This is a genomic window from Tunturiibacter empetritectus, assembly GCF_014201375.1.
GTDB lineage: Bacteria > Acidobacteriota > Terriglobia > Terriglobales > Acidobacteriaceae > Edaphobacter > Edaphobacter lichenicola_D.
On the sequence record NZ_JACHDZ010000004.1, the window covers coordinates 518,715 to 576,385 of the forward strand.

Below are 57,671 nucleotides of genomic sequence, written 5' to 3' on the forward strand. Positions count from 1 at the left end.
AAGGCTCTGGCCGCAGCGTCGGCGACCACGATTCATATGGCGGGGCCGGGGAAGATCTTCATCGCGGGGTTCAATACTCGGTTTCTCGATATGTCCATGGTGAAGGATTATCTGCAGCAGATGGTGAAGATGAGTCCGCTGCAGGGGTATTCGCTGGAGATCGTCGACGATACGCCTGAGGTGCGGGTGATCGGCGCTGCTGTCTCGGCCGAGCTGGCCGCCACTCGGTAATAAGAGCGACGACCACGGATTGCAAGGATAAGAACGGATCAACTGCAAGAGCGATAAACGGATAACGCCCAAGTTTGGTGCGCACTACTTCGTTGCTCTTAATCCCTCATTGTTCTTGATCCGTGATGATCTGTGTGAATCCGTGGTCGAACGCTACTTTTGGCATGTGGGGCAGAAGTGTGTGCTGCGGCCACCGATGACGACACGCTTGATGGGTGTACCGCAGATAAGGCACGGCCGGCCAGTGCGCGAGTAGGCGTGGTGGTGCAGCTGGAAGAAGCCTGCGACTCCGTCGGCATCGACGTAATCTGAGACGGAGGACCCGCCCAGCTTGATCGCCTCGGTGAGTACCTTGATCAGCGCTGCGTGGAGACGCGTCAGTTCGGCGCGGGTGAGACGGCCGGCATGGCGTGTGGGGCGAATGCCGGCGTGGAAGAGGCTCTCGTCGGCGTAGATATTGCCGACTCCGTGGAGAAGCGACTGATTCAGCAGCGCAGCTTTGATCGGGGTCTTACGGCCACGAAAGAGCGCGATAAAGTCCTCAAGCCCGATGGTGATGGGTTCGGCGCCGGGGCCGGCGTATCTTTCTTCGGGGCTGGCGGCTTCGACCACGGACAGCCGGCCGAAGCGGCGGGCATCGACGAAGCGAAGCTCCTTTCCGCTACTCAGGGTCAGGATGGCGTGCGTATGGGGTGGAATCGGCGTGTCGGCCGTTGAGACGAGCAGGCGGCCGGTCATGCCGAGGTGGACGAGGAACTGCGCGGAACTTTTCGTGTTCTCTCTGGAGCGACTCAGATCGACGACGATCGTCTTGCCGATGCGGTGAACGCGGTCGATGCGGCTGCCGGTGAGAGCTTCGACGATCTCGTCGGGCGAGGATTTGAAGGTCTGGGGCTTGTTGCTGGTCCAGACCGAGCGGACGGTTTGGCCGTGGATTCTGGCGTGAACGCCATTTGCGACGGTCTCGACTTCAGGGAGTTCGGGCATTGTTCCTGTAAGTATAGGAGGGTGGGCGGTTACCGGGTAGGGCGCAACAAAATGCACAGCAATCAGCGTACCTTTTGCAGGTTCGCATGTCATTACCCAACAAAATTAACATGATATTAACAATAAACGTCAGGATTCGGCCCCGAAACGGCCTATATTTGAGTTCCTCCCCCAAATACAACCGGATGGAATGCCATGACCATGACGGGTGCTCTGACACGTTTGAACCTTTCAACCCTTCCGGGGTACAAGAAGCTGCGACAGTCCGGCGTCCTGGATTTCGTGGTCGGCAAAGAGTTCGGACACTATCGCGGGCGATTCAGCACCAGCGAAGAGGCGACGAATTCTCTTCCGCCTTCGCGCCGCGCAACCTATGACAATGAATCGCTGGTCTCGATCGGAATCGAATCGTACTCGACCATTCACCCGTTTGACTGGCCAATACTGACTTTCTGTCAGAAGCTGATGCGGGAGAACCATCTGCATGCCGTGACCGATTTTGGCGGTCATATCGGCGTGAAGTTCTACGCGTTTCGAGACATGCTCGATCTTCCCGATGACTTTCGCTGGCAGATTGTTGATGTGCCGGCGATGGTGAGGGAGGGGCGGCGGCGCGTGCCTCCAGAGGTGCACTCGTTGTGCTTCTACGAGCACGTCGAAGAGACCCAGGCGTGTGATGCGCTGTTGTGCTCGGGGAGCCTGCAGTATGTGGACTGGTCGATTGAAGAGCTCATCGAGCGGTTGCCGCGGAGGCCGTACATGATCTTTTTGAATAAAGTGCCTGTCTCGGCCAGTGAAGGGTTCTTCACGCTGGAGACGTTTGTCAAGACGTTGCCATGCCGCATCTTCGGGCCGAACGAGCTCGAGTCGGCCCGTCAGCATCTGGGCTACAAGCTTGCCGCGAGCTGGCCCATACCCAACCGCGACTTTGTTGTGCTCTCTTCAAAGGGAATGGAGAAGGTGCAGATGGTGGGGGAGGCCTGGATGCTGCAGACCAGCAACGCATGAAGCAGCTTTCTGTGGATGCGTTGATGGTTGCGCACCGGCATGCGGGTACACTGCGTCATTCTTGTTCGGCGAGGCTATACTGATCGCCTTATGAAGAAGATATCTTTCTCGCGTTGCATGATGGGCTGCGCTTTACTGAGCTTGGCCGGGGCTGTCGCGTTCTCTCAGAGCAGCATGGAAAAAGATGGTCGCCCGCTGCTGCTGGTGGTGAACCAGGGCGATCGTAATCTGAGCCTGATCGATCCCGGCGCCGGCAAGCAGATGGCTGCGGTGATGGTGGACGGGGTGACCGGCCATGAGGTGGCGGCTTCCCCCGATGGAACGACGGCGTATGTGCCGATCTATGGCAGTGCCGGGGTGGGCAAGCCGGGTACGGACGGAAGCAAGATCTCTGTGATCGATCTTGCCAGCCGCAAGATTGTCCACACGATCGACTTCGGGCATGGCGTGCGGCCGCACTGCGTAATCTACGACAAAAACAGCGGGATGCTGTACGTGACGACGGAGCTGGATAAGACGATCAGCATCATCGACCCGAAGACGTTGAAGATTGTCGGCAGCGTGCCTACGGGGCAGGAGCAGTCGCACATGCTGGCGCTGTCGCGCGATGGCTCGCGGGGGTACACGGCGAACGTGGGACCGGGCACGGTATCGGTTCTGGATATGAAAGCGCGCAAGACGCTGGCGATTATTCCAGTCTCGACCGATACGCAGAGGATTGCGATCTCGCGCGACGACAGTATGGTGTTCACGGCGGACCAGACCAAGCCGCAGCTCGCGGTGATCGATACCGCGACCAATAAGGTGAAGACGTGGATTCCGCTGCCGAGTGTCGGATACGGAACGGCGACGACCCTCGATGGGCGATGGTTGCTGGTGGCGTTGCGAACGACGCATCAGGTGGCGGTGGTCGATCTGAGTTCGATGCAGGTGGTGCGTACGATAGACGTCGCGGAGGGGCCGACGGAGATCCTGATGAACCCCGATGGCAAGTCTGCGTTTGTCTCCTGCTTCAGAAGCAAGCAGGTGGCGGAGATCGATCTGGGGCAGTGGAAGATGGCGCGGTTGATCGATGCGGGGGATGCGGCGGACGGCCTGGCGTGGGCGAAGTAGCCCACTTCGTGGGGTGTATACCGGCTTCGCCATGAGCCTTCCTTTGGTCGGCGGAAGATGGTAACGCGACCAACGGGAGCACCAACCGAAGGGGTACACACGTCACGAAGTGACCGCACTCCGCGCAGGAGGCCCGTCCGGCAGGACAACTCAGCTCTATTGATGCGATAGTTGAAGTATGGGTAGGATGCTGGAGTAGTCGTCGGTCCAGGTGTGGAGACGTGCGTCGGTGGGGACGGCGCTGGCAGCGGCGGCGAGCTCTGGTTGATCGAAGAAGGTGGGGCTCGAGGTGAGCAGAATCCAGGTGGCGCGATAGGCTCCGAGCGAGTCGTCGGGCTGGCTTTCGATCAGCTTTGCCTTCATGTTGGCGGCGCGGGCGAGCTGTGCGATCTCGGGTGCGAGGTTGAGGTATTGGTTGGAGACGTGGAAGGCCAGGATGCCGTTGGGCGCGAGATGTTTTTTGTAGAGGGCGATTGCCTCGATGGTGAGCAGGTGGAGAGGGATTGCATCGCCGGAGAAGGCGTCGATGGCGATAACGTCGAAGTTTTGTCGAGACTCTTGCGTCAGGGAGGTGCGCGCATCGCCGTCGGCAAAGGTGATCTGCGCGGGTGAGTCTCGCAGGTAGGTGAAGAGGTTCTGTGCGATGGGGCGCACGAGCGGGTTGATCTCGTAGAAGCGGATGCTGTCGTTGGCGGTGCCGTAGGTTGCGATGGTTCCGGTGCCTAGTCCGATGACCGCGATGTTTCTGGGCCGCGACCCGCAGCAGTAGTGGAGCGAGAGTCCGATGCCGGAGTTGTCGGCGTAGTAGGTGGTGGGGGTGCGGGTGAGCCCCGGGGCGAAGAGCTGCGTGCCGTGCTGGATGGTGCCGTTGAGCAGCATGCGCTCGGTGCCGCCGTGCGGGCCGACCATCTGCTTGACGCGGAGGGTTCCGTAGAAGTTGCGGACCTCGAGTATCGCCTCACGGGCGTAGGCGGTGTGCAGCATGATGGCGAAGAAGAGCAGCAACAGGGCGGCGGTGGACCAAAGTAGACGCTGTGGCCAGCCGTCGCTCCACGTGACGATGATGGCGAGCGCAGCAGTGACGAAGAACGAGATTGCGAGATCGTAGTTGGCCGAGAAGATAATTGGGCTAGCGATGCCGATGAAGAAGGTTCCAGCTGCTCCTCCTGCGGCGATCAACAGGTAGAAGAGCGTGGTCTCTGTGGGGCGGTCGGGGCGCAGGGCGTAGGTCTCCGCGTGGCAGAAGAGTCCGGCGAGGAAGCACTCTGCGAGGAAGAAGAGGATGGCGATGCCGATGGGAAGGCTCACATCGGTCTTCGAGATGGCGTAGCCGAGGCCGGCCAGCATGACGACCAGAAGACGCACCACGATGCCGCGGCGGTAGAGCGCGGGAGACTCGAAGGCGAGGATGAAGGTGAGCAGATAGATGGCGAGCGGCAGCATCCAGAGGAGCGGGATCGCGGCGATGTTGACGGTGAGGTGGCTGGTGACTGCGCTGAGCTGCATCGCGGCGGCCATGGGGAGAAGGAACCAGAGCCACTTTGCCCTGGCGGGAGCGGGGGCTGGAGCTTGTGTTTCTTCAATCGTGCCTGTCGGAGCAGGTGCGGGCAGTTGGCGCGTGATGGTCGCGCAAAGAGCCGCGTAGAGGAGGAAGCCGAACGACCAGAGACTCCGTTGGAGTTTCAGGGTGAGGTGTGGCTCGACGACGAAGGGGTAGGCGATGAGAGCGAGAAGAGAGCCGAAGTTCGAGAGTGCGAAGAGGCGGTAGGGGATGTTGCCGCCCCTGGCGCGCTGGAGCCAGACCTGCAGCAGGGGGCTAGTCGCACTGAGTAAGAGGAACGGCAGGCCAATGGTGAAGGCAAGCGTCGAGAAGATGGTGGTGACAGGGTGGCCAACGCCTTGGACGGATTCTGCGGGGACGATTTTTTGCGCGATCAGCAGCACCGCCGCGGCGACGAGCGTGACCAGATAGACGTGCCGGCGCCAGGTGGTGGCCTGGCAGCGCGTGATCCAGTGAGCGTAGAGGTAGCCGAGCAACAGTGTGATCTGGAAGAAGACCAGGCATGTCAGCCACACCGCGGAGGAGCCGCCAAGCACAGGCAGCAGTTGCTTCGCGGCCATCGGCTCAACCAGAAAGAGAAGGAACGCGCCGAGGAAGATGGTGGTGCCGTAGAGCAGGCGTGATGCTGGCATGTTGGGCCCTAAAAACATTCCTGATACGTTTTGAGTTGAAGCTGAGCGCTGTCGCTTCGTACCAGATCTTCGACGACCGAAGCACAGGAGGAGGATATCGAGAGAGTCGCATCCTGCGCTATCAAAAAGGCCCGGCGGAGGTTTTTGAGGACGCCGTCGCATCTCAGAAGCTGTCCAGAGACTGTCCTGCCGGACGGGCCTGCTGCGCGTGGGGCGGTCACCTCGTGACGTGTATACCGCTTCGCCCGGTCCTCCCGTTGGTCGGAGGAGAAGTTTGCTGAAACTACCCGGCTCGCTGCTGCGTCTTCCTGTGAGGGTCGAAGATTGACCGCTGTGATCGACAGTTGCGCTTTGTTTCATCCTGCAGCTTTATCCCGCAGGCCGCACGACCGCAAGGAGAGAGGTCTTTGAGGTGGAAGTGATGAGTGCGTTGAATCGGGTCCCGCTGGTTCTGTTCTGTCTTTTGTGTCTTTCTCTCACGGCATTCTCCCAGCAGCAGGCAGCGCCCACGCCGCCGCGAGCGGACCAGTTGTCAGCGGCCTCTGCGCCAATCTCCGAGGTGCGAGACTCTAACCTGGTGCTGGATGTTGTGGTGACGGATCGGTCGGGAGAGCCTAGAGCCGGTCTCACGCAGAATGACTTTGTCGTGCGCGACAACAGCCAAATCCGAAAGATCCTTTCGTTTCGCGCGGTCGATAGCGCTGCCCCAGCCGAGCCTCCGGTGAAGGTCATCCTCCTGGTGGATGAGGTGAATACTTCGTTCACCCGCGTGGCGTATGAGCGCGACCAGCTTAAGAAGTTTCTTCTGCAAAACGGCGGGCAGCTAGCCCACCCTGTATCGCTGGCCTTCTTCAGCGACACGGGGACGGAGATGCAGCGTGGCTCCTCAAGTGACGGAAATGCGCTGCTGGCTGACTTCGATCAGCATGCCACGAAGCTGCGAACGATACGACGCTCGGCAGGTTTTTACGGCGCGGAGGAGCGCTTCGACCTCTCCCTCAAGGCGATAAATATGCTTGCCGCCACGGAGTCGAAGGAGCCGGGACGGAAGATGATCATCTGGATAAGCCCGGGCTGGCCGATGCTCAGCGGACCGAATATTACGCTGAGTGCGCGGGAGGAGCAGGGGCTGTTTTCGTCGATCGTCTATCTCTCCACGGCCCTCCGGCAGGCTCGGATCACACTCTACAGCATCGATCCGCTGGGCGTGGAAGATGCTGCTACGAACCGCCTCTTTTACTACGAGGAGTTTCTGAAGCCGGTATCGAAGTCACAGGGGGCGCAGGCGGGCAATCTGGCGTTGCAGGTTCTGGCGAGGCAGAGCGGCGGGCAGGCACTCAACTCCAGCAACGACATCACGCAGCAGATCAGTCGCTGTGTTGCGGAGGCGGACGCGTTTTACACGCTCACCGTGGAACCGGCGCCGTCGGACCGGCCAAACCAGTCTCACTCGGTCGCGGTCAGTGTTGAAACTCCGGGAATGACGGCAAGGACGAGGAACCTGTACTACGGTCAGCCGTGAAGGCCGGGCGGGTGGGCTCTTTTTGGCCACTGTTCCGGGTGTAGAACGACGAGGGCGGCGACGCAAAACGCCGAAGCCAGCGACGCTATATGATAGATAGCAGCGCGCATTTGCCGTTTGCGGTGCGCGTCTTCGGTCTTCCGGTCTTGCGGCCAACAACCATCCTTGGAGAACACATCCGTCGTGAATCAACGCAAATCAGCGGTTATTTTGGGTGCCCAGTGGGGCGATGAGGGCAAAGGCAAGATCGTCGACGTGCTTTCGGAGAAGTTCTCCGTGGTGGCGCGCTATGCAGGCGGCCACAATGCCGGCCATACGGTCATCATCAAGGGCAAAAAATTCGTTCTGCAGCTGATTCCATGCGGTGTTCTGCGGCCGGAGTGCAAGGGCGTCATAGGCAACGGCGTTGTTCTGGATCCCATGGCGTTTTTGAGTGAAGTCAAGAAGTTGAAGGACGCGGGTCTGCCGGTCGACGGTCAGCTCTTCGTCTCGAACCGTGCGCAGGTGATTCTGCCCTACCACCGGATGATCGAGCTGGCGGCCGAGAATGCGCCCGGACGCACGAAGATTGGAACGACCAGCCGCGGCATCGGCCCGGCCTATGAAGACAAGATGCATCGCAGTGGCCTGCGGGTGGTGGACCTGCTGAACTCGGCGCTGTTGCGGACGCACATCGAGAACGCCTGCCACGAGAAGAACACGATTGCTCATGCGTTGTTCGGCACCGAGCCGCTGGACCCCAAGACGATGTACGAGGAGTACTCGCGCGCAGCCGAGCAGATTGCACCCTTTGTGACCGATACGGCCGTCATGCTGAACCACGAGATCGACAACGGCGGAAAGGTCATGTTCGAAGGGGCGCAGGGCGCGTTGCTGGATATCGACCACGGAACCTATCCCTTCGTGACCTCCTCCTCCTCCACGGCGGGCGGAGCGGTGACCGGGACCGGAGTTGGGCCTACGAGAATCGGCAGCGTCATCGGCGTCACCAAGGCCTACGTGACGCGGGTGGGCGAGGGGCCTTTCCCGACGGAGATTCACGATTCGACCAGCGATCTGATCCGTGCTCGCGGTCAGGAGTATGGGGCTGTGACCGGTCGACCGCGACGCTGCGGCTGGCTCGACCTGCCTCTGCTGCGCTACAGCAACATGATCAACGGGACCGAGTGGCTGGTCGTCACCAAGATGGATGTGATGGACGAGTGCGCCGAGATCCCGGTCTGCACCGGCTACAAGGTCAACGGCAAGCTGACCGATCTGATTCCCGCGGATATGCCGGGCTACAACGCCATCGAGCCGGTCTACACCAAGCTCAAGGGCTGGAACAGCTCGACCGAGGGGATCACCGAGTTCGACAAGCTGCCGCCGCTGGCGCAGGATTATCTGAAATTTATTGAGAAGGAGTCCGGGGCGAAGATTGGCATGGTCTCCACCGGCCCGGACCGCGACCAGACCATGAGCCTGCCGGCATTTGAAGACGCGTTGAAGGCGTAGAGGAAAAGGCGATTATGCTTAGTTTCAACGTGCGAATGACCTTCGACCAGTCGGACCGCAACGAGATCTCCGAGATTCTCTGCCACCTCACCGCGGCTTCCCGGAAGGAGTCCGGCTGCGTCAGCTATATCCCGCACTTTGTCGAAGGAGAGGCCTGCACGGTACTTATCTACGAGCAGTACGACGACGACGCGGCCTTGGAGCATCATAGAGGAACACCTCACTTTCATCAGTACGCGATCGGGGGCCTGTATCAGAAGATGAAAGAACGTCAGGTCGAGAACCTGACCGCTGTCTGTTGATGCTTTTCTGTCGGGGTTCCTTGCGTGTGGCTCTGTCTAGTGCATGGAGACTCGCGTACGACTAAAGTGGTTTTGACTCAACGCGGTAAATCGGTCTACCATCCGGTACGCTTATGGGGTTGTCTGGTCGTCCAATTCGTAGGTCGCTGATGGGCTCGGGCGTGTTGCTGGCGGCCATGGCGATAGGATGGCCTGCGCAAGCCGCATTTGCGGGTCACATGCAACCGCTGCATGAGAAGAAGCACGATGCCAAGCGACAGGTCGAAGCGCTCGAGGAGCAGTGGCGGCAGGCTCAACTTGCGGGCGATGTCGCCGCGATGGACAAGCTTCTCTCCGACGATTACATCGGCATCTCGATGACCGGCCAGGTCAACACCAAGATGCAACAGCTGGACCGGATGCGCACTCGCAAGTTCGTCCTGACGAAGCTTGATCTGGGCGAGATGCAGGTGAAGCTGGTCGGCTCGATCGCCATTGTGACCTCTCGCGCCCAGGTAGAAGGAACTAACGAAGGCGTGGCGGTTCAGGGAACCTACCGCTATACGCGCGTCTATCAACGGCTGCCCTCGGGCGGGTGGAAGATTACCAGCTTCGAAGCGACAAGGGTGCCGGGGTCGAGAGATCCGGGCAATCACGATGCGGCGGCGCCCAAGGCCGCAAGCAGTGCGCCTCAAGATGGGCCCTCTTAGAAACTGTCCTGCCGGACAGCCCACTGCGCGTGGAGCGATCACTTCGTGATAGGTATACCCCTTCGGTTGGCGCTCCCGTTGGTCGCGAGGGAAGATTATGCCTACCAACGGGAGGACTATGCGAAGCTCTAAAAAGGCGTGCGAACGACCGCCCTCCGCGTAGGAGGCCCGTCCGGCAGGACAGTTTCCCGGGTTAGCTTGAAGTTCTGTACCGAAATAAAAAACCCTGCTCGGCGGCAGGGACTTTCATGTAGCAAGTTCAAAGTTTTCAAGGAATTTCTAGCTGATCTTTGTGTCGAAAGCCTTATGCGGTCTTCGGTGCAATCACCGCGACGCGCATCTCCCTAGCCTCCTTAGGCGCAATGGGAAGCTCTGGCGACTCGGCCGGACGGGGAAGATTCAACGCGAGCAGTCTGCGATAGAGAGAGCGGGTTGCACCGGTAAGGCGTGCGTCTTCGGACTCGTGTGGGAAGAGTGAAAGATATTTGCGAGTCGAAGTCGCGGGCTTGCGGATGGGAACAATATAAGGACGGCGATCGGGTTTTGGCGCGTTGCGATCTTCCTTCGCAACGGACGGGATCGATCGTAGGGATGCGGGGAGTGTCTGAGAGATATTTTGCATTGAGCCCTCAACGTGAAGCAACTGGCTGGCTTCAAGCTGCTGCTCAATAGGACGACGACCCGAAGGCTTTGGTTGTATTAAATTTAGAAGGCAGAGCGGAGCTTCTCCCAGGTCACATCCAGAGCCTCAGGAAGGACGCGAGTTTCAGCCGTCACCGTCATGAAGTTCGTATCGCCGCTCCACCTGGGCAGAGCGTGAAGGTGCATATGAGCGGCGATGCCGGCGCCCGCCGCCTCCCCCAGGTTGAGACCCATGTTGATGCCGCCCGGAAGATAGACCTGCCGCAGAGCCAGCTCCGAACGCTGGGCGAGAGCGATTAGCTCCTGGGCGACCTCGACGGGAAGGGCAGCCAGCGTGTCCAGGTGCTGGTACGGCAGCAGGAGCAGGTGGCCGGTGGAGTAGGGAAAGGCGTTGAGGCAGATAAAGCAGGTTTGCCCCCGCCAGACAATGTGCGCAGCTTTTTCGGCGGCGAGCTGGTCCATCCCGTGATCGACTGCGTAGTCGACCGCCGCGATCATATTGCAGAAGACGCAGTGCTTGTCTTGGGCCTCGGTCGGGGGCCACGCGCTGAGAGCCTCAGGAACCCCGCTTTTGGCCTGCGGGTCCGAGCGGGTGATGTAGCTGTAGCGCCAGGGCGTCCAGAGGCGGTCCATTCGGCGAGTATAGCGCGGGGGCAGAGCACCTTCAGGCTGAGGATGCGGCTGGACAGGCCACACAGTCCGATTCCATCTCGTTCTCTGCGCTTTGCCCGGTTTGGCGCACACTCTCTGCATCAAATACAGGACTTTCTGCATCGAATTAGGTACGACCCGAGAAGATTTCCTTCACTCCCGAGCATGACATGGTGATGAAAATGCAGGCGAAGAGTCCGGCTTTTGTTGACGTACTGTATGCAAAGTTCTATGCTTTATCAGTGAGCTATTGCGTGTGGGACCCAAGTGCAATAGCTCCTCTGCAAGACCTGATTCCTTCCATCCTGCCGAAGCTGTCGCGGGGATAGAGAAAGCAGCCAGCCTCCCCTCCCGGATTCGCTGATTGCTCCCGCCCACGCGCTGCTCTTAGAGGAAGGAATCTCTTGGATCCCGGAGTCCGCAAATCACCATGGTAGAAAACCATAATCCTGACCACAACGAGAGCAAACCCCTGACCACCGAAACGGAAGTCCTAGCGCCCGAAGCGACAGCGGCTCACACAGACCTGTCTCCTGAATCCACCTCAACCCAACAGCATGAGACCGCCCACGACGAGTCAAATGTGGCTGCACAGCATGTTGCACCCGCTGCCGCCGCTCACCAGTCTGCAGACCACGGAACCGTTGCCACGGTCACCGCTGCAGTCGACGAGTCTGACGATGATTTGAACTACGACGCAGCTGACTTCGCCGCCGCCCTTGCGAACTTCGATCGCGAACAGGCTGCCGAGTCCGCCGCTGCCCAGAACCTGACCGCAGAAGAGGTCATCGTTACCGGCACCGTCGTCAAGATCACCGACAAGCATGTTGTTGTCGACATCGGGCTTAAGTCTGAAGGTCTCATCCCCCTGGAGCAGGTTCTTGACATTAATGGTGTCTCGAAGTTCCAGGCAGGTGACACTGTTGAAGTTGTGGTAGAGCGCGAAGAGTCCGAGGGCGGATACCTGGTCAGCTATGACAAGGCTCTCCGTCACAAGGTCTGGGACAAGCTGGAGCAGGCGGCGAACGACAAGACCCCTGTGAAGGGTATGGTTCTCAGCCGCGTCAAGGGTGGTCTCACCGTTGATATCGGTATCAAGGCGTTCCTGCCTGGTTCGCAGGTCGAGGTACGTCCCGTCCGCAATCTGGACGGCTACATCGGCACCGAGATCGAAGTTCGCGTTATCAAGCTCAACAAGAAGCGCGGCAACGTTGTCATCAGCCGCAAAGAGCTTCTTGAAGAAGACCAGAACGCCAAGAAGTCCGTCACTCTCGCCACCCTGGAAGAGGGCAGCGTCCTGACCGGCACCGTGAAGAACCTCACCGACTACGGCGCATTCGTCGATATGGGCGGCCTCGATGGCCTGCTTCACATCACCGACATGAGCTGGGGCCGGCTCACCCATCCCCGCGACCTCGTCAACGTTGGCGACGAGATCCAGGTGAAAGTGTTGAAGTTCGACAAGGATAAGCAGCGTGTCTCGCTTGGCTTCAAGCAGCTCACGCCTGATCCGTGGCTCGATGCCACTGAGCGCTACCCGATCGGTGCGCAGGTTCGCGGCCGCGTTCTGTCGGTCACCGACTACGGCGCGTTCGTTGAGCTCGAGCAGGGAATCGAAGGTCTCGTTCACGTGTCTGAGATGACATGGAGCAAGAGGATGAAGCATCCGTCGAAGATGGTCAAGCCCGGCGACGAGGTCGACACCATCATCCTCAGCGTCAACCCGAACGACCGCCGCATCTCGCTCGGCATGAAGCAGCTGCAGGACAACCCCTGGGAGCAGCTCGAAGATAAGTACCCGACGGGTGCCATCATCGAGGGCCGCGTTCGCAACCTGACCGACTTCGGTGCCTTCATCGAAATCGAGGACGGAATCGACGGCTTGGTACACGTCTCGAACCTGAGCTGGACCAAGCGCATCAAGCACCCCTCCGAAGTCCTGAAGAAGGGCGAGAAGGTTCGTGCGATCGTTCTGGGCGTCGAGCCTGAGAACCGCCGTCTGTCGCTTGGCGTCAAGCAGCTTCAGCCGGATGTCTGGGATACGTTCTTCGCCCAGCACCGCGTTGGCGATGTCATCAAGGGCAAGATCCTGCGTACGGCTCAGTTCGGAGCCTTCGTTGAGATCGCCGAAGGAGTCGAGGGCCTCTGCCACGTCTCCGAGGCGATTGATGCCGAGGGTAAGCCAGTCGCGATGGATGTGGACTCTGAGCACGAGTTCAAGATCGTCAAGATGAATCAGGAGGAGAAGAAGGTCGGTCTCAGCATTCGTGCAGTCGGCGAAGAGGCCAGCCGTGCCGAGGTCGAGAGCTACAAGGAGCGCGAGAAGTCGCCCAAGGGCAACAACTCCGGTTCCTCTTCCTCCTCCTCCTCGAGCAACAGCAGCAGCACCACGCTGGGCGATCTGATCAACTGGAAGCGTTCTGAATCTGAGCGTGACTAAGCTCTAAGTGAAGCTCGAACCAGATAAGCAGCAAAAAGGCCATCCCGCTTGGGGATGGCCTTTTTGCTTTCCGTGTCTTTCGGAAGATACCTGGTACTGCTCTTCGAATGCTGCTCTATGCGGACAGAGAGTGCATGGAAGCAGGCGCGTCGATCGCTCCGGTAGCCATCTTCGCTGAGGCGCGGCGCATGACCTCAAGCTCCGCCGGGGCGAAGAGCTCCGGTGGAATCCCACCAACAGCCACATGCCCGGGATCGTCCCCCAGAGCCATCGAGATCTGGTTCCAGCGAAGGAACGGCGAGGTAGTCGGCAGAGTGATGATACGGCGCTTCGGCTCAGGGAACGCGAAGTAGGCGGACCAGGTGAGCAGAGTCAATCCAACCGCAACTCCGTTGATCAAACTAAACGTCGAGTACATGTTGGCATACCGGGCAAGCCATGCGGAATTGACCAGGTTGACCATTGCGAGCACACCGAGCCCAAGACTCACCCCGAAGATCCGGCTACGGAATGAGAGCCCCATTGGCCGGATGGCGAAGCATACGAACAACAGAAGGCAAAGTGTCAGGATGCTCGAGGTCTGCTGGAGCTGCGTGATCATCGCGACCATGAATGTGATTCCACTCAGGTGAGGAGTCACTGCAACCCCTATAGCAACCGCAATTGAGATGGCCGCCACCCAGCGGAAGACAAGCATCCCCAGCGCCTGCAAGCCCTTCAAGGGAGCCATCGCAAGCTTGAAGATGCTGTAGATGACCAGAAGAGAGAGGATCGCTTCCAGAGCGTAGCTCGTCCAGTAGATGTAGAAATAGACCTGATAAGCCAAGTGCCGCTCGATCGCGTGCCGGCTCAAATAGAGCAACGGCAGACAGATAACTGAGCAAGCGAGACGAACAGATAAAAGGGCTACTAGAAAGCCGAATTGCCGGGCGGCCTTACCGCGAACCAGAAAGAAAATGAGCATTCCACAAAGAATCGGCTCGAGATAGTCCATACGTGCCGTCAAGCTGGAGATGAATTCATTCATAGGCGTACCTGTAAATACAAACAGAGGCTAGCCTATTACCGGCGCGGATACAAGATATTTAAAGTGCCATCCTGCAAAAAGTTGCCGGTAGTACTATCGAGTTCCCATACCACAAGCGTTTGGATCGTTCGGAGCGCACATAGGAACGGGCAGCATGCTGGCGCGGGACGCGGTTACCGCGTTGGTTTTGGCGGAAGAGGTCTGGGTGGTGGCGGCTGCACCTGTGAGGGCGAGGACGACGACGAAAGCACGAACGATGTGTTTCATGACTGGGAACTCCGTGGCCTTGTAATTTGTTGATTCTGTTGCGGTAACATTGCGAGAGCAACCCTAACTAGCGCGTACCCATCCCACAGGCATTAGGGTCGTTTGGTGCGCACATAGGAACCGGCAACATGCTAACGCGGCTGGCAACGACCTTGTTCTTCGCGGAGGCGTTGCTGGTCTGGGTTGTGGCGGCGACACCGGTGATGACGAGGACGACGACGAAAGCGCGAACGATATGTTTCATAATTTGGAACTCCGTGGCCTTGTAATTTGTTGATTCTTTTCAGGGAATACTGCAAAAGCAACCCGAACTTAGCGAGTACCCATCCCACAGGCATTAGGATCGTTTGGTGCGCACATAGGGACCGGCAGCATGCTGACGCGGCTGGCAGTGATCTTGTTCTTTGCGGAGGCGTTCGAGGTCTGGGTTGTGGCGACTGCACCGGTGAGGACGAGGACGACGACGAAAGCGCGAACGATATGTTTCATAACGAGATACCCCCAAAGTTGTATTTCTGTAAAAAGATTTCTCTGGACAAACCAGATGATGTAACCATAGGATACAAACTGGACTAAGTCTAATAGAATCAATTGCATATAGAAGTATAAAACATATTTCATTACTAAAGTAACTAAACTGCCGTCGCTAATGGGTGATGCTGGCAGACTGACCCTCATATCTGGATCAAATTATGATTGGCAGCAGAGGCCTCTTGTCACGGGACGCGACCCACCACAGTCCTGCTCAAAGGAGCCTAATCTATTGCCGGCTCACAGTTAGAGAGTTTCCGATCAATGGGCGGATTGAGGCGCAGGGGTAGAGTCGATCGACCTAGAGATCGGTAAAAACAATAAAGTCCCATTAGACCGAGCAGGTCTGATGGGACTTGTAACTTTTGAAAGCCGAAATGTTTTGCGCACCCTCTTCAGCCTGAAATCGGCGGCAAAAAGAGGATGTTTTCTCAGGCCTGAGCGGGGGTGGGAACTGCAGGTTCGGCAGGCTTGGTGCCAGAGGCCGGGGTGGCCGAAGAGGCAGCTTTCTTTGGAGCGGCCTCGACCTTCTTGGACGGAGCCATAATGGCGTGCAGCGTGGTGCCTTCCATGCGGGGCATGAACTCCACCAGGCCGGCATCGCCGATATCCAGAATGAGGCGATTGATGATCTTGTAGCCGAGGTCGCGATGCGCCATCTGGCGGCCCTTGAAGCGCAGGGAGGCCTTGACCTTGTCGCCTTCTCCCAGGAAACGGACAGCCTGATTCTTCTTGGTCTGATAGTCATGCTCGTCTACGGTCACAGAGAACTTGACCTCTTTGATGACGATGACCTTCTGTTTCTTGCGGGCAGCACGATCGCTCTTGTCTTTCTCGTAGAGGAACTTTCCGTAGTCCTGAATCTTGCAGACAGGGGGGACGGCGTTGGGGGAGATCTCTACCAGGTCAAGCGAACGCTCGCGGGCCATCTTGAGGGCGTCAAAGGGAGCCATGACGCCAAGCTGTTCGCCATTTTCGTCGATGACGCGAATCTCGCGGGCGCGGATGCGTTCGTTGGTGCGGATAAAAGACTTGGCGGAACGTTTATCAATTGGTGGAATAAGTCGCCTCCACAGCGGATCTTCTCAGCCGCTATGCGTTGTTTAGGGTTTAGATGCAAATCTCACGAAAGGTTGCACCGCAACGTGAAGTATAACACTTCGCGCACGAAGCCCCTTGGAATCAGTGACGAAGAAAGAGCATTATGCTCCTCGCCAGGAGCCTTACCGGGCGATCCATTTTTCGCCATTAGTCCGCCAACTTTGGAATCGGAGGCCCGATCATGTATGTTTGCACGGAAGCCCTCGGAAAGGAACCGAATGAGACGCCGCATTTTATTGGTCGATGACGAGGTCGCTGTTCTGCTGACCCTGAAGGCTGTGTTGGAGATCAGCGGCTTTGACGTGGATACAGCCGCCTCCGCGCGCGAGGGCGTTTCGAAGCTGCATACCCGCGAGTACCAGATGCTGATCACCGATATGCGCATGGAGCATGATGTCGCCGGTATCGAGGTGATCAAGGCTGCGCGGTCGGCAAACTACCATCCCGCGGTTGCCCTGTTGACAGCCTTCCCGGTCGCCGAAGAGGATTGGCAGGAGATGGGCGCGGACCAGCTCCTGGTCAAGCCCATGCACACCCGGATTCTGCTGCAGCAGATTGAAGACCTGATCGCCTCTCACGAGCGAAAGCTGGCCGGTCTCGGCTTGACGCCAGCCGCGTCGAACCCTGCTGCTAAAGCGACTGGCAAAAAGAAAGCAGTCGTCAAGAAATCGATTGTCAAGAAAGCAGCCGCGAAGAAAGCGGTCGCGAAGAAGGTTGCAGTTAGAAGCTCGTCGGCCACGAAAACTACTACCGCGAAGACTTCCATCCGAAAGAAGCCCGTCGCCAAGAAAGCCGTCGTCAAAAAAGCCATTGCGAAGAAGGCGACAAAGGCCTCCGCCAAGCCGAAGCCCGCACGGCGTCGAAAGAACTCCTGATCCGCACTTCTGCCGAGTGCTAGTTTGAGGTGTGTTCTTTGATGTAGCTGCGCAGCGACAGATTGAGCTTCAGTGCTTTTTCCACGCCGCCGTCGAGCATGCGCAGCCAGTCCGAAGCCGGTTCTTTCAGCTCGGTGGTGCTCAGAAGATAACTCGTCTGGACGATGATCTCGAGCGCATTGCTCAGATCGTGTGCGATTCTGCGCATCTCGACTGAGATATCTTCTGGAATCTTTTCGACGTTTGTCCCCTGGGAGAGAGCCTTCGGTTCATTCATGTAAAAGTGTCAGCCTTCCTTTGTGTCTAGACGCGCTTGCTGGGAAGAAGACTCGCAATCCGATCCTGTGTTTTGTTACGTTGGTTATTGGATGCGCGAGCTCCCCTCTCCGGACGCCTCATCTCCCCAGCGACCTGGCTTCCAGCCACGCGACTGGCAGCCACATTGACAGCAGCAGCCGCGTTTGTAAAACTAGAGACTCGCGGTTAGCGTGCTCCGGCCTTTACGGTGGGGCGAATGACACCGTGCCGTAGTGGCGGAATTGGCAGACGCGCATGGTTCAGGTCCATGTACTCGCAAGGGTGTGGGGGTTCGAGTCCCCCCTTCGGCACCAATACTATCTTTTTTCAATAGTGAACGGCTTTTACTAGCCGTTTTACTATTTGCTGGCAACTACTGGTTTCGTCTGGCTCACTCACCACGACTTCGGAAGAGAGCTGAATTTTGCAGGTTCCACCAACGGCAACGGCGTCCCGCTAAAACCCAACACACTACAGCCTCGTAATCGCCATCAGCCGCGCACCGGGCAGCGGCTACCAGACAGTCGTCTTCTCGTCATCTATGCACTTCTAACTGCGCGCCTGCTTTCGATTCCGTAAGTACAGGGGTCAGGTAGCGGTGAACGGCATTGCGCATCGCCTGCTGCAGGCGCGGACGGGCGTGAGGCGAGGCGACGGTCAGCTCGTCGAGGATCCCGCGGAAGATCATAAGGGCCACCTGCCCGTGGTGGGCCGCTTCGGAGCGAGAGAGAGTGGGTAGCTCGCGCCGGAGGCGGGCCGCGATGAAGTCGACGAAGACCTGCCCGAGAACCTGTTTGTCTTCACGGGCGGAAGGTGAGAGCGGTGCGTCGACCACGAGGGTGTGAAACTCGGGATGCTTCCGGTTGAAACTCATGCACACATCGATCAGTTCGCCGACCGCTTCTGTGAAGCTCAATATGCCTTCGGAGTCGATTGCGCGTTCTGCCTCGGCCATTTCGCGCGCGTACATCGAGGCGAGTGCGCTGGCGATGGCTTCTTTATTGGGGAAAAACTGGTAAAGAGTAGCCGGAGATACGCCCGCTTCCGTGGCGATCGCGTTTGTGGTGGTCTGGTGGTAACCAAGACGACCGAAGACTGTGGCAGCGGCGCGGAGCAGAGCCTGCTGGCGCTGCTCGCCACGAGCGTTGCGCTTACGGGTTGGATCAAAGACGGTCACAGGAGGATTCTCGCAGAAAGGAAGCATATAAGTAAAAACTTGCATCTTTCCTCTAATATAAGTATCTACTTGCATAGGAGGTGAACGACATGTTCACAGTGATGGGAATTACGGGCAAAGTTGGCGGCGCAGTGGCGGAGAACCTGACTCGCTGCAGGTAAAACAGTGCGGGGTGTGGTGCGCGATTCGGGGAAGGCGAAAGCCTGGGCTGATCGCGGTGTGGAGCTAGTGCGATCCGCTTATGACGACGCGGCGGGGCTCGCAAAGGCGTTCTCTGGGGCAGAGGGTGTGTTCGCGATGATTCCACCGGACTTTGCGCCTGCTCCCGGGCTGCCGGACCAGAGGCGTACGATCGCTGCGATCCGTGAGGCGCTGGAGCAGGCGAATCCTGGCAAGGCTGTGTTTCTTTCGTCTATCGGTTCGGAGCAACCGAGCGGGTTAGGGCTGATCACGTCGACCCACCTGATGGAAGAAGCTATGCGCACGCTGCCGATTCCTGTGGCGTACCTGCGCGCGGGTAGTTTCATGGAGAACTGGCTGGGAGCATTGGACCACATCCGTGCATCGGGTGAGATGCCGTTCTTTTATTCGCCACTTGATCGCAAATTCCCGCTGGTTGCCACGCGAGACATCGGTATGGCGGGCGCCAAGGTGTTGCTGCAGACCTGGACGGGCGAGCGTGTGCTGGAGGTAGACGGGCCTGAGGGTGGAACCGATTTGCACGAAACGGCGGCCGCCTTCGGTAGGGCGCTGGGCCGTGGGGTCAAGACCGTGCAATTACCTGAAGCTGCCTGGCAGAACGTTTTGGAAGCGATGGGTACGCCAGCCGATCGCACGGGTCTCTATATCGAAATGGTGAAGAGCTTCAACTCGGGCTGGATCCACTTCGGTAATTCGGGGACAGAGAAGTTTCATGGGCCGACAACGATCGAGGCGTTCGCACAGGAGATGGTCAAGTAAGGCGAACGGGCGCAGGGGACTCTTCGATGCAATAAATTCGGCATCTCGGAAGCTGCGGTAGCTTCCGAGATGAGCGTTTTGTCGTTACTAATATTGTTTGGCTATCGATGCTTCACCGATGAGAACGGCGTTTCGGAAACAGAGGATGGAAGCAGCGATGAACATCTGAGGGACTGTTGAAGGCACGGTCGACGGGCAGAGGTACACGGTGACCAGATTGCTGATTGGACTTACCGGCGGGCTCTACAGATTCGATTTGGATGCGAGTGGCGGTCCAGGGCCGGTGCTTCCCGGCGTCCAGCCTATGGCATTCGCCATGGACCCTAGGGAGCTTATCCAATCGTGGATGCGCAAACCGATTTCGATGAGTGCTTTGGCTAGGTGGCGACAGTTGACAGTCTGCTTCAAGGGCCAATGCTCATCTTTGACAAATCGACGATCCAGAGCCTAACTGTTGACAAAGCGGTGCTGCTCGACACCGAACCGAGCTAATCCTCGTCGATTGACTGCACCTTCCTCTCCATGCAACTGTTAGAGGGTCAATCTGAGACATCCTCGATGCGGATCGCTGACCTTATCCTTCCTGTATTTGCAGTGATCCTGACTGGCTGGCTCGTTGGTTATACGGGCTATCTGTCGCGGGCGTTGTCTGACGCACTGATTCATTTCGCCTATAACATCGCAATGCCAGCATTGCTGATCGTCACCATTGCACAAGAACCAAGTCATTCGCTGATCAATTGGCGCTTTCTTGTTGCTTTTGGTGGTGGCTCCCTCCTCTGCTTCATCCTCGTGTTCGGCATCATGAGCATTCATGCTTCCCGAAGCCTCGCAAGCCGAACGATGCATGGCATGGCGGCATCGATGACCAATACCGGCTTCGTCGCCTTACCCGTCCTGCAGGCGATCTACGGTCCGCGTGCCGTGTTGCCGGCGGCGATCGCCACAGTATTTGTGGCCGTTGTGATGTTTCCAGCAGCCGTGATCCTGCTCGAACTTGGTCAGCGGAATGCGCATGACGCACGCACGGCCCCAATGGTCACAGTGAAGCATGTGGTGCTTAACCCGATGGTCTTATCAACCCTGATCGGCATGCTTTGGTCGGTCCTCGGCCTCCGTACGCCCGGGCCGGTCACCGCGTATCTTGGCATCCTGGCAGGTGCGCTCACGCCGTGTGCTCTGTTCGCCATCGGACTGGGGTTGTCGATCGATGGATTGCGCGCCAATATTGGGCGAGCTTCGCTGCTCTCGGCCGTCAAATTGGTCATCATGCCTCTGATCGTGTACGGATTGAGCGTGGGCCTGGGGCTCGACCCCCTCTACACCATTGCGGCCGTAATCTGCGCCGCAGTGCCCACAGCCAAGACCGTCTACATTCTTGCCGGAGAGTATCACTGCGAGGAAATGATGGTAGCGTCCACCGTCTCGCTGACAACTCTAGCTTCCGTCATCTCGCTCGTGGTCTGGCTCTATGGGCTTTCCGGACTAGCAACACGCATCGCTCCCTGAATCGGCGGCAGCGCTACCAGTGAGGTTTCCAGTTGTCACGGTAGGGACTATACGCCCACCATGACGCATAGCGCGGCATTTAGTATCTGCGACACATTTCATGCAATCACGGAGTGAGGTCATCTCCGGGTTCCTTACTGGCAACGTACAGATACCTCAGCAGACGCTTTTCGCTCGTCAAAACATGGACACAGGAGAGGAACCGTTGCAGTCCCTCGAAGTTAGTATTGCCTTCCGCTGCGACCAGTTCCTCTTTCCTTTTCTCCCGTGCGTGATACCACTGCTTCGCGATCCGAGCCGCGCTCTCGGTTGTATCTTGTACGCGGACGTGTCGAAACTTCGCTCGCTCCATGAGGCGTTCATTCTCTCCGGGCGGGCTGTAGACGTAAAAGCCGATCGAGCTACGCGTAGCGATCTCTTCGTGGGAGACCATTCCACCAATTATCAGTGCGTCACTGAACAGCATGCGTCCGCCTGGCTTTAGAACGCGAAACATCTCAGCCAACACCTCGGGGCGTCCTGGAAGATGGCACAGAACGTCATTCGAGAACACAGCATCAAAGGTGTTGTCTTCGAAAGGTAGCCTCTTCGAGGCATCACACTCTTCAAAACGCACTTGGGAAGCGAGACCTCTTGCCAGCGCAAGCTGATTTGCATTGCGAACTCCCGGTTCGTTAATGTCCAGCCCTATGAGCCGACAGCCCACTTTTTCTCCAAGGTGCAACGCATATCCCCCAGAACCGCACCCCAGTTCCAGCACAAACGAATCTGATCTCAGCCGCAGCAGTTGGGGGATTGCATTAGATTCTTCCGTCGTAACCCAGCTCGTTTGCCCAAAGTCCTCGCCATAGGTCTCGATGCGCACCTGGCGGTAGGTAGCCGACTCATAATTTCCATACGCACTATCGTAGAGATCCACTTTCCGTGACATGTTAGAGATCCTCCTCGGCCAGGCTCTACCCGTGGGGGATGAGAACCCGGACCCAGATTAGCAACCATCCGACGTAGCTATGGCAAACCCGAAACGCCACTTCCCTGGAGCATATATAAGGGACTCCGGCAGCGCCCGTCATGTAGAGTTGGCTGTTCGTCACGAATGCGATGCCGTTCGAGCCCCAGCGAGCCATTCGTGTCGACCTGAACCGACTCAGGACTGACACCTACTGAACCGCCCGCGATAACGTTTTACTGTTTTACTAATCATGGGTAGTATTAATGTTGTCAATGGCTGGACGCCGCTGGCAATAGCTGGAGTGAGCGATAGGTAAGTCTCTTTCGAACCATAATCTTAGAGGCGTAACTGCCAATAAATAGAAGGGGCTCGGTGGGGCACGCAATTCGAGTTCCCCTTCGGCACCAAAGTTTCAACCTCGGTTGCAGGCAGGCAGCTTACAGTAGCCGCCAAGGGCAGCCGAGTACTGGTCGAACCGGTTTCATCCGGAACTGACCACCCAGCCATCGCAAAGGGACTATGCCCACTCAGCTCGATCAGATTCTTGCGCACACGCTTCTGCAGGTAAGAGCTCGCAAGGCGGTCGCGGACTTCGGGCTGCTTGAGAGCATGGCGGCTGCCCACATCCCGCGCGGCTTCCGTGCCGGCCTCCAGGCAGCAGCAAAGACCGGCCCCGCCATCATCGCCGAGATCAAAAAAGCCTCGCCCTCCAAGGGTCTCATCCGCAGCGACTTCTATCCCGCCACCCTCGCCAGGACCTTCGAGTCCTCCGGTGCCGCAGCCCTCTCGGTCCTCACCGACGAGGAGTTCTTCCAGGGCTCGCTCGCCTACCTCGAACAGGCGTCGTCCGTCGTCCACATTCCCTGCCTCCGCAAAGACTTCATCCTCGATCCCTTCCAGATCCTCGAAGCCCGCGCCTACGGAGCCGATGCCATCCTGCTCATCGTCTCAGCGCACAGCGACACCGCACTCGTCGATCTGCGGGACGAAGCCAGCTCCCGCGGCCTCGACGTCCTCTGCGAGACCCACGACCGCGAAGAGATGGAACGCGCCATCGCTCTGGGCTTCGACCTCATCGGCGTCAACAGCCGCGATCTGCGCACCTTCTCCGTCCGCACCGAAGTTTTCTTCGAACTCGCCCAATCCCTGCCGAAGGCCGCCGTCACCGTAGCCGAGAGCGGCATCCGCACCGCCGAAGACATCGCCAGGCTGCGAGCCGCCGGATACGATGCCTTCCTCATCGGCGAGACGCTCATGCGGCAGCCTGACCCCGCAGCCGCACTTGCCACCCTTCTGGATCGTGAGTACTCCTCCGACATCTAAACAGAAGGCCCCAACCAGAAGGCCCGCCAGCGGAGCCGGTCAACGTCATGTGGATTAAAATCTGCGCCAACACCAACCTCGCCGATGCAAAACTAGCCGCCGAGCTCGGTGCCGATGCGCTCGGCTTCGTCTTCGCTCCAAGCCCCCGTCGCGTAACCTCCGCCCAGGTCGCAAAGATCACGCCGCATCTTCCCTCCACCGTCGAACGCGTAGGCGTCTTCTACGCAGTCGATGCCTACGAGATCGCTCGCGCAGCACACGAGGCCGGTCTCACCGCAGTTCAGCTCCACAGCGGCGTAGACTTCGCACTCATCCACAGGCTGCATAAACTCTTCGCAGGCCAGGTCTCCCTCATCCAGACCGTTCACTGGCAAGTCGATGCAGACGCGGCCAGCGCGGCGATCGTAGCCGCAGAGCTGCGCAAAATTGCGGCCGACGGTTTAGTCGATAGAGTGTTGATCGATTCGAAGGTAGGCGCAGCCCTCGGCGGCACCGGCATCTCGTTCGACTGGGACACCGCGCGCAGCATCTTCGACGAGGCCGCGCCAGAACTCAGGCTGATCGTCGCAGGCGGACTTCGCCCGGAAAACGTAACCGAGGCCATTCAGGGGCTTCGTCCCTGGGGAGTGGATGTCGCAAGTGGTGTGGAGTTTGAGCTGGGCCAGAAGAGCCCGGAAAAACTAGCAGCATTTATCAGCAAGGCACGCGAGTCAAAGGTTGACTCGGTCTAGCCTCAACGCCAGCTAAAAAAGAGTTTAGGCATGGTGCGGGTACGAGTGTTGAATGTGAGCCTTCGGGGAACGGTCGTGATACCCCTGCGGCCGCAAATGGGCTGTAGGCTGCTTTGGTGCCGCAGAAGCGAACACAGGAGCCAACGCCAGCAGAAACGCGATAGAAAATTTCAGTTTCATAAGGCAACCTCTCTACGTGTCTATAAGACGCGTAACCGATGTCTCCGGATTCACATTTCTCCGCCGGATCACCACAAATGTCGGGTATTTGGATATACCCCGAAAGCGGGACAAACCTAGTATCGCCGCAAAGATAGCAATAAAAATTTGAATCCCGCCACCACGTGCCGCAAGCTGTATTACGCAACTGGTTATTACCCGCCGAGTGCCCCCGTCACTCAATCAAGCCAACTCCGTCGCGCTCTCCTTTGGGTCACTGGAAAACGTGGGAGTTATAAATACTTGCTTTTAGCAACTATTTAAACTTAGACTCCTTCTATGGCCGTCAGCAACCTCGAAGAACGGAATCAGGTCTCTGCGGTACGAGAGTTCAACCGCTTCTACACCGCGCGACTGGGCTTGCTGCGAAAGCGGCATCTGGACGGAGACTTTTCGCTGACTGAGGCTCGTATCCTGTATGAGATCGGAGCCAACCCCCAACAGACCGCATCCTTGTTACGCAACACTCTCGGCCTCGACGCCGGATACATCAGTCGAAGCCTCGCCCTGCTCACCCGGCGAAAGCTGGTGCGACAGAGCGCCTCAAAGCAGGACGGCCGGGAGAGGCTGCTTACGCTCACGCCGACGGGAGACAGAGCCGTAGCGCGGCTCAACGAACAGTCTGAGTTACAAATACAGCAGCTGCTCGCAGACCTTGGCTCCCCCGACCGCGAGGTGCTGCTTGATTCGCTCTCGAAGGTTCGCTCTATCTTGAGTCGGCCGAAAGAATCTTCTCTGCGAATCGTTCGCGTGTCGAAGTGCAGCGACGAGGTGCTTCAACTCCTGCAGGAGTACTACGATGCGATCGATGTCGTTGTACGGGATACCCCGCCTGCGATACAGGAGATCATCGACGAGCCCTCCTCCGGCGTGTGGCTCGCCTGCCTGGAAGACAAGCCCGTCGGCTGCGTCCTGCTGCGAAAGATGACCTCCCTTCCGTTCGCCGGTGAGTGCAAGCGGCTTTACGTGCAACCCTCCGCCCGCGGGCATCGCATCGCAGACAAGCTGCTGGATGCGCAGGAGGCGTTCGCTCGAAGCAGGGGGCTGCGTTGGATCTATCTCGATAGCCACGACGGTCTGAAGGCTGCAATTGCTCTCTATCGAAGGCGCGGGTACGTTCCATGCGAACGCTACAACGACAATCCCCAGGCGACAGTCTTCCTTCGAAAAAAAATCTCTTAGAGGCTGTCCTGCCGGACGGGCCCGCTGCGCGCGGGGCGATCACTTCGTGATGGGTATACCCCTTCGGTTGGCGCTCCCGTTGGTCGCGAGGGAAGATTGATTCCGACCAACGGGAGGATCACGCGAAGCTTTAAAAAGGCGTGCAAACGCCCGCCCCACGCGTAGTGGGCCCGTCCGGCAGGACAGCGTCTGGACAGTCTCTTACCGATTTAACTCGCGCACCAGAAAAGCGTACTGATCCACGGTCGCCTCGATCCGCTTGCTGAGCGGCATTCCCGCCCCATGTCCCGCCCGCGTCTCTACCCGGATCAGGATTGGATTCGTGCCCGTCTGGGCAGTCTGTAACGCCGCCGTGTACTTGAAGCTGTGCGCGGGATAGACGCGGTCATCATGATCGCCCGTCGTAATCAGCGTCGCCGGATAAGCCACGCCCTGCCGAATATTGTGCAGTGGCGAGTACTTGTAGATCGCGGCAAACTCCTCCGCGTTCTCTGAAGGAGATCCATACTCCTCCTTCCACGCCCAGCCGATCGTGAACTTGTCGAAGCGCAGCATATCCATCACGCCAACCTGCGCGATCACAGCGCCGAACAAATCAGGCCGTTGCAACTCGCATGCGGCAACCAGCAGGCCGCCGTTGCTCCCGCCGGAGATGGCCAGCTTCGCTACAGAGGTGTATCTGTTCGTGACCAGCCACTCCGCTGCAGCGATGAAGTCGTCGAAGACGTTCTGCTTCTTCAGCCGTGTTCCCGCCTCGTGCCACACCTCGCCATACTCGCCGCCGCCGCGCAGGCTGGGCTGGGCATAGATCCCGCCCATCTCCATCCACATCACATGCGCGGAAGAAAACTCCGGCATCAGCGGCACATTGAACCCGCCATACGCATACAGCAGCGTTGGCGCATTGCCGTCGAGCACAAGTCCCTTCTTGTGGCTGATAAACATTGGTACGCGCGTGCCGTCTTTGCTGGTGTAAAAAATTTGAGTCGTCTCATAGAGCGCCGGATCGAACAACAGCTTCGGCTGTCGATAGACGGTTGATTGGCGCGTCTTCACATCGAGCCGGTAGATCGTACCCGGCGTCGTAAAGTTAGTGAACTGATAGAAGGTCTCGGTATCCTCACGCAGTCCGCCGAAGCCGTAGGCGGTGCCGATCGCCGGTAGCTTCAGCCGCTCGATTAACTGCCCATCAAGGCTGCGAAGCTCAATCAGGCTCTGCGCATCGGCCAGATAGTTCGCGATGAACGTATCGTCGATGATCGAGATGTCGCTCAGCTTGTTTTTGCTCTCGGGGATCACCGTCTTCCAGTGTTCGCGCTCGGGATGATTCAGGTCGATGGAGATGACCTTGCCGTTGGGGGCATCGAGCGTCGTGAGCAGCCAGAAGAGAGTGCCGTCGTTGTTGATCGGCGCGTAGGTCGCATCCGCAGTTTCGATCAACCTCAGAATCGCGGAGTCAGGCTGCTGAAGGTCTTTGATGGCGACCTCGTTGTTCGGGCTCGTGCCTTTGCTCTGGTAGAGCACCAGGTATCGCCCGTCATCGGTGACATGCGCGCCGAGATTCAACTCCTTTTCGTCAGGACGGTCGAAGACCAGCTTGTCTTCGCTCTGCGGGGTGCCGAGTTTGTGAAAGAACACCTTATGAAAGTAGTTGGCGGCCTTCAGCGCCTCGGCCTCTGGCGCGTCGTAGCCCTCGTAGAAGAAGCCGCTGCCGTCCTTGAGCCACGCCGCCCCGCTGAACTTCGACCACTCGACGATATCGGGCAGATCCTTGCCCGTCGTGACATCGCGCACATGCCACTTCACCCAGTCGCTGCCTGCGTCGGCAATCGAATAAGCCGCCAACGATCCATCGTCGGTGATGCTGAGGCCGCTGATCGCGACCGTACCATCGGCCGAGAAGGTATTCGGATCAAGCAGTACCTTCGGCTCGCCCTCCAGACCTTCGTGCCAGTAGAGGACATTCTGATTCTGCAACCCGCTGTTGTGCGAGTAGAAGTATCGCGCTCCACGCCGCGCAGGAGCAGTGTATCGCTCGAAGTTGATCAGCTCCATCAGCCGCTTCTGCATCGTCTCGCGAGAGGGAACCTCCGCAAGATAGCTCTGCGTCAGCTCGTTCTCGGCGTCCACCCAGGTCTTCAACTCGGCGGAGTCGACATCCTCCATCCACCGGTAGGGATCGCTGACCGTAGTGCCAAAGTAGTCGTCCGTCTGTTCCACCTTGCGGGCAGTCGGATACGTGAGAGCTGAGGTCGTCTCAGGGGAGGGGAAAGCAACAGCAGAGCTTGTAGTCATCAGGTCAACTTTCGGTTCAATCTTGGTTCCGGGGGGAGATCAGACAGCCACCCTCGGACTATAACTTAGATGAGTAATCCTGAAGTAAGTCGCCGCGAGGCAGTACAGATTCCTATCGGGTGGACGCAAATGGGAAAGACCTCTTTCCGGACGTGAAATCCAGACGCGAAAATCCGGACACGAAAATAAAGTTGAGAAAGGTGGCGCATCGTTCGACTCCAAAAAAGTGACAGCTAAAACACCACGTCAGCCATGCAATCCACCACGATCACACCACGATTTCACCATCGCAAAACACCACAAAAACGTTAAACCCTCAGTAAAAACCACTCTTTGCCACAAACCATTTTTTTTGTAATCAAAACCAAATTTTTCTCCGTTTAGACTTGAGCTATGCGGACTCTCCACACCGTCCTCCTGCTCTGCGCCGCACTCCCCACCATGGCCCAGACCCAGGCGCCGACGGACACTCAGAGCTACACCCTCAAAGCCCAGTCCAACGTGGTCCTTGTCCCAACCACCGTCCAGACCAAACACGGCGAGATGATCTACGAGCTCAAGCCGGAGCAGTTTGTCGTTGAAGATAATGGAGTTCCCCAGACAGTTCACGTCGATCAAGACACTGACTCCCTTGGCCTCTCCCTCGTCGTCGTCGTCCAATGCAGCCGCTCTGCCGGCTACGAGTACCGCAAGCTAAGCGGCCTCGGCTCGATGATCGACGGCATCGCCGGCGACGCCCCGCGCGAGGTCGCCATCGTCACCTACGGCTCCGCACCGCTGCTGCTCGGCAAGTTCTCCAATAGCGTCGACGCCATGGCCCGCGCACTCGCGCAGCTCGAGCCCTGCGACGATCCTGAAGCCTCAACTCTCGACGCCGTTGCTTACGCAACGAAGCTGTTAGAAGCCCGCCAGAACCACTATCGCCACGCGATTCTGCTGATCAGCGAGACCCGTGACCACGGCAGCACAGCCAAGCCGGCCGAAGTGGTCGCTGCGCTTGGGAGAACCAATACTGTCGTCGACTCCGTGGCTTTTGGGCCAGGAAAAACGGAGGTTATGAGCGATCTGAAGTACGGCGGCGGCAGCGGGCCGATCGGCCTACTGGTGATGGCGGTGAACGCCCTGAAGAAGAATGCGGCGCATGAGCTGGCTGCGCTCTCCGGCGGCGAGTATATCAACTTCACCACGCAGCGAGGCTTCGATGAAGGTCTGCATCAACTATCGAATCACGTGCATAACTACTATCTGTTGAGCTTTCAGCCGCATGCCGAGGCGAACGGCGAGCCTGCGTCGGGAATGCACAGGATACGGGTAAAGATTCCCGATTTTCCTGAGGCACGAATCCGCTTTCGCGAGAGCTACTTTGCCGGTGAGCTGGATGCCGCCGCGGCAAGCACGAACTGAGGCATCGAACGCGAGTTGAACAAGATGGTTCGAGATCGTTCGTTGGGTGGTTGAACTTTCAGGAAGGAGCATACTAGGAGTCCGATGACAGGCGATGAAGCGGAACGCTGCTTCTGCCGATAAGGGGACTTCGGGCTGGTTATGAGTATTGGTTCTCTCAACGAGACCGTAGAGGAACGCGGATCATCTCTGTGGCGGCTGACGACGGTCGCTCTGGTGCTGGTGTGCCTGGGCTATGCCGCTCTGCTGCTGAATATCCGTAGCTGGGATAACGGCGGGGTCACGATCCTGTGGCCTTCAAACGGTTTGCTGCTGGGGGTCCTCCTGTGCTCGAGGCGCCGACAGTGGGCAGCTTTCCTTGCCGTGGGCTTTGCCGTCGATCTTGGGCTCAACCTGGGATTGACGTTTGCGCCCTGGACCTCGGTTTATCTTGCCGGCTGCAACATGCTGGAGGTCGGCATTGCGGCTGCGCTGATGTATCGGACGATCTCGCCCAATCCAGACCTTACCCGACGCAGGCAGTTGATGAGCCTGCTGCTGTTTGGTGTTGTCTTAGCGCCGGCGATTGCTTCGGCGCTGGCTCAGCTGAGCATCTCGAACCTTCACGCGGTGCCGAGATTTACGGCGGCCAGACACTGGTTTGTGGCGGATGCTCTTGGGATCGCGGTGATGACGCCGCTGTATCTGTCGTTCCGGGAGAGGGAGCAGTTTCCCGGCCGATCCCGGCTTGAGGTTGCTGGACTGTTGTCGCTGCTGGTCGTTGCTGCTTTGGGAGTCTTCTGGCAGACGCGGTTTCCACTTCTGTTCCTGCTGTTGCCTGTGCTGCTGCTGCTTGGCGCTCGTCTGCGCCTGGCAGGCTCTGCGCTTGGGCTGTTGATCGTGTCGATCATCGGCGGATATCTGACGATTCGGGGACGCGGTCCGATCGCACTGGTGCACACCGGCTCTCCGATGACTGGCGATCTGCTGCTGCAGTTCTTCGTGGCAGTGTCGATGCTGGTGCTTTATGTCGTTGAGGTTGTGATCGCCGAGCGCGAGAGGCTGCAGGTCAACCTGAAGTCCAGTGAGACGCTGTTTCGTCTTTTGGCTGAGGCTTCGAACGATGTGATTGTTCTCTCGGATCTATCTGGCGCGAGGCGTTATGTTTCGCCGGCTGTGATCACTGTGCTGGGGTGGGAGCCCGGGGAGCTGGTTGGTCAAACTCACCTTCAGATCGTTCATCCGGACGATCTTGCTGCGGTGGAGGCTTTGATGCGGGCTTGTCGTGAAGGGGAGCCGGTCGAGGCGTTGATCTATCGGTGCGCCAGAAAGGATGGAAGCTATGTCTGGATGGAGGCGAGCATGCGGCTCTATCACGACGAGACGACGTGGGCGCCTATCGGGTTCGTCAACGTCGTGCGGGATGTGACGGCTCGCAAGGCGGCTGAGGAGGAGCTGAACCGTGCCTTCCGACTGGTGGAAAATCTCGCGATGGCTGATGGCCTCACCGGTGTAGCCAACCGGCGGCGGTTTGAGGAGAAGATGGACAACGAGTGGCGGAGAGCGATGCGCGATCGCTCGCTGCTTTCGGTGTTGATGATGGATGTCGATCATTTCAAGCCTTACAACGACCTGTATGGGCATGTGATGGGCGATAGCTGCCTGCGCCAGATTGCGGTGGCGGCGCAGGAGGTGATTCACCGCTCGTCGGACCTGTTCGCCCGTTACGGGGGCGAGGAGTTTGTGGCCGTGCTGCCGAATACCGACAGCGGCGGCGCGCAGCTGGTCGCCGAACAGATTCGACGAGCGGTGGAGATGCTTGGCCTGCCACACTCGGGCAGTCCCAGCGGGGTCGTGACGGTCAGTATCGGCTGTGCGACCAAGACGCTGGGGCATGACTCGACTTCGACGGAGCTGGTGGATGCGGCGGACCAGGCACTCTATCAGGCGAAGTCGGCGGGCAGAAACCGGGTTGAGGTGGCTGCGACTTCGACGATTTTGGGTTGATGGGTACCCCCTCCCCCATTACCCGCGTGTAAAGTATTTATTTTTAATAGTTTACCGAGGGAGGCTAGACGCAAAAACGTCATTCTAAAGGGTTTGTCTGCAGATTCCTGCAAACAAAGGGGTTAGGGGTTATGGGTTATGTCTCTCCTCCATAGAAAAAGCCCCGGGGTTGGCCGGGGCTTTTCGATCTCTATTCAGTATAGCGGTTTGACCATAACTGATACGCCACGCGAATCTGCTGGATTGGCGCGGTTTTTCGTGGTTTGGGGGCTTGACAGGATCTTTGATCCAGCTCGTTGAGACGTGGGGCTCCCGGGTGTCCTGCCGGACGGACCCGCTACGCTTGCCACCCCACGAACGAAGACCTGTTCGCGGGGACCCCGATTCGGGCGATCACCTCGTGATGGGTATACCCCTTCGGTTGGCGCTCCCGTTGGTCGCAAAAGGAAGATTGATTCCGACCAACGGGAGGACCATGCGAAGCTCTAAAAAGGCGTGCAAACGCCCTAGGTGATGACAGGGAGCTGAAGGGTGGTGCCGACATTGATCTTGTTGGGGTCGGCGATGTTGTTGGCCTGGGCGATCTGAGGATATTTGCTGGCGGTGGCGTAGAAGAGCTGGCTGATGGCGCCGAGGGTGTCTCCGGATTTGATGGTGTAGGCCTGGGTGTCTCCGCCGGTGTTGGCGATCTCATGGTGGAGGTCGGAGTAGGTGGGGTCGGCTTTTTTGATGCTGTCCCAGACGCGTTCGAGGATGACTCTGGAGGGAACGGTGCCTTTGATGTGGAGCTGCTCGCCGTCGAGGTCGACTGCGTCGAGGGTAGCTCCGTAGGGGGCGAACTTCTGCAGGGATTCAATGACACCGGCGTACTTCTGTTTCAAAGCGTTAAGATCTGCCATGACGTAGCTCTCCTTGGTCAGCTTGGCTGACTGTTGTGTGATGCTGTTTTGGGAGTGAGCGCTGTGGCCCGGCGCTGGCTCGAAGTAAGTCCCGCACTCGAAAAGATGACGGGCTAGACGAATTTGCTGAGAAGACTCTGCGCCATGCTGCCCATGGAGCTGGTCGGGGTAGCTTGCCCGTTGGGGGCGAAGTGCTGGATAACCATTGGCAGGACGGTGGCGAGGGCTACCTGGACGATCTGAGGCGAGACGCCGGCTTTCGCTGCGGTCGACTCGATGAGTCCGGTTCCGCTGAGGCCCTGCTGCACTTGTTCGGGAGTGGCTGTTGTGGCCTGACCTGCGCCCCAATTGTTGACGTGCTCGGCCATTCCGTTGTTCTTGAAGGCGTCGAGAACGCCCTGAATTCCTTCGGGGTGCTGGGTGAGAGCTTCAATAAAGCCACCTGCAACTTTGGCCTGATCGGTGCCGGCTGCGGCGCCGGTCTGACCAGCGAGCGATTGAATCATATCCATAATTCCCATGTTGTTCACCTCGCCCCCAATATATGACCGATTTAGGACAAGTGCCGCTGTTAGCGAAAAATATTTATTGATTTGTCATGGGATTGAAAGTGCAGTTCGGTCGGCTTTTTTCGTTGACCAGTCTACTTTCCCGCCGATAGCTGGTAGCTGAAGACAGGCGTATACTTGGCTCGTTCTTGGTCTCAGTATTCAGGAAGCTTTACGATCGCGGGCCCCAAAGAAAACAGGGGAGGCGTGTATGAGCGCAAAGAGCAGAGTTGCACGAAAGCGAACCATATCCCAGCCGCCGTTGAGTGCAGATCAGATTCTCCGGCTCGACAATATTTACAAACACAAGCCATCACCCAAGGAACTTCATTCCCTGAAGAGTTCCAATGCCTTCACCATTCCCCATGCGGGAGGCAAGTTCGACCTGGAGAAGGCGATTCGCCAGATCCGCACGAAGGACGGCACGGTGTCCTGGCAGGTTGAGGGCGATGTGAAGATCATTCGCGGGAAGCCCATTGAGAAGTTTCATCTCCTGCGTCCGGGCGAGGCCAACGAAGCGCCGACGCTACCGCTGCCTCCACCTGGCGAGGGGAAGCGCAACTCCCCGACTCTGCCTGTGCCGCCGCCCTTCCGCCCTGAGTGGGCCGACCAGATCTATCACCCGAAGATGGTGACGCGGATGCCGCGACCGACGATGCGGCGCAAGAACGGCGATCGTGTGACACCGCTGTACATCTGGGGTCAGGATGCGCGGCAGCCCTTTTTCCCCTCTGGATACCCTTTGCAGTGCATCGGGAAGCTGCTGATCTATACCGATCCGTACAGCTTCGTGCCGTCGGAGTTTGGCACGGGAGCGCTGGTGGGGCCGGATATCGTGTTGACGGCGGCGCACTGCGTGCCGTGGAACTCGAACCCTGCCATGATCCAGTTCATTCCTGCTTACTTCGAGGGGGTTTCCACGCTGGGCGCCAACGTTGCATCCTATGTGGTCGATGCCTCAACTTATGTCGATAATCTAACGAATCCTGCGCCTGCCTTCGACTATGCCGTGCTCCGTCTGCAGGACCGTCTCGGGGACAGTCTGGGCTACTTTGGAGCCAAGTCCTATGACACGGGCTGGAACGATGGGAACTACTGGACTCTTGTCGGGTATCCGGGCGACGTGGCCGGCGCAGAGGAGCCGTCCTCTCAAAGCGGAATCAGCTTCCACGATGATGATGAGGACAGCAACGACCACGGAGACGCGCTCGAACTGGAGACCGAGAATGGCGATGCAAACCACGGAGACTCCGGGGGGCCGATGTTCGCGTTCTGGGACGACGGACCTTACATTGTTGCCGTGCTGGTGGCAGAGGAAGAGGAGTATTTCTTCTGGCCCTTCACCACAGAGCTCAACAACGTTGCTTCGGCTGGGCCGGCGATGATCCAGCTGATCCAGTGGGCGAGGAGTACCTGGGGATAGCTGCGTTTGGCTAGGCGAGGCCGAGTTCGCGGGCGGCGATTGCGGTGCCCTCGACCCTGGCCTGGATCTTGCTGAAGGCTATGTCGCGAGCGGTGGAGGTGTCGTCGGCGAAGGGAGCGAAGCCGCAGTCGTCGGTGGTTCCGAGCTGCGATGCCGGGAGGAAAGAGGCTGCTTCGAGGACGCGGTCACGCACCTGAAGCGGGGTTTCAATCTTCGGATCGATGGGATCAATGACGCCGAGGAAGATGGTTTGATTCGGCTGAAGCAGTTGGCTTACCAGACGAAGGACTCGTTTTCTGTCGGGTTCGCTGGCCATCTGGAGGTAGAAGCGCCCGACATTCAACTGGAAGAGATCAGGCAACAACTTCGAGTAGTCCACGTCGGCGCTGTGGGTGGAGTCGTAGTCGCCTCCGGGGCAGACGTGAACTCCGATGCGAAGGCGCTCTGCTGAGTTGAATCGTTCGAGCACCTGATTGTTGAGGGCTATGAAGCTGCGCAACAGATTGGCGGAGGGATCGAGTTTGAGGGAGAGCCTGGCTTCGGTGAAGTCGATCTGGACGGAGTCTGCTCCGGCCTTGAGGGCGCCACGGATGTCGGCTGCTGCTGCGTCGATGAGGTCAGCCAGAAACTCTTCGCGAGGATAGCCCGGTATGCCGGCTGGTGGATAGAGCAGGCTCAAGGCAGAGGCGGAGATAACGGCCTGTTTGATGGGGAGCCGGGTGTAGCGGCGAGCTGCGGTGAGGTAGCCGGCAGCGTAGACGCCATAGTGGAAGGGACCTGCTGTGATGCGAGGCAACTGACGGATGTGCCCGTCGGCGAAGGGGATGGTGACTCCGTCGGGGGCGAGATTGGTAAGCCCGGAGAGGGGATAGGTCGCGAAGCTGGGCTTGGTCTGCTCGCCGTCGGTGAGGATGGGGGAGCCGGTCTGCTCCAATCGGTGGATGGTGTCGCGGAGTGCTTCGGCCGTGGCTTCTTCAAGCGCCTCGCTGCTGATCTGCTTGTTGTGGAAGGCGGCGATGGTTTCGAGCAACGCGGCGGGACGGGGGATGCTGCCGATGGGTTCAGTCGGGATCGCCATAGGAGAGGAGCATATCGTTTTGCAGTTCGGGGGAACATCCATCAAAAGATTGAGCTTGAGCAGGCACGGCTGGGCGAAGTGGCTGTATGGATGCGTCTCTGCCGGTGGGGTTTTTCATTGCCTGAAGAACGGGATAGACTTAGCGGCATGAGCGATCAGAAGAAGACTGCAGTTTCTACGAAAGAGGCTCCGGCGGCGATTGGGCCGTACTCGCAGGCGGTGCGGGTGGGCGATACGTTGTTTGGGTCGGGGCAGGTTGGGCTGGATCCGGCGACGGGCCAGCTGGTTGCCGGGGGGATTACGGAGCAGACGGTTCGAGTGCTGGAGAACGTGAAGGCGGTGCTGGCGCAGGCTGGGCTGGATCTGAGCCATGTGGTGAAGACGACCGTGTTTCTGAAGACGATGGGGGACTTTGCGGCGATGAACGAGGTCTACGCAAAGTACCTGGCGCCTGAGGGGGTGGTTGCGCCGGCGCGGTCGACTGTGGCGGTAGCCGGGCTGCCGAAGGATGCGCTGGTGGAGATTGAAGTAATCGCCAGGGGAGCGGCTTGAAACATAACCTGGGCCTGGACATCTAATTGAATGCACGACAGGAGGTTTGAGTAATGGCCGAAGCGACAAAGGTACAGAAGGTTCATAAGACGGAGGCGGAGTGGCGCGAGCTGCTGACTCCGGAGCAGTTTCATGTGATGCGCGAGGGCGGGACGGAGCGGCCGTTTACCGGGGCGCTGGTGAATAACCATGAGGACGGGGTGTATCACTGCGGGGCTTGTAATGCGCCGCTGTTTACCTCGGATAAGAAGTTCGAGTCGGGGAGCGGGTGGCCGAGCTTTTGGAACCCGGTTTCTCCAGATGCGATTGTTTCAATCGAGGATAATTCGCTCGGGATGAGGCGGGTGGAGGTGCAGTGCGCGAACTGCGGGGCTCACCTGGGGCATGTGTTCCCGGATGGGCCGAAGCCTACGGGGCTGCGGTACTGCATCAATAGCGCTTCGCTGGGATTCGAGAAGCAGTGATTTAAGAAGCAGTAAATCGCGTTGAAAAACAGGAAAAGCCCCAGCCGGCTAGGTCGCGGCTGGGGCGCTCTGTTTCTGAGGTTTTGAGGTTGGCTAGCCTTTGACGACTTTGCCGGTCTTGATGCAGCTGGTGCAGACGCGCATGCGCTTGCTGGCGCCGTTGACCTGGGCCTTGACGGGCTGGAGGTTCACGTTCCAACGACGACGGGTGGTGTTGTGGGCGTGAGAGATGTTGTTGCCAAACTGCGGGCCTTTGCCGCAAAGATCACATTTTTGTGCCATGACGAAGTGCTCCAATCCTGAGTCGCAGAAGATTCCCGGGGACGTGCGCCTGAGTGAAAGAAGCCTCAAAACGGGGTCGGGAAGGGTGGTACTGGGAGCGGGGTCGCTCCTGACCGCTACCGGGTGAAGGTAGTCTGCCGATTCGTAATCATACCATGCGGGGGGCGGTGGGCTCAATCGGAGACTGGCAGGGATGCGGGAGGCTGGGGGGCATCGTGCGGAGTTTCGCAGGCATCTCATTGAGGCGTCATTGCTTATTGGGGCTGTTGATCAGAAAAAGTTGGCGGTTGTGAGAGCTGAGCTGAGTCTTTAACTACGGGCTCATCCGTCGATAGGGTTACGGACCTGCTGCACATCTTCTGTCCAAAAAAAATCTCTGATGTGGCAAGGGAGACGTATTGCCAGCTGAATCGCACGAACAGCACCCCGTCGTGGGGCCGGATCATCAACTGCCGGCTCCTCCTCCGCCCTCGCCCGGAAGTAAGCTCGTCCGGGTTGTTGTGTGGATCGTTTTGCTGCTGATCTTTGCCGTTGGCTTCTATCTGGTGTTGCGGCATCACGACGATTCGAGCACAACTGCTCCCAAGCGCGGCGCCGGTGGCGGGGCGGTGGCGCTGACGACCGCGACGGCGCAGAAGGGCAATATCGGCATGTACCTGGAGGCGATTGGGACGGTGACGCCGGTTTATACGGCTTCGATTACGAGCCAGGTGACGGGGCCGGTGGTCGCGGTGCGCTTCAAGGAGGGGCAGATTGTGCGGAAGGGCGATCCGTTGATCGAGATCGATCCGCGGCCGTTTGAGGCTACGCTGATGCAGGCACAGGGCGTGTTGGAGCGGGATCAGGCTACGCTGGCGCAGGCGACGATGGATCTTAATCGGTATCGCGATGCGTGGTCAAGGAATGCTATTCCGAAGCAGACGCTGGATGATCAGGAGAAGATTGTGCTGCAGGACGCGGGCACGGTGAAGAACGACGAAGGGACCGTGAAGTTCGATCAGATTCAAGTTGGGTACTGCCATATCAGAGCGCCGATTGCGGGTCGGGTTGGGTTGCGGCTGGTCGATCCGGGGAACGTGGTGCAGGCCTCGGGGACGACGACGCTTGCGGTGATTACGCAGATCCAGCCGATCACGGTGATCTTTACGGTGCCGGAGGATAACCTGGGGCAGATTCAGCCGAGGCTTCGTCAGCAGGCGAAGCTTGGGGTGGATGCGTATGACCGGGCGGCGTTGAAGCAGATTGCGACGGGGACGTTGTTGACGCTGGATAACCAGATCGATACGACGACGGGAACGGTGAAGGCGAGGGCGTTGTTCGAGAACAAGGATTCGTCGCTGTTTCCGAATGAGTTTGTGAATGCGCGGCTGCTGGTGAATACACTGCAGGGAGCGACGCTGATTCCGACGTCCGCGATTCAGCATAACGGCGCGGCTTCGTTTGTTTATGTCCTGCAGGACAGTACGGCGCACATGCGCTCGGTAAAGCCGGGGGTGGTCGAGGGCCAGACGACGCAGGTGACCGGGATCAATCCCGGGGATGTGGTTGCCAACAGCAGCTTTGACAAGTTGCAGGACAACACGAAGGTTAGCGTGTCGAATAAGCCGATTCCTGCCGCAGCGACGGCTGGGAGCAGCGCTCCTTGAGTCCATCCCGTCCGTTTATTCTGCGACCGGTCGCGACGTCGTTGTTGATGGCTGCGATTCTGCTAATCGGTATTGTGAGTTACACGCAGCTGCCAGTGTCGGCGCTGCCTGAGGTCGACTATCCGACGATTCAGGTGCTGACGTTCTATCCGGGCGCTAGTCCGCAGGTGATTGCGACGACGGTGACCGCGCCGCTCGAGCGCCAGTTCGGTCAGTTGCAAGGGTTGAGCCAGATGACCTCGAGCAGCTCGGGCGGGACTTCGGTTGTGGTGCTGCAGTTCAATCTCAGCTTAAATATCGATATCGCGGAAGAAGAGGTGCAGTCGGCGATCAATGCATCGCAGAGCTTTCTGCCGGCGAATCTGCCTGCGCCGCCGATCTACAGCAAGACGAATCCCGCGGATGCTCCGGTGCTGACGCTGGCGATTACTTCGAAGACGGTGCCGCTCTCTCAGGTGGAGGACCTGGTCGATACGCGTTTGGCGCCGAAGATCTCGCAGGTGAAAGACGTGGGATTGGTGAGCATCAGCGGCGGACAGAAGCCGGCGGTGCGGATACAGGCGAATCCTACAGCGCTCTCGTCGTATGGCATCAATCTTGAAGATCTGCGTACGGCGGTCACGCAGAGCAGCGTGAACGCCGCGAAGGGAAACTTCGACGGGCCGCGGCAGGACTATCAGATTGATGCGAACGATCAGCTTGTAACCAGCAAGGATTACAGAAGCGTGGTGGTTGCGTATCGCAACGGCGCGCCGGTGATGCTGACCGACGTCGCGCACATTCTCGATGGCGTCGAGAACACGACGCAGGCTGCGTGGATGAATCAGACGCCTGCTGTGATCGTGAATGTGCAACGCCAGCCGGGTGGAAACACGATCAAAGTAGTCGAGAGCATTAAGAAGTTGCTGCCTCAGCTTGAGGCCAATCTGCCGAAGGGCATCGAGGTGACGACGCTTACCGACCTGACGACGCCGATTCAGGCGTCTGTGAGCGATGTTGAGTTTGAATTGATGCTGACCATCGGGCTGGTTGTGCTGGTCATCTTCCTGTTCCTGCGGAATTTGTATGCAACGATTATTCCGAGTGTTGCGGTGCCGCTGTCGCTGATTGGAACCTTTGCGGCGATGTATGCGCTTGGCTACAGCCTGGATAACCTGTCGCTGATGGCGTTGACGATCTCGACCGGATTCGTCGTTGACGACGCGATTGTGATGGTGGAGAACATCTCGCGTTACCTGGAAGAGGGCGATACGCCGATGGAGGCGGCGCTGAAGGGCGCAGAGCAGATCGGATTTACGATTCTTTCGCTGACGGTCTCTCTGATTGCGGTGTTGATTCCGCTCTTGTTCATGGGAGATGTTGTCGGCCGCCTGTTCCGCGAGTTCGCGGTCACGCTGGCGGTAACGATCGTCGTGTCTGCGGTGGTTTCGCTAACGCTGACGCCGATGATGGCTTCGCGGATTTTGAAACACAATCCTGAAGCGCAGCAGGGACGTTTTTACCGGGCATCGGAGCACGTCTTCGAGCGGATGATTGCGTTCTACGGGCGGACGTTGAAGGTTGTGCTTCGCTACCAGACGATTACGCTACTGGTTGCACTTGCGACGCTGATGTTGACGATTTTTCTGTACATCATTATTCCCAAGGGATTTTTTCCCGTGCAGGATACGGGCGTGATCCAGGGAATTACGCAGGCTCCGCAGACGATTGGGTCGAAGGCGATGGCGGCCAAGCAGCAGGAGGTGGCGAAGGTGATCCTGCAGGATCCCGCTGTCGAGAGCTTGTCCTCTTTTATTGGCGCGGATGGAACGAATATCACTACGAACAGTGGAAGGATGTCAATCAACCTGAAGCCGCTTGCAGACCGTGATCTGAATGCCTCCGATGTGATTCGAAGGCTTCAGTCGAAGCTGAAAGATGTGCAGGATATTCAGATCTTCATGCAGCCGGTGCAGAACATTACGGTGGATGACCGGGTGAGCCGCACGCAGTATCAGTACACGCTGGAGGATCCGGATCAGAACGAGCTGAACGATTGGACGGCCCGATTTGTAACTCGTTTGAAACAGTTGCCGGAGCTGGAGGATGTTGCGACGGACCAGCAATTGGGCGGGCTGGCGGTGTCGCTGGTGATTGACCGGGCTACGGCCTCGCGGCTTGGTATAGCGCCGACGACGATCGATAACACGCTTTACGATGCGTTTGGCCAGCGGCAGATCAATACGATGTACACGCAGTTGAATCAGTATCACGTGATTCTGGAGGCGGAGCCGCAGTTTCAGCTTGATCCGAATAAGTTGAACCATCTCTATATTCGGTCCGGATCGGCGTCGGGGACCACTGGAGCGGCGGCGACATCTTCTTCGGGCAATGGCTCTAGCTCGGCGGGATCGAATGCTCTGACGGGCTCTGCCTTGTTTACCGCTTCGGCGAATACGCTGACTCCCCCGATCAATGCGCTCACTTCGAGTACTGTGAATTCGGCCTCGAGCAAGGGTGCGACTTCGGCGGGGACGACGAGTTCCACCTTCAACAATGCAGTGCCGTTCAGCGCGTTCTCGCACTTTGAGACGACGACAGAGGCGCTCTCGATTACTCACCAGGGACAGTTTCCGGCGATTACGGTCTCTTTCAATCTGGCTCCGAATGCTGCGCTGGGAGGTGCGATCTCAGAGATTACGAAGGTGCAGAAGGACATGCACATGCCGGCGAGCCTGCAGGCGGACTTTCAGGGGACTGCGGCATCGTTTCGGAACTCGCTCTCGGGAATGCCGTTGCTGATTCTGGCTGCGCTGGTGACGGTGTACATCGTTCTGGGTATTCTCTACGAGAGCTTCATTCATCCGGTTACGATTCTTTCGACGCTGCCTTCGGCGGGTGTGGGCGCGTTTCTTTCTCTGATCCTCTTTCACCAGGATTTGAGCGTGGTGGCGATTATTGGGCTGGTTTTGCTGATCGGTATCGTTAAGAAAAACGGGATCATGATGGTCGACTTTGCGCTTGATGCAGAGCGTCATCGCGGACTTAGCTCGACTGATGCGATCTATGAGGCGTGCCTTCTGCGCTTCCGTCCGATCATGATGACGACGATGGCCGCGTTGCTGGGTGGTCTGCCGTTGGCGTTCGGTCAGGGCATCGGTTCGGAGTTGCGGAGACCGCTTGGAATCGCCATGGTGGGGGGCCTGTTGGTGAGCCAGGTGCTCACGCTGTATACGACACCGGTGATCTACATCTTCTTTGACAACCTTTCGCATCGGTTTTCGAAGAAGCCGAGGAAAGAAGAGCAGGGTGGAGGCGAGTTAGAGCCGGCGGGGCAGTCATGAACATCTCTGCGCCATTCATTCATCGGCCTGTGGCGACGACGCTGCTTACGATTGCGATCGCGATTGCGGGGGCGATTGCGTTCAAGGTGCTTCCGGTGTCTCCGCTGCCGCAGGTGGATTTTCCGACGATCTCGGTGAGTGCGAGTTTGCCGGGTGGGAGCGCCGAGATCATGGCGTCGTCGGTGGCGACCCCGCTGGAGAGGCAGTTTGGGCACATTGCAGGGGTGACGGAGATGACCTCTGCGAGCAGCCTGGGAACGACGTCAATTACGATCCAGTTCGACCTGAGTCGGAATATCGATGGTGCGGCGCGTGATGTTGAGGCGGCGATCAACGCGGCGAGAACTTATCTTCCGGCGAATCTTCCGGGGAATCCGACGTACCGCAAAGTAAATCCGGCTGATGCGCCGATCATGATCATTGGTCTGACGTCGGATAAATATGGCCCCGACAAGCTGTATGACGAAGCCTCGACGGTGGTGCAGCAAAAGCTTTCGCAGATTCAGGGAGTAGGGCAGGTCAATCCGGGTGGAGGCGCGCTGCCTTCGGTTCGCGTTGAGGTGAATCCGACGAAGCTGGCGAGCTTTGGGATGACGATGGCGAATGTGCAGTCGGTGGTGAGTCTGCAGAATTCGAATTTGGCGAAGGGGCAGATCACGAATGGTGATGTTTCGGCAGACATCGTTGCAAATGACCAGATCTCGCATGCGGAGGACTATAAGCCGATCATCATTGGTTACAAGCAGGGGTCGGCGGTGCGGCTGTCTGATGTGGCGGATGTGGTCGACTCGACTCAGAACGTGCGTGCGGCGGGATATCTGAACGGCAAACGGGCTGTAATGTTGATTATCTTTCGGCAGCCTGGGGCCAACATCATCGATACGGTGGATCGCATTCGGGCGGAGCTGCCATCGGTGGAGGCTTCGATTCCGAAGGGGATCGATACCACGATTGTGTTGGATCGCACGACGACGATTCGTGCGTCGGTGAGCGATGTTGAACGAACACTGTTGCTCTCTATCGCGTTGGTGATCGTGGTGGTGTTCCTCTTCCTGCGAAACGGAAGGGCGACGTTGATTCCCGCGGTGGCGGTTCCGGTTTCGTTGATCGGAACCTTTGCGGTGATGTACATGTTCGGCTACAGCATCGACAACCTTTCGCTGATGGCGCTGACGATCTCGACCGGGTTTGTGGTGGATGATGCGATTGTGGTGATGGAGAACATCACGCGACATCTCGAGAACGGGATGGCTCCGTTTGCCGCCGCGCTGAAGGGCGCGCAGGAGATTGGTTTTACGGTCGTGTCGATCAGCATCTCGCTGGTTGCGGTTTTTATTCCGCTGCTTTTGATGGGCGGGATTGTGGGCAGGCTGTTTCGTGAGTTTGCGGTGACGCTTTCCACGGCCATCTTCGTATCGATGTTGATCTCGCTGACGACGACGCCGATGATGTGCGCCTATCTGCTGCGGAACGAGCATGAGAAGAAGCACGGCCGGATGTATATGGCGTCGGAGAGGTTCTTTGACTGGGTGCTTTCCCTCTATCGGCGGAGCCTGCATTGGGTTCTGGAAAATCCCGTACTGACGCTGACTGTTCTGCTCCTGACGATCGCATTCAATGTGGCGCTGGTGATCAAAATTCCGAAGGGATTTTTCCCGCAACAAGATACTGGTTCGCTGGGGGGGGCGGTTCGGGGGCCGCAGGATGCTTCGTTTGCTTCGATGAATACGGCACTTCAGGAAGTCGCGAATATCGTGAAGAACGACCCGGCGGTTCAGAATGTGATTGGCTTTACTGGTGGAGGCGGGGCCACGAATACAGGGAATATGTTTGTGACGTTGAAGCCGCTGAACGTTCGCAAGATCGGAGCGCCGGATATTATCAATCGGCTGCGTCCAAAGTTGAACCGGGTGACGGGGGCCTCCGCGTTCCTGCAGGCGTCCCAGGATCTTCGTATCGGCGGACGTTCGAGCAATGCACTCTATCAGTACACGATTCAGGCCGATAACGTTACGGACCTCACTACATGGGGTCCTAAGCTGCTGACGGCGATGATGCATCTGCCCGGGTTTCAGGATGTGAGTTCGGATCAGCAGAATGGGGGCCTGGATCAGCTGCTTACTTACGACCGGGTGACGGCGGCGAAGCTAGGCCAGACGGCGCAGTCGCTCGATCAGGGATTGTACAGCGCGTTTGGGCAGCAACAAGTTTCGATCATCTACACCCAACTGAATCAGTATTACGTGGTGCTGGAGGTTGCGCCGGAGTACTGGCAGACGCCGGAGGGATTGAAGAATATCTATTTTCATCCTGCTGGTACGAGCAGCACGACGGCCAGCGGCAATGTCCCTTTATTTACTATGGCGACATCTGCGACCAATACGACTCCGCTCTCTCTAAATCACACAGGCTTGTTTCCTTCGGTTACGGTCTCGTTCAATCTGGCACCCGGAATGTCGTTGAGCGATGCGACGCTTGAGATTGCCCAGATGCAGCAGCGGCTGGGGACGCCGACCTCGGTGCATGGTTTTTTTGCGGGGACGCTGCTGGCGTATCAGCAGTCACTGGGGACCGAACCGCTGCTGATTTTGACGGCGCTGCTTGCGGTTTATATTGTGTTGGGAGTTTTGTACGAGAGCCTGGTGCATCCGCTGACGATTCTTTCGACGCTGCCTTCGGCTAGCGTTGGCGCGATGCTGGCGCTGATGCTCTTCAAGACGGATTTGAACGTTATTTCGATCATCGGGATTGTGCTGCTGATAGGCATTGTGAAGAAGAACGCGATTATGATGATCGACTTTGCGCTGCAGGCAGAGCGCGAGGGCGGCATGAATACGGAAGATGCGATCTTTGAGGCGTGTATGCTGCGTTTTCGTCCCATTCTGATGACGACGATGGCTGCGCTCTTCGGGGCGTTGCCGCTGGCGTTTGGGACGGGCACGGGGTCGGAGCTGCGTCGGCCGCTGGGCATTACGATTGTTGGCGGTTTGATTGTGAGCCAGATGCTTACCCTCTACACCACCCCCGTTGTCTATCTCACACTGGATCGCTTGCGTCTGCGTGCACTGGGTCGTAAGCACGATACTTTTAACCCCGGGGGCGGTCCTACTGCCGTTGCTGCGGAGTAGATTTGGATGTTAACCCTATGACGAACCTTCGATTCACCATCGCGATTTGCCCGGCACTGACGGCGCTTTTTTTGACCGGATGCATGGTGGGGCCTAAGTACCACACGCCGCCCGCTGTTGCGCAGGCGCCGCCAACGACTTACAAGGAGTCGCCGACGCAGTTTCAGGATACGGACGGCTGGAAGGTGGCACAGCCGCAGGATGCGATGCTGCACGGCAAGTGGTGGGAGATCTACGGCGACCCGGAGTTGAATGCGCTGGAAAATCGGTTGAATATCGATAACCAGAACATCAAGCAGTTCTTCGCGAACTTCATGGAGGCGCGTGCTCTTGTGGCGCAGGCACGTTCGCAGCTTTATCCGACTGCGTCTGTAGGGCCGTCGTATACCCGTTCCAAATCCTCAGCGAATCTGGGGCGTTCGTCGCAAGCCAACACGGGCTCGACGAACTCTGTCGGCTCTCTGCCTGCTTCGATTTCGTGGGAGCCGGATCTTTGGGGTAGAGTTCGCAGCACGATTCACGAGCAGCAGTACAACGCGCAGTTGAGTGCCGCCGATTTGGAGAATGAGAAGCTGACCGAACAGGCAAGCCTTGCTACGTTCTTCTTTGAGATTCGCGGTCAGGATGCGCTGCAGGCGATTCTGAACGACACGGTGGAGGCGGATAAGCGGGCGCTGGAGTTGACGCAGGCGCAATACGAGACCGGCGTTGGCGATCGGATTTCGGTGGTGCAGGCGCAGAACACGCTGCAGAATGTGCAGTCGCAGGCGATCAATCTTGGCGTGGCGCGGGCTCAGTATGAGAATGCGATTGCGCTGCTGGTGGGGGCCAATGCTTCGACTTTTTCTATTCCGGTGAAGGCTTCGAGCGTGACTCCTCCACCGATACCGATTGGGTTGCCGTCGGCGTTGCTGGAGCGGCGGCCTGATATTGCTGCTTCGGAGCGAAACATGGCGGCGGCGAATGCGCAGATTGGTATTGCGACTGCGGCGTACTATCCGAATCTGACGCTGAGCGCTTCGGGCGGATTTGAAAGCTCGACCTTCAAACATCTCCTGGATCAGTCGAGCCGGTTCTGGTCGATTGGGCCGACGGTGAGCGAGACGGTCTTCGACGCTGGGTTGCGGCGGGCTACAGTGAATCAGTTTGTGGAGGTCTATAACGCCGATGTCGCGAGCTACCGGCAGACCGTTCTTACTGGATTTCAGCAGGTGGAGGATGCGCTTGCTTCCGTGCGTATTCTTTCGCAGCAGCAGTTACAGCAACAGGAGGCGGTGAAGTCGGCGGAGGAGTTTGTGATGCTCGAGACGGCGCGGTATCAGACGGGCATTGATCCTTACGTGAATGTGGTGACGGCGCAGACGACGTTGCTGACGGACAGGGAGTCGGTCGCGACTCTGCGAGTGCAGGCGATGACGGCTTCGGTACAGTTGATCGAGGCGCTGGGTGGAGGATGGGACCGATCGCAACTGCCTACGCCGGCGCAGGTTTCCGAGAAGCTGACGAAGGCAGAGACGACGGTTCAACGATGAGGCTGAAGGTGTGACCTTTGCGTGATGATCGTGTAGGGTTTGTATGTCTGGCGCGGTGCGGTTTCGCGTTTGAAAAATTTTGAGATCAGCGATCAAAAGGTGCGGGTTGAATGCGAATGAGAGTCTGGGGATCGGCGTTGGCGCTGTTGTTTGTTGCAGGTTCGGTGGGGTTGGGTTCGGTGGCTTTCGCAGCTAGTTCGTCGTCACTTCCTGAGGCCGCGACTCTGTCGGCTGGCTGGCAGCTGCAGGATGCGGCGAAGGTGACGCAAGGTGGGGATGCGATCGCTTCGGCAAAGTTTAAGCCGCAGGGCTGGTACTCCGCGACTGTGCCTGGGACAGTACTGACGAGCCTGGTGAATGCGGGCGTCTACCCGGAGCCTTTGTATGGGGAGAATAGCCGTCCCGACAAGATTCCTGACAGTCTTGCACGCACGCCGTACTGGTATCGCACGGTCTTTGAGGTGCCGAAGACGTATGTGGGAAGGCATGTGTGGCTGAACCTGGAGGGGATTAATTTTTCAGCACAGGTGTGGGTGAACGGGACGCAGGTTGGCACGATGAAGGGCGCGTTCAAGCGGGGGATCTTTGATATCTCGCTTGCGGTGAGGCCGGGGAAGAGCGCGGTTCTGGCGGTGCTAGTGTCACCGCAGCCTCACCCGGGCGTGCCACATGAACATACGATTCGGGATGGCGTGGGCCTGAATGGCGGCATCACCGCGATCGATGGGCCGACCTTTCTTTCGACGATTGGGTGGGACTGGATTCCGGCGATTCGGGATCGGGATACCGGAATCTGGCAGAAGGTTTTTCTTTCGGCGAGTGGGTCGGTGGTGATTCGAGATCCGCTGGTGACGACGGATCTTCCGCTGCCCCGGACGGATTCGGCTGATATTTCGGTGCAGGCTCGGGTGGAGAATCTGACGGATGCGCCGCAGAAGGGCGTGTTGAAGGGAAGCTTTGGGGATGTGACGTTCGAGCAGCGCGTGGAGGTGGCGGCGCATAGTTCGCAGACGGTTATGGTCGACGCGAAGAACACGCCGGCGATGCATGTGGAGCATCCGAAGCTGTGGTGGCCGAATGGGTATGGGCCGCAGAATCTGTACAAGCTGCATTTGAGTTTTGAGGTGGATGGGACGACGTCAGACGACAGAGATGTGAGCTTCGGCGTTCGTAAGTTTACGTATGCCGTGCCTGATTCGGAGAACCTGACGATCTCGGTGAATGGAGTTCGCGTGTTTATTCGCGGAGGGAATTGGGGGCTGGATGAAGCGATGAAGCGCAATCCGCGGGAGCGGCTGGAGGCGCAGATTCGAATGCACCAGATTGCGAATTTGAATTTGATTCGCAACTGGGTGGGACAGAGTACGAGCGAAGATTTTTACGAGCTGTGCGACAAGTACGGGATTCTGGTGTGGGATGAGTTTTTTCAGCCGAATCCTTCGGACGGACCAGACCCGGATGACTTTGATACGTACATGGCGAATGTGCGCGACAAGATTCTGCGGTTTCGCAATCATGCCGCGATTGTTTTGTGGTGCGCGCGGAATGAGGGATATCCGCCGAAGAAGATTGACGATGCGCTGCGCGTTTTGATGACTGAGCTGGAGCCGACGAGGTTGTATCAGGCGAACTCGGCTGATGGGCGCGGGGTGAATTCGCATGGGCCGTATCACTGGAGGACGCCGCGGGAGTTCTATGTTTATGACGAGGCGTTCAAGACAGAGATTGGAAGCATGTCGGTGCCGACGCTGGAGTCGATTCACGGGATGATGCCGGAGAAAGACTGGGAGACGATCAACGACGACTGGGCGCAGCATGACTTTGCCAAGGGCGCGGCGGATGGCGATAAATATCCGGCGATGATTGCGGATCGGTATGGCAAGGTGGCGAACCTTGCGGACTTTGTGCGGAAGTCGCAGCTGGCGAACTATGAGGGGTTTCGCGCGATGTACGAGGGGCGCAATGCGAAGCTGTTTCATCCGACGACCGGCGTGATTACGTGGATGAGTAATCCTGCGCAGCCGAGCTTTGTATGGCAGCTTTACCACCACGATCTGGAGCCTAACTCGGCCTTGTTCGCGGTGAAGAAGGCGGCTGAGCCGGTTCATATTCAGCTGAATGAGGCGAATGGCGAGGTCCAGGTGATCAACAATCTGGCTACTCCACTGGAGAGTGCTCATGCTCACGTGGCGATCTACAACCTGGATGGGGCTGTGCAGTATCAACACGACTTTGACGTGTCGGCTGCACCGAGCCTGGCAACGACGCTTGGAAGCGTGGAGTGGCCTTCGACTCTTTCGGCGGTGCACTTCGTAAAGCTGGAGTTGCGCGATGCGACGGGGAAGCTGATCTCGGATAACTTCTATTGGCGTGCGTTGCCGGAGCATCAGGATGACCTCAGGGCGTTGGGCAGCTTGCCTGTGGTGACGCTTGGGGCGTCGGTGGTTCGCCGCGAAGAGCAGGGCGAGGTCTTTGTCACAGTGACTCTGCAAAATACGGGGAAGAACATTGCGCTGATGACTCACCTGCAGCTGCGGAGCAAGCGTTCGGGAGAACGAGTGCTGCCGGTTTATTACAGCGACAACTATGTATCTTTGCTGCCGAACGAGACGAGGACGATCACGATTGAAGCTGCGACCGCGGATCTAAAGGGAGAGGACGCCCTGGTCGTTTTGGATGGATGGAATGTTGGAGTGACCGCTGCTGCTTCAGCGGGGGTTAACGTTGAAGCCAACGTGGGAGCTCGGGTGGATCACTGGCCGCTCACCGGGTTGCCGATGGAAGGGGCCCGGTGAGCCGCGGCTTAAGGCGCGTCTACTCTTTGGTCTTGAGCAGGCTGTCGTTCTTTACGATGAAGTCTTCGATCTCAGGTGCCATTGCGAGGATCTTGCGCCATTGCTCCTTATACAGAGTCACAGGAAATCTACCGACTCCATAGAGGGACAGCCCGCCCTTCTCGCTGACCTTGAGACTTAGTCCACGCACAGCCTTGTTCTTCAGTTGATCGTTCTCTGCTCGTAGACGCTCGAGCTCTGCTCTCAAATCCTCTTCAGACATGTGTCCTCCTTGACCTGACTACGAGAATACGACAAAGGCCCTAGGCTGGGTTGAAGAGACCAACCGGCTGAATGTTGAAGAATGCGCCCTACCTACTGAAGGTCGGCCTGGATTGCAGCCGGAGTCGCTACGCAATGCGCATGCGATCGGTGGGAATTGGTCTACAGATGGATTGCGCGGCTTATATTTTTCTTACTCCTTCGAAGTGCTGCTCGATCTCTTCCAGAGTTTTGCCTTTGGTCTCGGGCAGGAGGAAGGTTGCCGTGAGGAAGTAGATGACGGTGAAGGCAGCAAAGATAAAGAACATGGTGGAGTAGCCGTACTTGCTGACGACGGGCAGGAAGAGGACAGCAAGAGTGGTCGAGACCATCTGATTGATGACGAGAGCGATGCTCATGCCTACCGAACGGATGCGGGTGGGCATAAGCTCCGACAGGGCCAGCCAGACGCATACCCCAGGGCCTACGGCATAAAACGCCATGAAGGCATAGAGGCCAAGGGCCACCAGCCATCCATGCCTGGTGGCTGGGACGCGGTTGATCAGGGCTCGCTGGATCTTCAGAGGCGCTGTCTGAGCAGCAGCCAGATCCGCGAAGGGATTTTTGAAGAAGGCTTCGATCCGGTTGGCAGGCACGCAGCTTTCGCGGGTGATGTGAATGGGGGCTGCGGCGGCGTCGTCGGAGCGTACAAAGGTGGTTGCGGCACTGAACCCACCGTAGGAGTAGATGACAGCGAGAGAGGTACTGCTGTCGTTGAACTGTTGTTCGTTGTAACCGCTTGCCTGCAAAAGCCGGCTGGCCTCGGCCCGATTGAAGGTAAGAGAGAGGTCTTGTTGCGGGCTGACAAGAGCTTGTACGGCGGTGCGGCACTCAAGGTTTGATCTTTCGGTTCGCAGAAAGAGGGTGCCGACTGTGATCAGGGAGGCGATGACACCGGTTGTACCAAGAATGAGAAGGAATCGGCGGCCCTTGCGATCGACCAGAGACATGCCTATCGCGGTAATGAGAAAGTTTACCGCGGTGAAGAGGACATATCCCCAGTGCGCACTGAGATCGGAGAGGCCGCTCTGCAGGAGGATGCCGGTGTTATAGCTAATGATGGAATTGACTCCTGTTGCCGTGTTGCAGAAGAGGATGACGCAGGCCAACAGGAAAGGGATCATATAGCGGCGACGAAAGATGGTGTCGTGGACGGTCGCTCTCGATGAGGTCTGTTCTGAAGACGTGGTGGCGACTTGCTCCATCGTGTCGAGTTCGGCCTGCGCCACATGGGCAGGATGGGAGCGAAGCAGAGCAACGAGAGCACGATCTTTGTGGCCGCGGCGAAAGAGCCAGCGAGGGGATTCCTGTACGAACAACGTGCCAAGAACAAAGAGAACTCCGGGCGGAAGCGAGACCCAGAAGATGCGCCGCCATGCCTGGTCTTTGAAGTGGAACAAGGTCGCTGCGTCAGAGGCCTGTGCCACGGCCTGAACGCGATAGCTGTAGTAGATGCCGATCACTGCCGCGCCAACGATGCCTAAGGTGAGGAACCATTGGAAGATGCCGGTGCCCTTGCCGCGAGTCGACGATGGGAGACACTCGGCGAGGTAGAGCGGAACGACTACGCCGATGAGTCCTCCGCTGACTCCCTGGAGCAGCCGGCCGAAGAACAGCGATTCGTAGCCGGAGGAGATGGCGATGACGGGAATACTGATGACGAAGATGGCGCCGCTGAGGAGCATCAAAGGTTTGCGGCCCATCCAGTCGGCGAGCAGCCCGGCAAACAAGGTGGAGATGACGCTGCCTAGCAATACCGCTGCAACGATTACAGAGAGCTGTCCGGCGGTAAGGCCGGAGGTCGCCTCGAGATAAGGGAGGGCGCCTCCGATGATGCCCACATCTACGCCGTAGAGCAGGCCACCGAGACCTGCAACCACCAGAAGCAATGTGCTGTATCGGCGCTGGCTGACGGAGGGGATTGATAACTGGGTAGAGCCGGAGGTCATAGAGTCCATTCTCGCGGGCCAAAAGAAGATTGGAAGAAGCCCTTGCGCCGCTAAGTGGTTGTTCGGAGGTTCTACTGGGACATCATAGCTATTCCAATATATTTTGGGCGTGAGATCAGATCCGCCCACAGTGGGATGGGAGCAGGCGCAGCGCATTTTCCCGATAGACTTTGCGCAGGACGTCGTCGGGGAGATTCATGCCGCAGATATTCCAACGACCCTGACGGGAAGCGTGGGTTGGGTACTCAAAATACTCATCTTCTGTTTCGAGGAATCGATAGTAGAGGCGGTACATCTCGACATCCGGCACGAGGTCGGCGCCGAAGAGGATGCGGTCCGCAAAGCGCAGGAAGAACCTGCGTGCCGAGAAGGGCTGACGCCCCAGCTCCGACGCGCGTGCACTGATATCGACCAGAACATTTGGATTGGCGTCGAGCATGGCGGTTACGCGTTGCAGATCTTCTCCGTTTTCGGCCACGTGCGCGGCTACGAAGGTGGTTTTTGGGTGCCTCTTGAAGACGCGATCGCGCTGCTCCAGTAACTGATGCTTGCTGAAGGTTGCTCCGTAAAAGCTCCAATCGGGATGGGCTGAGAGCTCCTCAAAGCGTTCGTTGTTCGCATCGATAGGCAGGAAGAAAGCCTCGGGATCGCCGATGTGAACCATGACCGGAATGCCCAGCTCGCCGCATCTTTCGAAGATCGGGGCAAGGCGTTCGTCGTCGACCTGCAGGAGCTTGCCCGATGCGTCACGGATGGTAAGTCCCAGGTCCTTCCAGAACTTGAAGCCAATGGCTCCGCGCTCCACGAGCCGCTCCAGCCGCTCCAGGCTTAGGGCGATGAAATCGTCACGCTCTACACCGGTCCAATCCATCCAGCCAATCGTCGAGAAGCGTGCAGGGTCAGCCTGATGGTAGCGATCGATCACTCTCAGAGCTTCGTCACCAACCTTCATCGTGATGTTGACGATGTGCTCGATGCCACAGGCGTCCATGATCCGCAGTACGTGCTCCGGGTCTTGTGCGTCCAGATGGTTGTGGTAGTCGATTACTGGATAACGGGGATGCGTGATCTCGTGGATGGGTGTGGTGAGCATTGATTTGGGATGGAAGCCGCTGAGCGGAAGTGTGACATCTGCCTTTGCCGTAACCATCGCTATAAACTTGTCTTCGTTTTCCTGTTGCGACATGCTTTCTCCTCGCCCACTGCGCCTTGGAGCAACATAAAGAATATAAATCGAAACACCAAATAGCTTCTACTTGTTTCGCGTCTTTTTGATCAGAATGCCTGTCTCATTTTTTTACAGTTCTCTTTTTGCGAGATTTCGTCTTCTAAACGATCGGGTGCTCTGCTAAAAATCTCTCGCGGAGCGTAACGTCCCTGTACGCTTCGGTACCTCCAGTTTTCAACGTTGAGAGGGCGCCTGCAACGTTTCCCATTACTGCAGCGCGGAGCGGATCTTTGCCAGAGAGATAAGAGCTCAGGAAGCCTGCATTGAAGCTGTCGCCTGCGCCGATAGTATCTACAGGCTGTACCCGGAGCGACGGAACCCGCTCCCGGCTTCTACCCTGCTGCACGACAGCGCCACGAGAGCCGCACTTTACGACGATTAACGGCACGCGTTCCGATAGAGCATCGAGAGCCTGTTCGAGAGTGACGGTGCGCGTGATGCGCTTGATCTCATCCTCGTTAGGCAGGAGCAGGTCGATGCTGTCCAGGAGCTGATCCAGAACACCGGACCATTGGTCGCTGGGGTCGTCGTTGGTGTCGAGCGAGAGTGTCAGGCCTGCCCTTTTCAAATCGGCAAATAGTTGCGGCAGATCGGGTTGGAGCCCAGCCTGCAGAAAGAGAGAGGAGAGGTGAAAGTGGCGAGCCGATGTGAGGTAAGCCATATCGAGATCGGCAACTTTCATCTCAGCCATAACACCGGGATTGGTCAAGATATGACGATGCGTACCGTGTGGCAACAGAATCGTTACTCCAGTAGTTGTATTTTCTCGTGAAGGCACAAGCATGAGGTCCGCGCCGCTTTCTACAAGGCGTGCGAGTGCGATTTGTCCAAGCTCGTCGGTGCCGACCTGGGTGATAAAGCCGACAGGACTACCCAGCATGGCTAAATTGTGCGCCAGGATGGAGGAGGAGCCGCCCAAGGTGATTTTGAAGTCGGATGCGAGCAGCTCACGCTCCGTGGGCATTACTTCAGGCAGGCCGTAGAGGATGAGGTCGAGATTCGTCTCACCCGCAATTGTGATGTCAAAGCGCTTTTTTGCTTCCCCTGAAGAGATATTTGCCAACGGAGCCTCTTTCCTGGTTTCTTATGGCATTAAGAATGTGGCTTATTATGATTACCATCTTTTTATTTCCATTTAAGGGAAACCGGTGTAGATTATAGCTTGTAAAGGAAACCAATGGCCACCTTATTCAGTTTCGTCGAAATGCCGGCAGAGAAGCAACAGGCACTGGGTCTGGTATTTACGCCACGAGAGATCGCTCAGCAACCAGATACCTGGGAGAGGACGCTAGGTATCTTTCAAGAGAATCAAGAACAGATCTGCAGCTTTCTTGACCAGATCGGCCTGCGTGGCCCAGTAGAGAAGAGGCCGGTCGTCATTCTGGTTGGCGCAGGAACCTCCGACTATATTGGGCAGGCTCTCGCTCTTCTGTTGCGGCAGAGTTGGGGGTGCGAAGTGCTGGCCTGTCCCAGTACTGATCTGCTGCCTAACCTCGAAGATTACATTGTCCCAGGCCGAAACTATCTCTGGATCTCGTTTTCAAGGTCGGGTGACTCCCCTGAAGGCGTGGCTGTGCTGGAACGGGCAATCCAGTTTTATCCGGAGATTGCTCACCTCATTATTACCTGCAATGCGGATGCGCGAATGATCACGGTCTGCAAGCATGCCACACACTCCTGCGTCGTCGTGCTGGATGCTGCAGTGAACGATCGCAGCCTGGCGATGACCAGCTCGTTTACGAATATGGTTGTCATGGGGCAATGCCTCGCGCATGCCTGGTCGATCGAGGAATATCGTCCCATCCTGCATCGGTTGGTTCGTGCAGGACGGCAGTTGTTGCTAAGCGGCGCGGAGGAAGCGGAACGTCTTGCGTCGCGAGGCTTCTCGCGTATCTGCCTGGTGGGCAGTGGCTCGTTGTTTAGCGTTGCGAAGGAGTCGGCGCTGAAGGTGCTTGAGATGACGGCGGGCCAGGTAAAGACGATGTCAGAGACAGTGCTTGGTCTTCGTCATGGGCCGATGGCCGCTCTCGATGATCAGACGATCTTCGTGTGCTTCGTCTCTCAGGACCATCGCAGGGCGCTGTATGCGCGAGATCTTCTCCGTGAGGTAGGGGAGAAGGGAATTACCGCGGAGCGTATCGCGGTTGGTCCAGCATCGGAAGAGGCGGAGATCAAATCCTGCTGCGAGTCGTACCTCTCCATCCATGATGAGATTCCTGATGCCTACAGGCCCGCGCTCGACGTTATCTTCGGACAGTTGCTTGGACTTTACTGCTCCGTCTTTCACCAATTGAAGCCGGACGCTCCCAGTCCGGATGGCGTCATCAATCGGGTCGTACAGGAGTTTGGGATTTATTAAACGATGTCATCTCTTCTTCAGGATCATCTCGCGAAACGCAAGGCGGGGATTGCCTCTGCTGTGTACTCGGTCTGCTCCGCACATCCCTGGGTGATTCGCGCGGCGGCAGAGCAGGCAGCACATGGACGTTCACTTCTGCTGATTGAAGCCACGAGCAACCAGGTGAATCAGTTTGGCGGATACACAGGAATGCGGCCAGCGGCCTTTTGCGAGTTTGTTCTGAGGCACGTTGCCGATGCGGGCTTTTCGCGGGGGTCTCTGATCCTGGGGGGAGACCATCTCGGACCGAACCCATGGCGAACTCAACCGGCAGCGAAGGCAATGGAGTATGCCGAGGCAATGGTTGCGGAATATGTTCAGGCTGGTTTTACCAAGATTCACCTTGATGCCAGCATGGCTTGTGGCGATGACCCGGCGGTGCTGCCGGATGAGGTGGTGGCGCAGCGGACAGCGCAGCTTTGCCAGGCGGCAGAGGGAGCGCGCGGCACAGGTCCTGCGCCGGTCTATGTGATTGGCACGGAGGTGCCCACACCCGGCGGCGCTACGCACGCTCTTGACGAGCTACAGGTGACCTCAACTGGCGCCGCAACCCATACCCTGGCTGTGCACAAGCGCGTCTTCGAAGAGCAGGGTTTGTCGGATACGTGGCGTCGCGTGATCGCTCTGGTCGTGCAGCCCGGAGTGGAGTTTGGTCATGATTCAGTGATCTCCTACGATCGGAAGAAGGCGAAGCCGTTGGTCGACTGGCTTCGCGCCCAACCCGAGAACATCGTCTTCGAGGCACATTCCACCGACTATCAACTCTCCGGCAGCTATGTTGAGCTGGTAGAAGATGGCTTTGCCATTTTGAAGGTAGGCCCCGCGCTGACCTTTGCCATGCGTGAAGCTCTCTATGCGCTCGAAGATATTGAATCGCAGCTGTTGCCTGCAGCGCAGTGCTCGGACCTTGCACGGATAGTAGAGGAGACGATGCTGCGAGAACCTGCAGATTGGCAGGTCTATTACCAGGGGACCTTGGAGCAGCAGCGGCTTCTGCGGATTTACAGCTATAGCGACCGGATCCGGTACTACTGGCATCGTCCGGAGATTACTGCCGCGGTCAATCTGCTGATCTCTAACCTGTCCTCTGTCTCGATTCCGGAGAGTATGTGCAGCCGCTATCTGCCGGCGCAATATGAACGCCTTCGTCGGGGCGAGATCGCTGGCGATGCTGTGTCTCTGATTGTTGATCGCGTTCGCGATGTGCTCCGAGTCTATGGGGCGGCGTGCGGACGACAGTAGCCACGTTTTGTCACCAGCCCGCGCAAGGGTGATCGGCTGATGCATATCTGGCTGCGAATTGCGCGCTATATTAGTGCATGGTAATGTCAAAGCTCACCATAGAGGCAGGATTCGAAATCATATGAAGCACAGGAATGCTCCAAAGGTTCCCATCAAGGCCGCGCCGCCAGAGGTTGAGCCCGGTTCGCAGATGCTCATTGAAGAACGTCGACAATATATCCTCGCGCTGGCTCGTCAGAACGGGCGCGTCATCGTTGAGGATCTTTCGAAGGATCTTGGGATTTCACGCATTACCATCCGCAAGGATCTCGACTACCTGCAGGCAAAAGGTGTTCTGCAAAGAACCCATGGGGGTGCTCTTCTTCCCCAATCGGGAGCTTTGTTTGATCCCTCTTTGAAAGAGAAGGAAACACAGCACTCACAGGAAAAACAGCGCATCGCGGATGCTGCGGTGGCGCTCGTTAAGGAGGGACAATGTGTTCTGCTCGACTCGGGCACAACAACCACTGCGATTGCCAAAGGGCTAAAGAAGTTTTCCTATCTAACCATTATTACGAATGCGGTCAATATTGCCGCTGAGCTCAGCGGGACAGATTTTGAAGTCATTCTGACTGGAGGCTCGCTGCGCAGGAATTCGTTCTCGCTGGTGGGCCCGCTTGCCGAAGAGGTGTTGGCCGAGATGCACGCCGACATTCTCTTTTTGGGGGTTGATGGGTTCGATCTGGAGATTGGGCTGACAACGCCGAATGTCATGGAGTCACGGGTCAATCGAGCAATGGTAAAAGCTGCTACAACGACTGTAGCCGTCTGCGACTCGACCAAATTTAATAGACGGAGCCTGTCTAAGATCGTTGAGGTCACTGCGATCGATCATGTCATTACAGATACCGATCTTCCGAAGGCAGTGGCGGAAGGAATACGGGATCTGGGTCTGAAGCTGACCTTGGTCTAGGATCACGCTCTCTGGCAATGGGCGGGATTCAAGCCGAACGTCGCACACTGATCTTGTCAGCGGATTGTTGCTGAGCGGAGCGTAAGGTTGCGCCCGTGAGAGGCGGATTTCTTCCGGTGCTCGCAGGCTCTTCATTGCACTCGCTCAAAACAGACCCGCTTTGAATCTCTGCTTCTTAAGATTTCGTAGATAATTGGGTCGAAACGGGACAGATTATCTTTTATTTCGTTATACTCCTTTTCTCGACGTAAATGGAGCCCCTAGACGTGTTCTGGGGCAAGAATCTACTTGAAAAGGCGGCAAGATAATCTCTATGCGATCCAGGCAAGTACGTATGCTTCTAAGTTGGATCTCCAGTGTCACTTTGTTGTGTGTTGGTAGTGCGGTGTCGGGGTCTGCGCAAGATTTGTTCGATGCGGGCGCGGTAACGTCTCATAACGATAGAGGCAAGTACTTCCTCAAAGACAACGCCGTCGAAGCCAGATGGGCTGTTGCGAACAATCGCCTGAGTGATCTCTCCGTGACGGATCTGCGGGATAAGCGCACGGTTTCGGTGCCTTCGTCCTTTAGTCTTCGCTTCGCCGATGGTTCGATTGTGCGTTCGCAAGACCTTCACTTCGCGGCTCCGCCAACGGTTCACGATCTGAAGGGACAGCCGAACGTCTCTCGTTACTCGGACGAGATTGACGGGAAGGTGTTTGAGGGTTTGCTTGAGAATGAAACGGGCGATCTGCGCGTCGATGTTTCGTTTGTGCTTCGCGACGGGTCGAACTACTTTCGCCAGATCATTGTGGTTTCGGCGCCGCAGAACAATCTTGCGATTC

At 57.8% G+C, this 57,671-nt stretch carries 49 protein-coding genes and 1 tRNA gene (2 of these 50 cut by a window edge); 29 read left to right on the plus strand and 21 right to left on the minus strand.

The genetic code is table 11. The annotated features are described in order from the left end of the window. Window positions 1–231, plus strand: the final stretch of a protein-coding gene (locus HDF10_RS14280) for an ROK family protein (protein ID WP_183814510.1). It extends 666 nt beyond the left edge of the window; 231 of the gene's 897 nt are visible here — the last part of the coding sequence; its start codon lies beyond the left edge, outside the window; it ends in the stop codon at window positions 229–231. A gap of 153 nt (window positions 232–384) precedes the next feature. On the opposite strand, the gene mutM is transcribed toward HDF10_RS14280, so the two are convergent. Beyond that, window positions 385–1,218 carry a bifunctional DNA-formamidopyrimidine glycosylase/DNA-(apurinic or apyrimidinic site) lyase gene (gene mutM, locus HDF10_RS14285; RefSeq protein ID WP_183814512.1) on the minus strand — a complete coding sequence of 278 codons (834 nt, stop codon included), beginning with the start codon at window positions 1,216–1,218 and terminating at the stop codon, window positions 385–387. A 195-nt stretch (window positions 1,219–1,413) separates the two neighbouring features. Here mutM and HDF10_RS14290 point away from each other — a divergent pair, with 195 nt between their 5' ends. Together HDF10_RS14290 and HDF10_RS14295 are read left to right on the plus strand one after the other, a co-directional pair. After that, window positions 1,414–2,226: a methyltransferase, TIGR04325 family gene (locus HDF10_RS14290; protein WP_183814514.1), complete on the plus strand. Its 813-nt coding sequence runs from the start codon at window positions 1,414–1,416 to the stop codon at window positions 2,224–2,226. A 174-nt stretch (window positions 2,227–2,400) separates the two neighbouring features. Then, window positions 2,401–3,339 carry a cytochrome D1 domain-containing protein gene (locus HDF10_RS14295; protein WP_260177885.1) on the plus strand — a complete coding sequence of 313 codons (939 nt, stop codon included), beginning with the start codon at window positions 2,401–2,403 and terminating at the stop codon, window positions 3,337–3,339. Window positions 3,340–3,495: 156 nt separating this feature from the next. On the opposite strand, the gene HDF10_RS14300 is transcribed toward HDF10_RS14295, so the two are convergent. Continuing rightward, window positions 3,496–5,532, minus strand: a complete 2,037-nt coding sequence (locus HDF10_RS14300; protein WP_183814518.1) for a fused MFS/spermidine synthase — start codon at window positions 5,530–5,532, stop codon at window positions 3,496–3,498. A gap of 421 nt (window positions 5,533–5,953) precedes the next feature. On the opposite strand from HDF10_RS14300, the gene HDF10_RS14305 reads away from it, so the two are divergent. The 4 genes from HDF10_RS14305 to HDF10_RS14320 all read left to right on the plus strand — a co-directional run bounded on the left by HDF10_RS14305 (window position 5,954) and on the right by HDF10_RS14320 (window position 9,539). After that, complete coding sequence (locus HDF10_RS14305) at window positions 5,954–7,054, plus strand: VWA domain-containing protein (RefSeq protein ID WP_183814635.1); 1,101 nt, start codon at window positions 5,954–5,956, stop codon at window positions 7,052–7,054. 183 nt (window positions 7,055–7,237) lie between these two features. Further along, entirely contained in the window at window positions 7,238–8,548 is a 1,311-nt protein-coding gene (locus HDF10_RS14310; protein WP_183814520.1) for an adenylosuccinate synthase, read from the plus strand. Between the two features lie 14 nt (window positions 8,549–8,562). After that, on the plus strand, window positions 8,563–8,850 hold the full coding sequence (locus tag HDF10_RS14315) for a putative quinol monooxygenase (protein WP_183814522.1): 288 nt from the start codon (window positions 8,563–8,565) through the stop codon (window positions 8,848–8,850). Window positions 8,851–8,999: 149 nt separating this feature from the next. After that, window positions 9,000–9,539 (plus strand): nuclear transport factor 2 family protein, encoded by a 540-nt coding sequence (locus tag HDF10_RS14320; RefSeq protein ID WP_260177886.1) that lies wholly within the window; start codon window positions 9,000–9,002, stop codon window positions 9,537–9,539. A gap of 304 nt (window positions 9,540–9,843) precedes the next feature. Here HDF10_RS14320 and HDF10_RS14325 read toward each other — a convergent pair whose 3' ends face one another. Both HDF10_RS14325 and HDF10_RS14330 read right to left on the minus strand, forming a co-directional pair. Further along, the gene (locus tag HDF10_RS14325) at window positions 9,844–10,161 is read right to left on the minus strand and encodes a hypothetical protein (RefSeq protein ID WP_183814526.1); all 318 of its coding nucleotides are present in this window, start codon (window positions 10,159–10,161) and stop codon (window positions 9,844–9,846) included. A gap of 83 nt (window positions 10,162–10,244) precedes the next feature. Beyond that, on the minus strand, window positions 10,245–10,814 hold the full coding sequence (locus HDF10_RS14330; RefSeq protein ID WP_183814528.1) for an HIT domain-containing protein: 570 nt from the start codon (window positions 10,812–10,814) through the stop codon (window positions 10,245–10,247). Between the two features lie 448 nt (window positions 10,815–11,262). On the opposite strand from HDF10_RS14330, the gene HDF10_RS14335 reads away from it, so the two are divergent. Next, on the plus strand, window positions 11,263–13,272 hold the full coding sequence (locus HDF10_RS14335) for a 30S ribosomal protein S1 (protein WP_183814530.1): 2,010 nt from the start codon (window positions 11,263–11,265) through the stop codon (window positions 13,270–13,272). 115 nt (window positions 13,273–13,387) lie between these two features. On the opposite strand, the gene HDF10_RS14340 is transcribed toward HDF10_RS14335, so the two are convergent. The 5 genes from HDF10_RS14340 to infC form a co-directional block, all read right to left on the minus strand. Beyond that, a complete protein-coding gene (locus tag HDF10_RS14340) occupies window positions 13,388–14,299 on the minus strand; it encodes a hypothetical protein (RefSeq protein ID WP_183814532.1) in 912 nt (303 codons plus the stop codon). 93 nt (window positions 14,300–14,392) lie between these two features. Next, window positions 14,393–14,566: a hypothetical protein gene (locus HDF10_RS14345; RefSeq protein WP_183814534.1), complete on the minus strand. Its 174-nt coding sequence runs from the start codon at window positions 14,564–14,566 to the stop codon at window positions 14,393–14,395. A gap of 67 nt (window positions 14,567–14,633) precedes the next feature. Continuing rightward, window positions 14,634–14,810, minus strand: coding sequence for a hypothetical protein (locus tag HDF10_RS14350; protein ID WP_183814537.1), 177 nt, complete (start codon window positions 14,808–14,810; stop codon window positions 14,634–14,636). Between the two features lie 68 nt (window positions 14,811–14,878). Continuing rightward, complete coding sequence (locus tag HDF10_RS14355) at window positions 14,879–15,055, minus strand: hypothetical protein (RefSeq protein WP_183814539.1); 177 nt, start codon at window positions 15,053–15,055, stop codon at window positions 14,879–14,881. 473 nt (window positions 15,056–15,528) lie between these two features. Then, window positions 15,529–16,173, minus strand: coding sequence for a translation initiation factor IF-3 (gene infC, locus HDF10_RS14360; protein ID WP_260177905.1), 645 nt, complete (start codon window positions 16,171–16,173; stop codon window positions 15,529–15,531). Between the two features lie 243 nt (window positions 16,174–16,416). On the opposite strand from infC, the gene HDF10_RS14365 reads away from it, so the two are divergent. Further along, entirely contained in the window at window positions 16,417–17,073 is a 657-nt protein-coding gene (locus tag HDF10_RS14365) for a response regulator (RefSeq protein WP_183814541.1), read from the plus strand. Window positions 17,074–17,092: 19 nt separating this feature from the next. Here the strand turns inward: HDF10_RS14365 and HDF10_RS14370 are convergent, their stop codons facing one another. Next, window positions 17,093–17,350, minus strand: a complete 258-nt coding sequence (locus HDF10_RS14370) for a hypothetical protein (protein WP_183814543.1) — start codon at window positions 17,348–17,350, stop codon at window positions 17,093–17,095. A gap of 247 nt (window positions 17,351–17,597) precedes the next feature. On the opposite strand from HDF10_RS14370, the gene HDF10_RS14375 reads away from it, so the two are divergent. Beyond that, a tRNA-Leu gene (locus tag HDF10_RS14375) sits at window positions 17,598–17,684 on the plus strand. A gap of 221 nt (window positions 17,685–17,905) precedes the next feature. Here the strand turns inward: HDF10_RS14375 and HDF10_RS14380 are convergent. Continuing rightward, window positions 17,906–18,592: a TetR/AcrR family transcriptional regulator gene (locus tag HDF10_RS14380; protein WP_260177887.1), complete on the minus strand. Its 687-nt coding sequence runs from the start codon at window positions 18,590–18,592 to the stop codon at window positions 17,906–17,908. Window positions 18,593–18,724: 132 nt separating this feature from the next. On the opposite strand from HDF10_RS14380, the gene HDF10_RS14385 reads away from it, so the two are divergent. Together HDF10_RS14385 and HDF10_RS14390 are read left to right on the plus strand one after the other, a co-directional pair. Then, the gene (locus HDF10_RS14385) at window positions 18,725–19,507 is read left to right on the plus strand and encodes an NmrA family NAD(P)-binding protein (protein WP_311732763.1); all 783 of its coding nucleotides are present in this window, start codon (window positions 18,725–18,727) and stop codon (window positions 19,505–19,507) included. 558 nt (window positions 19,508–20,065) lie between these two features. After that, entirely contained in the window at window positions 20,066–21,016 is a 951-nt protein-coding gene (locus HDF10_RS14390) for an AEC family transporter (protein WP_183814545.1), read from the plus strand. A gap of 106 nt (window positions 21,017–21,122) precedes the next feature. On the opposite strand, the gene HDF10_RS14395 is transcribed toward HDF10_RS14390, so the two are convergent. Then, window positions 21,123–21,935 (minus strand): class I SAM-dependent methyltransferase, encoded by an 813-nt coding sequence (locus HDF10_RS14395; RefSeq protein WP_311732760.1) that lies wholly within the window; start codon window positions 21,933–21,935, stop codon window positions 21,123–21,125. A 552-nt stretch (window positions 21,936–22,487) separates the two neighbouring features. Here HDF10_RS14395 and trpC point away from each other — a divergent pair. The 3 genes from trpC to HDF10_RS14410 all read left to right on the plus strand — a co-directional run bounded on the left by trpC (window position 22,488) and on the right by HDF10_RS14410 (window position 25,423). After that, entirely contained in the window at window positions 22,488–23,291 is an 804-nt protein-coding gene (trpC, locus tag HDF10_RS14400; RefSeq protein WP_183814548.1) for an indole-3-glycerol phosphate synthase TrpC, read from the plus strand. Window positions 23,292–23,338: 47 nt separating this feature from the next. Beyond that, window positions 23,339–24,022, plus strand: coding sequence for a phosphoribosylanthranilate isomerase (locus HDF10_RS14405; protein WP_183814550.1), 684 nt, complete (start codon window positions 23,339–23,341; stop codon window positions 24,020–24,022). 498 nt (window positions 24,023–24,520) lie between these two features. Beyond that, a complete protein-coding gene (locus tag HDF10_RS14410; protein WP_183814551.1) occupies window positions 24,521–25,423 on the plus strand; it encodes a bifunctional helix-turn-helix transcriptional regulator/GNAT family N-acetyltransferase in 903 nt (300 codons plus the stop codon). 201 nt (window positions 25,424–25,624) lie between these two features. Here the strand turns inward: HDF10_RS14410 and HDF10_RS14415 are convergent, their stop codons facing one another. Next, window positions 25,625–27,718, minus strand: coding sequence for a prolyl oligopeptidase family serine peptidase (locus HDF10_RS14415; RefSeq protein ID WP_183814552.1), 2,094 nt, complete (start codon window positions 27,716–27,718; stop codon window positions 25,625–25,627). A 393-nt stretch (window positions 27,719–28,111) separates the two neighbouring features. Between HDF10_RS14415 and HDF10_RS14420 the strand changes: the two genes are divergently transcribed. Further along, the gene (locus tag HDF10_RS14420; protein ID WP_183814553.1) at window positions 28,112–29,122 is read left to right on the plus strand and encodes a VWA domain-containing protein; all 1,011 of its coding nucleotides are present in this window, start codon (window positions 28,112–28,114) and stop codon (window positions 29,120–29,122) included. A gap of 141 nt (window positions 29,123–29,263) precedes the next feature. Then, a complete protein-coding gene (locus tag HDF10_RS14425) occupies window positions 29,264–31,108 on the plus strand; it encodes a bifunctional diguanylate cyclase/phosphodiesterase (RefSeq protein ID WP_183814554.1) in 1,845 nt (614 codons plus the stop codon). 506 nt (window positions 31,109–31,614) lie between these two features. Here the strand turns inward: HDF10_RS14425 and HDF10_RS14430 are convergent. Together HDF10_RS14430 and HDF10_RS14435 are read right to left on the minus strand one after the other, a co-directional pair. Continuing rightward, window positions 31,615–32,007 (minus strand): LysM peptidoglycan-binding domain-containing protein, encoded by a 393-nt coding sequence (locus HDF10_RS14430; protein ID WP_183814555.1) that lies wholly within the window; start codon window positions 32,005–32,007, stop codon window positions 31,615–31,617. A 113-nt stretch (window positions 32,008–32,120) separates the two neighbouring features. Continuing rightward, a complete protein-coding gene (locus tag HDF10_RS14435) occupies window positions 32,121–32,513 on the minus strand; it encodes a YidB family protein (protein ID WP_260177888.1) in 393 nt (130 codons plus the stop codon). Window positions 32,514–32,766: 253 nt separating this feature from the next. Here HDF10_RS14435 and HDF10_RS14440 point away from each other — a divergent pair, with 253 nt between their 5' ends. Further along, complete coding sequence (locus tag HDF10_RS14440) at window positions 32,767–33,978, plus strand: trypsin-like serine peptidase (protein WP_183814556.1); 1,212 nt, start codon at window positions 32,767–32,769, stop codon at window positions 33,976–33,978. 10 nt (window positions 33,979–33,988) lie between these two features. Here the strand turns inward: HDF10_RS14440 and HDF10_RS14445 are convergent, their stop codons facing one another. After that, entirely contained in the window at window positions 33,989–35,056 is a 1,068-nt protein-coding gene (locus tag HDF10_RS14445; RefSeq protein WP_183814557.1) for a uroporphyrinogen decarboxylase/cobalamine-independent methonine synthase family protein, read from the minus strand. Window positions 35,057–35,203: 147 nt separating this feature from the next. Between HDF10_RS14445 and HDF10_RS14450 the strand changes: the two genes are divergently transcribed. Beyond that, window positions 35,204–35,608: a RidA family protein gene (locus tag HDF10_RS14450; protein WP_183814558.1), complete on the plus strand. Its 405-nt coding sequence runs from the start codon at window positions 35,204–35,206 to the stop codon at window positions 35,606–35,608. A gap of 53 nt (window positions 35,609–35,661) precedes the next feature. Then, window positions 35,662–36,072, plus strand: a complete 411-nt coding sequence (gene msrB / locus HDF10_RS14455) for a peptide-methionine (R)-S-oxide reductase MsrB (protein ID WP_183814559.1) — start codon at window positions 35,662–35,664, stop codon at window positions 36,070–36,072. A 93-nt stretch (window positions 36,073–36,165) separates the two neighbouring features. Here the strand turns inward: msrB and rpmB are convergent, their stop codons facing one another. Continuing rightward, window positions 36,166–36,354, minus strand: coding sequence for a 50S ribosomal protein L28 (gene rpmB, locus HDF10_RS14460; protein ID WP_179640086.1), 189 nt, complete (start codon window positions 36,352–36,354; stop codon window positions 36,166–36,168). A 398-nt stretch (window positions 36,355–36,752) separates the two neighbouring features. Between rpmB and HDF10_RS14465 the strand changes: the two genes are divergently transcribed. The 5 genes from HDF10_RS14465 (at window position 36,753) to HDF10_RS14485 (ending at window position 48,778) form a co-directional block, all read left to right on the plus strand. Further along, window positions 36,753–38,000: an efflux RND transporter periplasmic adaptor subunit gene (locus HDF10_RS14465; RefSeq protein WP_183814560.1), complete on the plus strand. Its 1,248-nt coding sequence runs from the start codon at window positions 36,753–36,755 to the stop codon at window positions 37,998–38,000. Next, the gene (locus HDF10_RS14470; protein ID WP_183814561.1) at window positions 37,997–41,323 is read left to right on the plus strand and encodes an efflux RND transporter permease subunit; all 3,327 of its coding nucleotides are present in this window, start codon (window positions 37,997–37,999) and stop codon (window positions 41,321–41,323) included. The genes HDF10_RS14465 and HDF10_RS14470 overlap by 4 nt, the downstream gene beginning before the upstream one ends. After that, window positions 41,320–44,451, plus strand: coding sequence for an efflux RND transporter permease subunit (locus HDF10_RS14475; protein ID WP_183814562.1), 3,132 nt, complete (start codon window positions 41,320–41,322; stop codon window positions 44,449–44,451). Before HDF10_RS14470 ends, HDF10_RS14475 begins: the two co-directional genes overlap by 4 nt. Before the next feature lie 17 nt (window positions 44,452–44,468). Further along, window positions 44,469–45,983 carry an efflux transporter outer membrane subunit gene (locus tag HDF10_RS14480; protein ID WP_183814563.1) on the plus strand — a complete coding sequence of 505 codons (1,515 nt, stop codon included), beginning with the start codon at window positions 44,469–44,471 and terminating at the stop codon, window positions 45,981–45,983. 110 nt (window positions 45,984–46,093) lie between these two features. After that, the gene (locus HDF10_RS14485) at window positions 46,094–48,778 is read left to right on the plus strand and encodes a glycoside hydrolase family 2 protein (protein WP_260177889.1); all 2,685 of its coding nucleotides are present in this window, start codon (window positions 46,094–46,096) and stop codon (window positions 48,776–48,778) included. Between the two features lie 19 nt (window positions 48,779–48,797). Here HDF10_RS14485 and HDF10_RS14490 read toward each other — a convergent pair whose 3' ends face one another. The 4 genes from HDF10_RS14490 to HDF10_RS14505 all read right to left on the minus strand — a co-directional run bounded on the left by HDF10_RS14490 (window position 48,798) and on the right by HDF10_RS14505 (window position 53,318). Beyond that, window positions 48,798–49,040: a hypothetical protein gene (locus tag HDF10_RS14490; RefSeq protein WP_183765429.1), complete on the minus strand. Its 243-nt coding sequence runs from the start codon at window positions 49,038–49,040 to the stop codon at window positions 48,798–48,800. A 181-nt stretch (window positions 49,041–49,221) separates the two neighbouring features. Continuing rightward, the gene (locus HDF10_RS14495) at window positions 49,222–51,027 is read right to left on the minus strand and encodes an MFS transporter (RefSeq protein ID WP_183814564.1); all 1,806 of its coding nucleotides are present in this window, start codon (window positions 51,025–51,027) and stop codon (window positions 49,222–49,224) included. 115 nt (window positions 51,028–51,142) lie between these two features. After that, window positions 51,143–52,213: an amidohydrolase family protein gene (locus HDF10_RS14500; protein ID WP_183814565.1), complete on the minus strand. Its 1,071-nt coding sequence runs from the start codon at window positions 52,211–52,213 to the stop codon at window positions 51,143–51,145. A gap of 142 nt (window positions 52,214–52,355) precedes the next feature. Further along, window positions 52,356–53,318, minus strand: coding sequence for a carbohydrate kinase family protein (locus HDF10_RS14505; RefSeq protein WP_221271722.1), 963 nt, complete (start codon window positions 53,316–53,318; stop codon window positions 52,356–52,358). 114 nt (window positions 53,319–53,432) lie between these two features. Here HDF10_RS14505 and HDF10_RS14510 point away from each other — a divergent pair, with 114 nt between their 5' ends. From HDF10_RS14510 to HDF10_RS14525, 4 genes are all read left to right on the plus strand, one after another. Then, on the plus strand, window positions 53,433–54,614 hold the full coding sequence (locus tag HDF10_RS14510; RefSeq protein WP_183814566.1) for an SIS domain-containing protein: 1,182 nt from the start codon (window positions 53,433–53,435) through the stop codon (window positions 54,612–54,614). Between the two features lie 3 nt (window positions 54,615–54,617). Continuing rightward, window positions 54,618–55,895 (plus strand): D-tagatose-bisphosphate aldolase, class II, non-catalytic subunit, encoded by a 1,278-nt coding sequence (locus tag HDF10_RS14515; RefSeq protein WP_183814567.1) that lies wholly within the window; start codon window positions 54,618–54,620, stop codon window positions 55,893–55,895. Between the two features lie 121 nt (window positions 55,896–56,016). Further along, window positions 56,017–56,847 carry a transcriptional repressor AgaR gene (gene agaR / locus HDF10_RS14520; RefSeq protein ID WP_311732761.1) on the plus strand — a complete coding sequence of 277 codons (831 nt, stop codon included), beginning with the start codon at window positions 56,017–56,019 and terminating at the stop codon, window positions 56,845–56,847. Window positions 56,848–57,181: 334 nt separating this feature from the next. Then, on the plus strand, window positions 57,182–57,671 hold the 5' portion of the coding sequence (locus HDF10_RS14525; protein ID WP_183814568.1) for an alpha-galactosidase. It continues 1,511 nt past the right edge of the window; 490 of the gene's 2,001 nt are visible here — the first part of the coding sequence; its start codon is at window positions 57,182–57,184; its stop codon lies off the right edge, out of view.

Coding starts and splice junctions, on each gene's coding strand:
- mutM (WP_183814512.1), bottom strand. CDS start 1,218: ATGCCCGAACTCCCTGAAGTCGAGACCGTCGCAAATGGCGTTCACGCC.
- HDF10_RS14290 (WP_183814514.1), top strand. CDS start 1,414: ATGACCATGACGGGTGCTCTGACACGTTTGAACCTTTCAACCCTTCCG.
- HDF10_RS14295 (WP_260177885.1), top strand. CDS start 2,401: ATGGAAAAAGATGGTCGCCCGCTGCTGCTGGTGGTGAACCAGGGCGAT.
- HDF10_RS14300 (WP_183814518.1), bottom strand. CDS start 5,532: ATGCCAGCATCACGCCTGCTCTACGGCACCACCATCTTCCTCGGCGCG.
- HDF10_RS14305 (WP_183814635.1), top strand. CDS start 5,954: ATGAGTGCGTTGAATCGGGTCCCGCTGGTTCTGTTCTGTCTTTTGTGT.
- HDF10_RS14315 (WP_183814522.1), top strand. CDS start 8,563: ATGCTTAGTTTCAACGTGCGAATGACCTTCGACCAGTCGGACCGCAAC.
- HDF10_RS14320 (WP_260177886.1), top strand. CDS start 9,000: ATGGGCTCGGGCGTGTTGCTGGCGGCCATGGCGATAGGATGGCCTGCG.
- HDF10_RS14325 (WP_183814526.1), bottom strand. CDS start 10,161: ATGCAAAATATCTCTCAGACACTCCCCGCATCCCTACGATCGATCCCG.
- HDF10_RS14330 (WP_183814528.1), bottom strand. CDS start 10,814: ATGGACCGCCTCTGGACGCCCTGGCGCTACAGCTACATCACCCGCTCG.
- HDF10_RS14335 (WP_183814530.1), top strand. CDS start 11,263: ATGGTAGAAAACCATAATCCTGACCACAACGAGAGCAAACCCCTGACC.
- HDF10_RS14340 (WP_183814532.1), bottom strand. CDS start 14,299: ATGAATGAATTCATCTCCAGCTTGACGGCACGTATGGACTATCTCGAG.
- HDF10_RS14345 (WP_183814534.1), bottom strand. CDS start 14,566: ATGAAACACATCGTTCGTGCTTTCGTCGTCGTCCTCGCCCTCACAGGT.
- HDF10_RS14350 (WP_183814537.1), bottom strand. CDS start 14,810: ATGAAACATATCGTTCGCGCTTTCGTCGTCGTCCTCGTCATCACCGGT.
- HDF10_RS14355 (WP_183814539.1), bottom strand. CDS start 15,055: ATGAAACATATCGTTCGCGCTTTCGTCGTCGTCCTCGTCCTCACCGGT.
- HDF10_RS14365 (WP_183814541.1), top strand. CDS start 16,417: ATGAGACGCCGCATTTTATTGGTCGATGACGAGGTCGCTGTTCTGCTG.
- HDF10_RS14370 (WP_183814543.1), bottom strand. CDS start 17,350: ATGAATGAACCGAAGGCTCTCTCCCAGGGGACAAACGTCGAAAAGATT.
- HDF10_RS14380 (WP_260177887.1), bottom strand. CDS start 18,592: ATGCAAGTTTTTACTTATATGCTTCCTTTCTGCGAGAATCCTCCTGTG.
- HDF10_RS14390 (WP_183814545.1), top strand. CDS start 20,066: ATGCGGATCGCTGACCTTATCCTTCCTGTATTTGCAGTGATCCTGACT.
- trpC (WP_183814548.1), top strand. CDS start 22,488: ATGCCCACTCAGCTCGATCAGATTCTTGCGCACACGCTTCTGCAGGTA.
- HDF10_RS14405 (WP_183814550.1), top strand. CDS start 23,339: ATGTGGATTAAAATCTGCGCCAACACCAACCTCGCCGATGCAAAACTA.
- HDF10_RS14410 (WP_183814551.1), top strand. CDS start 24,521: ATGGCCGTCAGCAACCTCGAAGAACGGAATCAGGTCTCTGCGGTACGA.
- HDF10_RS14415 (WP_183814552.1), bottom strand. CDS start 27,718: ATGACTACAAGCTCTGCTGTTGCTTTCCCCTCCCCTGAGACGACCTCA.
- HDF10_RS14420 (WP_183814553.1), top strand. CDS start 28,112: ATGCGGACTCTCCACACCGTCCTCCTGCTCTGCGCCGCACTCCCCACC.
- HDF10_RS14425 (WP_183814554.1), top strand. CDS start 29,264: ATGAGTATTGGTTCTCTCAACGAGACCGTAGAGGAACGCGGATCATCT.
- HDF10_RS14430 (WP_183814555.1), bottom strand. CDS start 32,007: ATGGCAGATCTTAACGCTTTGAAACAGAAGTACGCCGGTGTCATTGAA.
- HDF10_RS14435 (WP_260177888.1), bottom strand. CDS start 32,513: ATGATTCAATCGCTCGCTGGTCAGACCGGCGCCGCAGCCGGCACCGAT.
- HDF10_RS14440 (WP_183814556.1), top strand. CDS start 32,767: ATGAGCGCAAAGAGCAGAGTTGCACGAAAGCGAACCATATCCCAGCCG.
- HDF10_RS14445 (WP_183814557.1), bottom strand. CDS start 35,056: ATGGCGATCCCGACTGAACCCATCGGCAGCATCCCCCGTCCCGCCGCG.
- HDF10_RS14450 (WP_183814558.1), top strand. CDS start 35,204: ATGAGCGATCAGAAGAAGACTGCAGTTTCTACGAAAGAGGCTCCGGCG.
- msrB (WP_183814559.1), top strand. CDS start 35,662: ATGGCCGAAGCGACAAAGGTACAGAAGGTTCATAAGACGGAGGCGGAG.
- rpmB (WP_179640086.1), bottom strand. CDS start 36,354: ATGGCACAAAAATGTGATCTTTGCGGCAAAGGCCCGCAGTTTGGCAAC.
- HDF10_RS14475 (WP_183814562.1), top strand. CDS start 41,320: ATGAACATCTCTGCGCCATTCATTCATCGGCCTGTGGCGACGACGCTG.
- HDF10_RS14480 (WP_183814563.1), top strand. CDS start 44,469: ATGACGAACCTTCGATTCACCATCGCGATTTGCCCGGCACTGACGGCG.
- HDF10_RS14485 (WP_260177889.1), top strand. CDS start 46,094: ATGCGAATGAGAGTCTGGGGATCGGCGTTGGCGCTGTTGTTTGTTGCA.
- HDF10_RS14490 (WP_183765429.1), bottom strand. CDS start 49,040: ATGTCTGAAGAGGATTTGAGAGCAGAGCTCGAGCGTCTACGAGCAGAG.
- HDF10_RS14495 (WP_183814564.1), bottom strand. CDS start 51,027: ATGACCTCCGGCTCTACCCAGTTATCAATCCCCTCCGTCAGCCAGCGC.
- HDF10_RS14500 (WP_183814565.1), bottom strand. CDS start 52,213: ATGTCGCAACAGGAAAACGAAGACAAGTTTATAGCGATGGTTACGGCA.
- HDF10_RS14510 (WP_183814566.1), top strand. CDS start 53,433: ATGGCCACCTTATTCAGTTTCGTCGAAATGCCGGCAGAGAAGCAACAG.
- HDF10_RS14515 (WP_183814567.1), top strand. CDS start 54,618: ATGTCATCTCTTCTTCAGGATCATCTCGCGAAACGCAAGGCGGGGATT.
- agaR (WP_311732761.1), top strand. CDS start 56,017: ATGAAGCACAGGAATGCTCCAAAGGTTCCCATCAAGGCCGCGCCGCCA.